Origin of the sequence: Pyxidicoccus trucidator, from assembly GCF_010894435.1 — a bacterium.
GTDB classification, from domain to species: domain Bacteria; phylum Myxococcota; class Myxococcia; order Myxococcales; family Myxococcaceae; genus Myxococcus; species Myxococcus trucidator.
Genome location: NZ_JAAIXZ010000011.1, coordinates 1 through 57,671, shown reverse-complemented (window position 1 = coordinate 57,671; position 57,671 = coordinate 1). Strand labels below are relative to the sequence as shown.

The 57,671-nt window shown below is 69.2% G+C and carries 40 protein-coding genes and 1 pseudogene (1 of these 41 running past the window's edge); 19 read left to right on the top strand and 22 right to left on the bottom strand.

Annotated elements, in window-relative coordinates; genetic code table 11:
• The 3 genes from G4D85_RS28265 to G4D85_RS28255 all read left to right on the top strand — a co-directional run.
• Positions 1 to 777, top strand: the 3' portion of a protein-coding gene (locus G4D85_RS28265; protein ID WP_164017129.1) for a hypothetical protein. It extends 24 nt beyond the left edge of the window; only the last 777 of its 801 coding nucleotides appear in the window; the start codon falls outside the window, past its left edge; it ends in the stop codon at positions 775 to 777.
• Between the two features lie 137 nt (positions 778 to 914).
• Positions 915 to 2,906, top strand: coding sequence for a S8 family serine peptidase (locus G4D85_RS28260; RefSeq protein WP_164017128.1), 1,992 nt, complete (start codon positions 915 to 917; stop codon positions 2,904 to 2,906).
• Positions 2,907 to 3,110: 204 nt separating this feature from the next.
• Positions 3,111 to 4,145 (top strand): hypothetical protein, encoded by a 1,035-nt coding sequence (locus G4D85_RS28255; RefSeq protein WP_164017127.1) that lies wholly within the window; start codon positions 3,111 to 3,113, stop codon positions 4,143 to 4,145.
• 91 nt (positions 4,146 to 4,236) lie between these two features.
• Here G4D85_RS28255 and G4D85_RS28250 read toward each other — a convergent pair whose 3' ends face one another.
• The 6 genes from G4D85_RS28250 to G4D85_RS28225 all read right to left on the bottom strand — a co-directional run bounded on the left by G4D85_RS28250 (position 4,237) and on the right by G4D85_RS28225 (position 10,503).
• Positions 4,237 to 4,500 (bottom strand): hypothetical protein, encoded by a 264-nt coding sequence (locus G4D85_RS28250; protein ID WP_164017126.1) that lies wholly within the window; start codon positions 4,498 to 4,500, stop codon positions 4,237 to 4,239.
• 30 nt (positions 4,501 to 4,530) lie between these two features.
• A complete protein-coding gene (locus G4D85_RS28245; RefSeq protein WP_205525748.1) occupies positions 4,531 to 5,001 on the bottom strand; it encodes a DUF2752 domain-containing protein in 471 nt (156 codons plus the stop codon).
• 150 nt (positions 5,002 to 5,151) lie between these two features.
• Positions 5,152 to 6,576 carry a DUF1552 domain-containing protein gene (locus G4D85_RS28240; protein WP_164017125.1) on the bottom strand — a complete coding sequence of 475 codons (1,425 nt, stop codon included), beginning with the start codon at positions 6,574 to 6,576 and terminating at the stop codon, positions 5,152 to 5,154.
• Positions 6,573 to 8,255 (bottom strand): DUF1592 domain-containing protein, encoded by a 1,683-nt coding sequence (locus G4D85_RS28235; protein WP_240359542.1) that lies wholly within the window; start codon positions 8,253 to 8,255, stop codon positions 6,573 to 6,575. The genes G4D85_RS28240 and G4D85_RS28235 overlap by 4 nt, the downstream gene beginning before the upstream one ends.
• Before the next feature lie 254 nt (positions 8,256 to 8,509).
• Positions 8,510 to 9,865 carry a hypothetical protein gene (locus G4D85_RS28230; protein WP_164017124.1) on the bottom strand — a complete coding sequence of 452 codons (1,356 nt, stop codon included), beginning with the start codon at positions 9,863 to 9,865 and terminating at the stop codon, positions 8,510 to 8,512.
• 260 nt (positions 9,866 to 10,125) lie between these two features.
• On the bottom strand, positions 10,126 to 10,503 hold the full coding sequence (locus G4D85_RS28225) for a DoxX family protein (protein ID WP_205525747.1): 378 nt from the start codon (positions 10,501 to 10,503) through the stop codon (positions 10,126 to 10,128).
• Between the two features lie 290 nt (positions 10,504 to 10,793).
• On the opposite strand from G4D85_RS28225, the gene G4D85_RS28220 reads away from it, so the two are divergent.
• A complete protein-coding gene (locus G4D85_RS28220) occupies positions 10,794 to 10,940 on the top strand; it encodes a hypothetical protein (protein ID WP_164017122.1) in 147 nt (48 codons plus the stop codon).
• A 23-nt stretch (positions 10,941 to 10,963) separates the two neighbouring features.
• Here G4D85_RS28220 and G4D85_RS28215 read toward each other — a convergent pair whose 3' ends face one another.
• The 4 genes from G4D85_RS28215 to G4D85_RS28200 all read right to left on the bottom strand — a co-directional run bounded on the left by G4D85_RS28215 (position 10,964) and on the right by G4D85_RS28200 (position 17,564).
• Entirely contained in the window at positions 10,964 to 12,454 is a 1,491-nt protein-coding gene (locus G4D85_RS28215; RefSeq protein WP_164017121.1) for a serine/threonine protein kinase, read from the bottom strand.
• Between the two features lie 20 nt (positions 12,455 to 12,474).
• Positions 12,475 to 13,107, bottom strand: a complete 633-nt coding sequence (locus G4D85_RS28210; protein WP_205525746.1) for a metallophosphatase domain-containing protein — start codon at positions 13,105 to 13,107, stop codon at positions 12,475 to 12,477.
• A 131-nt stretch (positions 13,108 to 13,238) separates the two neighbouring features.
• On the bottom strand, positions 13,239 to 15,551 hold the full coding sequence (locus G4D85_RS28205) for a Kelch repeat-containing protein (RefSeq protein ID WP_164017120.1): 2,313 nt from the start codon (positions 15,549 to 15,551) through the stop codon (positions 13,239 to 13,241).
• Positions 15,552 to 15,581: 30 nt separating this feature from the next.
• Positions 15,582 to 17,564 (bottom strand): Kelch repeat-containing protein, encoded by a 1,983-nt coding sequence (locus G4D85_RS28200; protein WP_164017119.1) that lies wholly within the window; start codon positions 17,562 to 17,564, stop codon positions 15,582 to 15,584.
• 121 nt (positions 17,565 to 17,685) lie between these two features.
• Between G4D85_RS28200 and G4D85_RS28195 the strand changes: the two genes are divergently transcribed.
• The 3 genes from G4D85_RS28195 (at position 17,686) to G4D85_RS49725 (ending at position 25,294) form a co-directional block, all read left to right on the top strand.
• Positions 17,686 to 18,585, top strand: a complete 900-nt coding sequence (locus G4D85_RS28195; protein WP_164017118.1) for a macrolide 2'-phosphotransferase — start codon at positions 17,686 to 17,688, stop codon at positions 18,583 to 18,585.
• A 123-nt stretch (positions 18,586 to 18,708) separates the two neighbouring features.
• Positions 18,709 to 21,657, top strand: a complete 2,949-nt coding sequence (locus tag G4D85_RS28190) for a beta strand repeat-containing protein (RefSeq protein WP_164017117.1) — start codon at positions 18,709 to 18,711, stop codon at positions 21,655 to 21,657.
• A gap of 13 nt (positions 21,658 to 21,670) precedes the next feature.
• Positions 21,671 to 25,294, top strand: coding sequence for a di-heme oxidoredictase family protein (locus G4D85_RS49725; RefSeq protein ID WP_164017116.1), 3,624 nt, complete (start codon positions 21,671 to 21,673; stop codon positions 25,292 to 25,294).
• A gap of 107 nt (positions 25,295 to 25,401) precedes the next feature.
• Here G4D85_RS49725 and sitI6 read toward each other — a convergent pair whose 3' ends face one another.
• The 5 genes and pseudogenes from sitI6 to G4D85_RS28165 all read right to left on the bottom strand — a co-directional run bounded on the left by sitI6 (position 25,402) and on the right by G4D85_RS28165 (position 30,267).
• Positions 25,402 to 26,121, bottom strand: a complete 720-nt coding sequence (gene sitI6 / locus G4D85_RS28180) for a SitI6 family double-CXXCG motif immunity protein (RefSeq protein WP_164017115.1) — start codon at positions 26,119 to 26,121, stop codon at positions 25,402 to 25,404.
• Between the two features lie 47 nt (positions 26,122 to 26,168).
• Positions 26,169 to 26,261 (bottom strand): annotated as a pseudogene (locus tag G4D85_RS51010) (SitA6 family polymorphic toxin lipoprotein); the annotation flags it as partial.
• Positions 26,262 to 27,016: 755 nt separating this feature from the next.
• Positions 27,017 to 27,475, bottom strand: coding sequence for an SMI1/KNR4 family protein (locus tag G4D85_RS28175; protein ID WP_240359541.1), 459 nt, complete (start codon positions 27,473 to 27,475; stop codon positions 27,017 to 27,019).
• A 905-nt stretch (positions 27,476 to 28,380) separates the two neighbouring features.
• Positions 28,381 to 28,911, bottom strand: a complete 531-nt coding sequence (locus G4D85_RS28170) for a hypothetical protein (protein WP_164017113.1) — start codon at positions 28,909 to 28,911, stop codon at positions 28,381 to 28,383.
• A 720-nt stretch (positions 28,912 to 29,631) separates the two neighbouring features.
• Complete coding sequence (locus G4D85_RS28165; protein WP_164017112.1) at positions 29,632 to 30,267, bottom strand: ClpP family protease; 636 nt, start codon at positions 30,265 to 30,267, stop codon at positions 29,632 to 29,634.
• 160 nt (positions 30,268 to 30,427) lie between these two features.
• Between G4D85_RS28165 and G4D85_RS28160 the strand changes: the two genes are divergently transcribed.
• The 3 genes from G4D85_RS28160 to lepB all read left to right on the top strand — a co-directional run bounded on the left by G4D85_RS28160 (position 30,428) and on the right by lepB (position 33,797).
• A complete protein-coding gene (locus G4D85_RS28160) occupies positions 30,428 to 31,855 on the top strand; it encodes a serine/threonine protein kinase (protein WP_164017111.1) in 1,428 nt (475 codons plus the stop codon).
• A gap of 391 nt (positions 31,856 to 32,246) precedes the next feature.
• Positions 32,247 to 32,651, top strand: coding sequence for a hypothetical protein (locus tag G4D85_RS28155; RefSeq protein ID WP_164017382.1), 405 nt, complete (start codon positions 32,247 to 32,249; stop codon positions 32,649 to 32,651).
• Between the two features lie 645 nt (positions 32,652 to 33,296).
• On the top strand, positions 33,297 to 33,797 hold the full coding sequence (lepB, locus tag G4D85_RS28150; protein ID WP_240359540.1) for a signal peptidase I: 501 nt from the start codon (positions 33,297 to 33,299) through the stop codon (positions 33,795 to 33,797).
• Between the two features lie 346 nt (positions 33,798 to 34,143).
• On the opposite strand, the gene G4D85_RS28145 is transcribed toward lepB, so the two are convergent.
• A complete protein-coding gene (locus G4D85_RS28145) occupies positions 34,144 to 34,617 on the bottom strand; it encodes a GNAT family N-acetyltransferase (RefSeq protein WP_164017109.1) in 474 nt (157 codons plus the stop codon).
• 727 nt (positions 34,618 to 35,344) lie between these two features.
• Positions 35,345 to 36,313 carry a DUF2806 domain-containing protein gene (locus G4D85_RS28140; protein WP_164017108.1) on the bottom strand — a complete coding sequence of 323 codons (969 nt, stop codon included), beginning with the start codon at positions 36,311 to 36,313 and terminating at the stop codon, positions 35,345 to 35,347.
• A 1,084-nt stretch (positions 36,314 to 37,397) separates the two neighbouring features.
• On the opposite strand from G4D85_RS28140, the gene G4D85_RS28135 reads away from it, so the two are divergent.
• The gene (locus G4D85_RS28135; protein WP_164017107.1) at positions 37,398 to 38,630 is read left to right on the top strand and encodes a hypothetical protein; all 1,233 of its coding nucleotides are present in this window, start codon (positions 37,398 to 37,400) and stop codon (positions 38,628 to 38,630) included.
• A gap of 135 nt (positions 38,631 to 38,765) precedes the next feature.
• Positions 38,766 to 40,568, top strand: coding sequence for a CocE/NonD family hydrolase (locus G4D85_RS28130; RefSeq protein WP_164017106.1), 1,803 nt, complete (start codon positions 38,766 to 38,768; stop codon positions 40,566 to 40,568).
• Positions 40,569 to 40,651: 83 nt separating this feature from the next.
• Here G4D85_RS28130 and G4D85_RS28125 read toward each other — a convergent pair whose 3' ends face one another.
• From G4D85_RS28125 to G4D85_RS28115, 3 genes are all read right to left on the bottom strand, one after another.
• A complete protein-coding gene (locus G4D85_RS28125; protein WP_164017105.1) occupies positions 40,652 to 42,052 on the bottom strand; it encodes an MATE family efflux transporter in 1,401 nt (466 codons plus the stop codon).
• A 186-nt stretch (positions 42,053 to 42,238) separates the two neighbouring features.
• Positions 42,239 to 43,360: a tetratricopeptide repeat protein gene (locus G4D85_RS28120; RefSeq protein ID WP_205525745.1), complete on the bottom strand. Its 1,122-nt coding sequence runs from the start codon at positions 43,358 to 43,360 to the stop codon at positions 42,239 to 42,241.
• Positions 43,361 to 43,625: 265 nt separating this feature from the next.
• On the bottom strand, positions 43,626 to 45,119 hold the full coding sequence (locus G4D85_RS28115; RefSeq protein ID WP_240359539.1) for a mechanosensitive ion channel family protein: 1,494 nt from the start codon (positions 45,117 to 45,119) through the stop codon (positions 43,626 to 43,628).
• A gap of 82 nt (positions 45,120 to 45,201) precedes the next feature.
• Here G4D85_RS28115 and holB point away from each other — a divergent pair, with 82 nt between their 5' ends.
• The 4 genes from holB to G4D85_RS28095 all read left to right on the top strand — a co-directional run bounded on the left by holB (position 45,202) and on the right by G4D85_RS28095 (position 50,353).
• Positions 45,202 to 46,236: a DNA polymerase III subunit delta' gene (holB, locus tag G4D85_RS28110; RefSeq protein WP_164017103.1), complete on the top strand. Its 1,035-nt coding sequence runs from the start codon at positions 45,202 to 45,204 to the stop codon at positions 46,234 to 46,236.
• Entirely contained in the window at positions 46,233 to 47,549 is a 1,317-nt protein-coding gene (gene holA / locus G4D85_RS28105; protein ID WP_164017102.1) for a DNA polymerase III subunit delta, read from the top strand. The genes holB and holA overlap by 4 nt, the downstream gene beginning before the upstream one ends.
• A 97-nt stretch (positions 47,550 to 47,646) precedes the next feature.
• Positions 47,647 to 48,108, top strand: a complete 462-nt coding sequence (locus tag G4D85_RS28100; protein ID WP_164017101.1) for a hypothetical protein — start codon at positions 47,647 to 47,649, stop codon at positions 48,106 to 48,108.
• Between the two features lie 334 nt (positions 48,109 to 48,442).
• Positions 48,443 to 50,353 carry a M4 family metallopeptidase gene (locus tag G4D85_RS28095; RefSeq protein ID WP_164017100.1) on the top strand — a complete coding sequence of 637 codons (1,911 nt, stop codon included), beginning with the start codon at positions 48,443 to 48,445 and terminating at the stop codon, positions 50,351 to 50,353.
• 147 nt (positions 50,354 to 50,500) lie between these two features.
• Here the strand turns inward: G4D85_RS28095 and G4D85_RS28090 are convergent, their stop codons facing one another.
• Positions 50,501 to 51,313 carry an NRDE family protein gene (locus G4D85_RS28090; RefSeq protein WP_164017099.1) on the bottom strand — a complete coding sequence of 271 codons (813 nt, stop codon included), beginning with the start codon at positions 51,311 to 51,313 and terminating at the stop codon, positions 50,501 to 50,503.
• Between the two features lie 115 nt (positions 51,314 to 51,428).
• On the opposite strand from G4D85_RS28090, the gene metG reads away from it, so the two are divergent.
• From metG to G4D85_RS28075, 3 genes are read left to right on the top strand one after another with little or no spacing between them, the layout of a single operon-like run.
• Positions 51,429 to 53,573, top strand: a complete 2,145-nt coding sequence (gene metG / locus G4D85_RS28085) for a methionine--tRNA ligase (protein ID WP_164017098.1) — start codon at positions 51,429 to 51,431, stop codon at positions 53,571 to 53,573.
• Position 53,574: 1 nt separating this feature from the next.
• Positions 53,575 to 54,552 carry a HEAT repeat domain-containing protein gene (locus tag G4D85_RS28080; RefSeq protein WP_205525744.1) on the top strand — a complete coding sequence of 326 codons (978 nt, stop codon included), beginning with the start codon at positions 53,575 to 53,577 and terminating at the stop codon, positions 54,550 to 54,552.
• The gene (locus G4D85_RS28075) at positions 54,549 to 55,325 is read left to right on the top strand and encodes a TatD family hydrolase (protein ID WP_164017096.1); all 777 of its coding nucleotides are present in this window, start codon (positions 54,549 to 54,551) and stop codon (positions 55,323 to 55,325) included. Before G4D85_RS28080 ends, G4D85_RS28075 begins: the two co-directional genes overlap by 4 nt.
• Here the strand turns inward: G4D85_RS28075 and G4D85_RS28070 are convergent.
• Positions 55,312 to 57,285, bottom strand: a complete 1,974-nt coding sequence (locus tag G4D85_RS28070; RefSeq protein WP_164017095.1) for an HD domain-containing phosphohydrolase — start codon at positions 57,283 to 57,285, stop codon at positions 55,312 to 55,314. The genes G4D85_RS28075 and G4D85_RS28070 overlap by 14 nt on opposite strands.
• Between the last annotated feature and the right edge of the window lie 386 nt (positions 57,286 to 57,671).

Below are 57,671 nucleotides of genomic sequence, written 5' to 3'. Positions count from 1 at the left end.
TTTCCCGAGGCGCATCCGCTGGCGGAGTGGAAGAGCGACGTGGCCCTGGTCGATGCGCGCACGATTCCGCCGGAGCTGCGAAAGCAGGCCGACCTCCGGCTCCCCGAGGAAGAGCGCGCCGAGCTCGAGGTGTACCTCTGGGAGATGGCGGAGCAGAACGCCGAATTCATGCCCGACACGCGCGAGCTCGAGGCCCTGAATCTCGACCAGCTCGCGAGGCTGACGTCCCTGGATGCGCAGACGCGCCACTTCCTCGAAAGCCATGGGCAGGCGTACTGGCTGGCCGGATTCACGAGGCACTCGGACACGCTCTGGGTCCATCGCGAGGGAGGCGCCGCCCCGTTCAAGTCCTGGGTCAACTGGCGGGACGCGGTGCGCGAAGACGCGTCCCCGGGCGTGCCGGGTTGGCTGTCGCAGGAGGCCTGGTCCGACCTGTGGCGTGTGCGGTGGGCGGACCGTGTGCTGCGCGCGCTGAGCGGCGGCGAGGTGACGGAAGCAGCGCTCCTGCTCGCCCAGGCGCGCAAGGGCCGGAGGCACCTCATCCCGGACGACCTCGCCCAGGCCGCCGCCGAGGCCGCGGCCCGCATGGCCGAGGGGGCTGACGAAGTCGAGCTGCCCCTCCACGGGCCCACGCGGCGCGTGCGGCTGCCCGGCTTCACGATGACTGTCTGGGAGCTTCATCCCCTCGACCTCCAGCCCGGCGGGCCCGCGCCCTCGCACGAAACCCACGTCCCGGCGGAGGACGCATGGGTGCTCGTGAAGGACCTGGGCGGGTGAGTTGACGCGAGAACAGGCCGGCGGCGTGCACAGTCCTGTCCCTGAAAGCTGCGTTGACCGGTTTATCAATTAAAGCTAATTACACGGCCTGTGCGAGGGCTGCCGAGCCGGTGCCCGCACGTTCCCCGAGAGGCCGAATGAAACTGAAATTGATCCAGGCGGTGAGTGCCATCTCCCTGCTGGCCGCGGCATGCGGCCCGATGCCAGAGGGCCAGGAAGCCGACAGCGAGCAACTCGGTCAATCGGCGCAGATGATCCGCCGTGCCCGGGCCGTCCCCAACGAGTACATCGTCGTCCTGCGCGACTCCACGCAGGAGGTCCGGCAGCAGGGGGCGAGGAACATCGCCCAGGAACTGGTGTCCCTCAACGGGGGCAAGGTGCTGCGGACCTATGAGCACACCATCCACGGCTTCCTGGCGAACATGAGCGAGGCCGAGGCGCTTCGCCTCCTGTCCGACCCGCGCGTGGCGTATGTGCAGGAGAACGGCCTGATCCACGTGTCGGCGACGCAGACCGGCGCGACCTGGGGCATCGACCGCATCGACCAGCGTGACCTGCCGCGCAACAGCTCCTACACCTACAACGTCGACGGCACCGGCGTGCATGCGTACGTCATCGACACCGGTATCCGGCTGACCCACACCGAGTTCACCGGTCGCACCGGCAACGGCTACGACTTCATCGACAACGACAGCGACCCCTCGGACTGCCATGGCCATGGCACGCACGTGGCGGGCACGGTGGGCGGCACGACCTGGGGCGTGGCGAAGAAGGCCACCCTCCACGGCGTGCGGGTGCTCGACTGCACGGGCTATGGAAACGACGCACAGGTCATCGGCGGCATCGACTGGGTGGCGGCCAACCACGTCAAGCCCGCGGTCGCCAACATGAGCCTGGGCGATGTCGGCATTCAGGCCATCGATGATGCGACGGAGCGGTTGATTGCCGCGGGCGTCACGACGGTGGTCGCCGCCGGCAACGACAGCGCCAACGCCTGCAACTACTCGCCGGCCCGCGCGCCCAACGCCATCACCGTGGGCTCCACCACCAGCAGCGATGCCCGCTCGTCGTTCTCCAACTACGGGACGTGCGTGGACATCTTCGCGCCGGGCTCGAGCATCACCTCGGCCTCCAACTCCGGCAACTCGTCGAGCACCTCGATGAGCGGCACGTCCATGGCCTCGCCGCACGTGGCCGGCGCCGCGGCGCTCTACCTGAGCGCCAACCCCACCGCGACGCCCGCGCAGGTGCGCGACGCGCTGGTGAACAACTCCACGCCGAACAAGGTCACCAGCCCGGGGACCGGCTCGCCCAACAGGCTGCTGTACACGCTCTTCATCACCGGTGGCGGCAGTGACACCACCCCGCCCACGACGTCCATCACCTCGCCCGCGGGCGGCGCCACGCTGAGCGGCTCCGCGAGCCTGAGCGCCAGCGCCTCCGACAACGTGGGCGTCTCGCGCGTGGAGTTCTACGCGGGCACCTCGCTGCTGGGCACGGCGACGACCTCGCCGTACAGCCTCTCGTGGAATACGACGACGGTGGCCAACGGCACCTACGCGCTGACCACGAAGGCGTATGACGCGGCGAACAACGTGGGCACGTCGGCCACGGTGTCCGTGACGGTGAACAACGGCACGGGCTCCTGCTCCATCACCGAGCAGCTCCTGGCCAACGCGGGCTTCGAGAGCGGCAGCACGGGCTGGACCACCTCGTCGGGCGTCATCGACGGCACCACGTCTGGCAACGCGCCGCGCACGGGTACCTACAAGGCCTGGCTGAACGGCTACGGCACCACGCGCACCGAGTTCGCCTACCAGGACATCACCATCCCCGCCACGGCCTGCAGCGCCACGCTCAGCTTCTGGGCGCTCATCACCACGTCGGAGACCACGACGACGACGGCCTACGACAAGCTGGCCATCCAGATCCGCAACAGCGCGGGCACGGTGCTGGCGACGCTGGCCACCTACAGCAACCTGAACAAGGGCACGGCCTACGTGCAGCGGACGTTCGACCTGGCCGCGTACAAGGGGCAGACCATCCGCGTCTACTTCAACGGCACGGAGGACGCGTCGCTGAAGACGAGCTTCTTCATCGATGACACCTCGGTGAGCATCGTCCGGTAGTCCTCCGGACGGCGCGGACGGCCCCTGGCGGCCGTCCGTGCCGACACCGGAGTGACAGGCTGACATTCAAGGTTCAGGAGCCCAGCAAGCCTACCCGGTTGCTGGGCTTGTTCTTTGAGCGCTCATTGGGAGAGCTCGCCAGATTTCGCGCAACTTCCGGACGCCTCCCGGGTTCACAGGGTCATTCCCCGGAGGCATCACCCCATGAAGCGACACGGAAGAACGACTCTCATCTCGGCGTGCGGGCTGCTGGCCCTGGGCCTCATCGGCTGCGGAACCGCCGAGGACGCCTTCGAACCCGTCGAGGATGCGCCCCCGGGCACGTCCCAGGCGGCCCTCACGGTGTACGAACAAGCCGCGCTGGACACGGCCAACAACTCAGCGAGCTGCACGCCGCTCGGGAACTTCTACTGGGAGATTGGCAATGGAGCGGGACCGCTCTACGGATTCCCGCGAGGCAGCGGAGTGTCGGCCACGACGGTGATGCCCATCGCGTCCGCGAGCAAGTGGCTGTACGCGGGCGCCTACGTGCAGTCGAGGGGGTACGCGAACCTCACCGCGGACGAGAAGAAGCGGCTCAACTTCACCAGCGGCTACGTCGACGAGAACACCACCTTGTGTGGCGACGCCGGGACGACCGTCTCGGATTGCTACGGCCCCGCCTACAAGAACGTCTCCTACCGCCCGCTCCAGAACGGCCGGTATTTCTACAACGGAGGCCACATGCAGAAGCTGGCCCTGGACGATATCGGCGCGAGAAAGGGCACGGGTGTGGCGAGCGTCATGGACTGGCTCAACGCCCGGCTGGGCACCACCCTGCCGGAGTCCGACAGCGACGTCGCTCCGGGCGGGGGCTTCTCGGGCAGCGCGGCGCATTACCGCGTCTTCCTGATGAAGCTGCTCAACAACCAGTACGAGCTGTCCTCCAAGCTGACCGTGGATTCCGTTCCGGCCTGGCAGGGTGGCCCCAACGTCTCCTACACGCCGTGGACGGCGGGCCAGGCGCACTACGGGCTCGGGCACTGGATAGAGGGCGAGACTGTCAATGGCGTGTGGACCGTGACGGGCCACTCCTCGGCGGGGGCGTTCGGCTTCTATCCCTGGGTGAACGCCGCCAGGAACCGGTACATGCTCCTGGCCCGCAGTCGCCAGCTCGGCGGGGAAGGGGAGGGCGAGAAGTCACGCGCCTGTGCCCAGGCCATCCACAAGGCCTACGCGCTGGGCGTGCCGCAGCCGTAGCCGCCCACTTCGACGGCAGTCGCCGCGCGTGGGCTCGGATGGGCGGGCCCGAGAGGCCCGCCCATGTGCGAGAGGTGTTGACCCGCTCCGACTACGACCCGGAGGACATCATGCCGCCGAGGACGTTGAACACGATGCCGGCGACGATACAGGCCGTCCACGCGAGCATGATGGTCTTGTTCCGGTTCTGCTCCACGTTCATCCAGCCCCAGATGAAGGTGTAGAGGCCACAGAGGATGCCCAGGATGCCGTGCAGCGGGCCCTTGGCCTGGAAGAGCTTGATCAGGACCATGATGAAGCAGGCCAGGTTGGCAATGCTGGCGAGGATTCCAAGCAGTCCGAGGATGCTACCCATGTGCGTTTCTCCTTCAGTGCTGTCGTGAGTTCAGCTGGGAGTCGAGGTGATGAAGGTGCCGCGAAAGACGAGGAGTCGGACGAGCCAGTAGGCCATCAGGGCCACCAGCAGGAGGGCCGTCACCCGGGTGCGCCGCTCGAGGCGGGCCACCGCGTCGATGCTCCGTCGCCGGGCCGCTTCCGGAAGAAACGCCATCCCGATGATGAGCAGCAGCGCCGCCAGGATGACCGGGGCGAAGAGGTGCCAGGACAGCGCGGTCCGCCATTCACCGTGAAGCAGGGCGGTCATCGCCCGGGACAGGCCACAGCCGGGGCAGGGGAGTCCCACCGCGCTTTGGAGGGGGCACGGCCAGCCGGGTAGCTCGAAGCGAATCAGGCCCAGTTGGACGGCGGCCACGACCCCCAGCACCCAGCCAGTGGTGCGGCGCTCCAGGACCTGGGCCAGGACGGGCGTAGCGAACAAGGATGCTGGGTGCGCGGATGACGCCGTCGGTCGGTTCATGCCCACCCCCCCTCCTGAAGCAGGTAGTCGGGCTTCCTACCACGGCCATTGTTGGGAGTCGAACACTCCGACGTGTCACGGCCCGGAGCCGTATGCCCGGTCAGCGGTCTGCTCCAGCGCTGAGCACCGGAGCAGGCCGCGAGGGTCCGCTCAGGCGATGAGCTCGGAGAGCACGCCCTTGGTCAGCGCCGGGTCGCCGAAGTCGTCCAGATTCCCTCCGGCTGCGTTCCGCAGCCCCACGGCGCTGCCAATCGTGTTCAGCAGCCGGTTGTGGTTGGGGTTGCCGCCGCCCGAGGCCTGGACGTAGACGCCCTGCTTGAGGAAGCCATTGCAGCTTCCGGCCAGGACGTAGGGAATGTTCCACGCCGAGTGGGCCGGCCCGTTGCCCAGGTCGTTGTACCAGACGGACACGCCGTGCTCGAGGAGCCGCTTGCCGTCCGGCATCTGGTAGGCCGCCAGCCGGTCCAGGAGGTACTTGAAGGCGCTCGCGAACTGTAGGTCCACCTGGTGGTGCAGCAGGTCCGCGCCGCTGATGATGCCGCCGCTGGCGTCGTGCGACGTGCGGCGGTGGGACACGTAGTGGAAGTTCTCCATCAACTGCCCCGTCGCCGGGTCTCGGTAGCGCGTGTCGCCGTCGTTGCCGTTGCCCACCTGGATGACGGCCGAGCGGGTGGTGCCGCACGCCACCGCCAGCACGGCGATGTCCATGTGCAGCTTCGCCGTGGAGAGCACCTCGTCGCCCACCGTGCTGTCATAGCCGGGGGCCTGCTGCTGGAAGATGAGCTCCTGGTCCGCGCGCATGCGGCAGCTCAGGGCCACCTCCAAATCCCGCACGTTGGACAGGTGCAGGTCCAGCCGCTGGTGGTCGGACGCGCTCAGCTCCGGGCGCTGCTGGAGCTGCTGGAGCTGGGCCTTCACCAGGTCATTCACGCTCCGCTGCCGGACGAGGAGCTGCTCGCGGGCCTCGGGCGTCAGGCCGCCCGGGCCGCCAATCATCGTCTGGTACGCAATCCACGGGTCATGCAGCGCGGCCCGGCGCACCCCGCTGCTCCGGTAGGAGATGCAGGGGCCTCCGAGCCAGCCGCCGCGCCGGCCCGCGTAGAAGAAGAGCGAGTCCCGTTGCTGCGGGTTGAGCACGCGGCCGATGCGGTGGTCCAGCGACTCGCCCGCCGCCTCGGAGCCGCCGCCCGCGCCCTCCACCACGGGGCCTCGCGCGGTCATCCCCTGCAGGGCGCCCCGGGCGTGGCCGTCCCCGTAGTTGTAGTCCCTCATGTTGATGTTGCGCACCAGCAGCAGGTTGGCGCGGTGGTCCGTGAGCACGCCCACGGCCCGCCCGGCCATGCTCGCCGCGGTGAGCGCGCCCAGGGCGCTCGGCCAGAAGCGCTCCGGCTCGCTGCCGAGCTCCGACGTCGTCTGGGCCGCGGCCACGCCATTGCCCTGCCGGAAGAAGATGGCGTACGGCAGCGCTCCCGTTTCCGCCGCGCGGGCCGTCCTTGGCATCAGGCCCTCGAGCAGCGGCAGGCTCAGCGCGGCCCCGCCCATGCCCTTCAACACCCACCGGCGACTCAGCTTCATGGCAGCTCCTCCGGGTGGCGGTTCACGAAGCCCTCGCTGGTGACGACCTCCACGACGAGGTCGACGATGGACAGCCCGTCTTCCTTCGACAGCTTCCCGAGCCGCTCCACCAGCGGCCCGTCCTCATCGGCGAACGGACGCCCGTGGAGGTACTCCACCCAGTGCCGCGCGTAGCACGCATGCACCGGCTCACTGGCCGCGAGCGCGTCCGCCAGGTCGAGCGCGTCGCGCACCTGCACCGTCTCGCCCGCGAGGCGGGGGGACGCGCTGGCGTCCACCGGGTGGCCGTTGTCCGTGGTGCGGTAGCGGCCGATGGCGTCGAAGTTCTCGAAGGGGAAGCCGAGCGGGTTGATGAGGTTCGCGTGGCACGAGGCGCACACCGTCCCGGGGGCCTCGGTGTGCGAGGTGACGACCTCGCGGTTCGTCCGGCCCTCGGGCGCGGGGAGCGGCGGGATGTTGGCCGGCGGCGCGCCAATCTTCCGGCAGAGGATGCGCTCGGACAGGAAGACGCCGCGGTGGATGGGGTCCGGGTCCGCCGACGTCGCGTGCGAGGCCAGGAAGCCCACCTGGGTGAGCACGCCCTTGCGCTCGCGAGAGTCCAGCGTCACGGGGACGAAGTCGGCGGTGAACGTCCCACTCAGCCCGTAGACGCTCGCCAGCTCGGCGTTGACGAAGGTGGCCGGCGAGGTGAGCAGGTCGCTGTAGCGGCCCTGGCGGGAGAAGACGACGTCCTGGACGAACAGCGTGTTCTCCCGGGTGGCGTACTCGGCGAAGCGCTCGGACACCTCCGGGAAGCGCGTGGGCGAGGGCCGGATGGTGGCGTAGCGGGGCACGTCGAAGAGGGTGCGGTGGAAGGCCTCCACCACCTTCTTCGCGCGCGCGTCCTGGAGCATGCGCCGCGCCTGCGTCGTCACCTCCTCGCGCGAGTGCAGGGCGCCCTCGCGCGCGGCGGTGAACAGGGCGTCGTCCGGCATGGCGCCCCAGAGGCCGTAGCTCAGCCGCGAGGCCACCTCGTAGTCGTCGAGCGGCACGCGGTCCTGCCGGGCCTGCGTGCTGCGCTCCACGCGGTAGAGGAAGTGGGGCGACTGGAGGAAGGCCTCCAGCACCAGCCGGATGCCGCCCTCGAAGGCCGGCGTGGCCGCGTAGGCCTGGGGCCCCTTGCGGTACAGCGCGAGGTAGCTCTCCACCTCCTCGGACGTCAGCGGGCGCCGGTGCGCGCGCAGGCCGAAGGACTCCACGAAGGCGCGGGCACGCTCCTCGGCGGTGGAGGCCGGCGGCGGCAGGATGCGCGCGAGCTTCGCCGCGTCCGTCGTCACCTGGCCGGCCAGCTCCGCGGCCGCGCGCTGGTAGGCGCCCCAGAGGGCCTCATCGACGGAGAGGGCGCGCGCGTCGTTGTCGAAGAGGAACCCGCTCTGGGCGGGGTCCGCGCGGAAGCCGTCCGCCAGGGCCGTGGGCGGTGCGTCCAGCCGGAGCAACTCCTGCACGGTGCTGGACCACTGCGCGTGCGTCAGGCGCGCCATGCGCACGGACCGGGCTGGCTGCTCGACGACGGTGGGGCCGGGGTCGCCGGGCCGCTCCGCGTCACCAATCACTCCCTCGCAGCCAGCAACCCCACCCAGGGCCAGCCCGAGCAGCAGCGGGCGCCACCACCGTCTCCGCCCCGCTGGCTCTCGTGACAACCGTTGTGTCCACGTCCTCGGCACGAGCGCCTCCATGATTGGGAGTCATACCAATCGGATGGATTGCGCGTTCCTGTCAATGTATCCGCGTCTCGCACGGGCATCGGTCAAATGGCCCGGAGACACGGATACTGAAAAACTCGTGTCACGAGTGCAGTCGAGTTTCATCAGGCTCGACTTTTCGTCTGGGCCACCCGGAGGTGTGGGGGAGGAGCCACAGGCGTTGGGGACAGTCCCCCTCAGTGGAGCTCTGGCTAGAGCCGCAGGTACACGCCGAGCTGACCGCTGAAGTACGTGTCCCGGGCGCCGCCGACGAAGGCCGGGTCCGCCTCCTCGACGTTGGTGGAGAAGGAGTAGCGCCGCATCTCCCCACCCATCCGCAGGCCCAGCACGCGCGTCAGGGCGAACTCCACCGCCAGCTCGCCATCCAGCGCGGAGCCGCTCAGCTCCGGGAAGAAGCTGTCCGAGGACAGCTCGCCGCTGCTCAGCACGTGCTGGTAGCCCACCCGCGCTGCGATCGCCCACCGCTCCGTGAGCGCCTTGTACAGGCCCAGCTCCACGTGCGCGAAGCGGTAGTCCACGTCCGGCAGGGCCAGGCCGTTCTGCGGGAGCTCCACCGCGAAGGAGTGGGTGCCGTACAGCGCCCCCACGTTCAGCTCCAGCCACCGCAGCGGCAGGCGGAAGCGCAGGCCTCCCTCCAGCAGCTGCGTGGTGGTGGCGTACTCCGTCCCATCCGGGGTCAGCGAGGCCAGCCCGAAGGCGCGTGAGCCTCGCCCCACCAGCCCCAGGTTGCCCACCATCCCATCCGTGAAGTGGGCGAGCGGGAAGTAGCTCACCGAGAGGCTCGCCGCCGCGGCATGGTCGAGGCTGTAGTCGGGCCGCGAGCCGGCGCGGACATCCGAGAACTGGAAGCGTCGGAAGAGGCCCTGCCCGGACAGCAGCACCTCCAGGCGCCGCTTGTCCACGGGACGCGGGCTGGCCGCCTGCACCTCGGGCTTGACCGGTGCTTCCTCCTTCTTCACGGTGGGCGCCGGCGGCTTCACCACCGCCGGACGCGGCGCCTCCGCGATGGGGGCCGGGGGGGTGGGCTCCGGCTCGGGCAAGGGGGCCGGAGGGGTGACAGCGGCGGGCGGAGGAGGGGTGCTCTGCTCCCGGGCCTCCCGCAGGGCCGCGCCCAGCTTGCTCTCCAGCTCACGTCGCACCTCGGGAAAGGCGCGGTTGGGGCGGATGTTCCAGCGCTCCTCCGCCAGGAGGGTGCCGTCCTTGCCGGAGTAGACGCGGACCTCCACGTCCCAGCGTTTCGTCCCCTTCACCGAGGCGGTGAGCAGCGCCTCCGCGTCGAGCTTCTCGGCCAGCGCCTGCCGCTGGTCATTCGTCTTCGGCCCGCCCCGGATGCGCCGCACCTGAGCATCCACCGTCCGCGCGGGCAGCACCTCGCGCCCACGCCCCTTCTTGCCCAGCTCCTGCACCAGCACCTTGCGCAGCGCCTCAGCCTGGCGGCCCTCGGGGCGCAGCACCGCCACCCGGGCCTTCTGCGCCTGCGCGGCCTCGGCCGGGCGGGACAGGATCAGCGCCACCGCCAGCAACACCCACCCCGCGGCGCGGCTCACAGGGCCACCTCCTCGGAGCGGACAGGCGGGGTGGGAGCGGCCGGGAGGACATGGATGAAGGGGCGGGGACGCATGAGTGCTCGGATTCCAGTGGCGAGGCGGGGACTGTCTCATAGCAAAGCAATTGAAGGGCCAACCGCCTGGAGCGTACAGGGCGCATGGGGGCCCTGTGGAGGGTGGCGTGCGTTGAGGCTCAACAGCGCGTCATCGAGCACCTGGGCGAGCCGCGCTTCCGGTGCGCGAGGAGGACGGGCGCCAGGTCACCGTGTGACGAATCGGTTGAACGGGGCCAGCACCTCCTGCCGGCGCGCCAGCGCCACCACTGCCCCGAGCACCAGCAGGACGAGCGGCGCCACCGCCTGCGAGCCCTCGCCCGCCTTGAGGTGCGTCAGGACGGCGCCCAGCATGGTGCCGACCACCAGCGCTCCTCCCAGCGTCGCCGTGCGCGGCACGAGCAGCAACAGCGCCGCCGCCACCTCCATGACGCCCGTGAGGTACATGAACCACAGCGGGAAGCCCCAGCGCGCGAAGTTCTCCGGCATCGGCGGCATGCCCGCCAGCTTCGAGCCTCCCGCTCCCAGGAACGCCACCGCCACCAGCACCGTCAGAATCCACAGCCCGACCGTCTTGGCCTTCATGAGAGTCTCCAGTTGGCCCATTCTCGGAGGATTCGGGCCGGAATGAAACCGGGGTTCCCATCGGTCCCCGTGGCAGCCGGGTCGTTCAGTCGCCGTGCCCGTCGGAGCTGGGCTGCCGGGGCCAGCGATACAGCCCGAGGCGGTCGGTGCATATTCAGGCGGCACTCCCATGCTCGAGTCCATGCATTGACCACCGCCCCCCCGCGCCGTCAGAGGGGCCACACCCGCTCGCCGAGCTGCCCCTCTACAACGCCCCGAGCGTCTACGCCCTCCAGGGGGCCACGGGCCTCATGGGAGAGCGGCTGCGCAGCCTCGACAGGCGAGGCACGCCACTGGCGCGCGAGAAGCTGCGCAAGGCGCTCACCGACCCGGACTTCCAATCCTCACGCTACGCGCTGCCCCAGGACCTCTACCCGCGAGACGCTGGGACGCCGTGAGCGAGCACTCAGGGGGCGTCCGTTCACGTTCCCCAGGGCAGTACCACCACGTGGCCGTCGAAGAAGCGCACCGCCAGCGGGAGTCTTCCAGGCTCGGCGTCGAACCCGACGTCCACCGTCATCATCAATCCCGGCGTCATCTCGTCCTCGTCCACCATGAAGTAGCTCGCCACCTCCTCGTTCAGCCGGTGAGCCTCCTCCTGTCGCCCATCCGGGAACGTGAAGAACGCCTGCGCGGGCTTCACCGTCTCGCAGCGGATGCACTCCTGGCTGCTTGAGAGCAGTGTGGCGTACTGCAGCCACCGGGTCCCCAGGCCCCACCACGCCACCCGGGCGGTATGCGGCGAGTTCGCGCGCACCTCGAAGCGCAGCTGCACGTGAGTCGTGGGGTCGGACGGCTCCGGGCCGCGCTTCTCGCGCTGCTCGATGAAGAGGGGCGTGATCTCCAGGCCATTGACCACGAAGGGGTGGTCGAACGTCACCTGGGCGGAGGACGCAGGCGGTGAAGCCGCCCGGGATGCCGCGGTCGGTGCGGAGGCGCTGTCCCGCGAGGCGTTGTGCGACACCACCGCCAGGGCGAGGCACGCCACCGCCACCCCGAGCGCCACGCGCCAGGGGAACGTCCTTCGCGCCGGGTGCCTCCCCGACACCCCCCTGGCCTTGGGGGGCGCGGGTGCCTGGAGCGCGACCAGCGCCTCCTCCGCCGAGCGGAAACGCTTGCTCGGGTCCACGTCCAGGAGCCGCGCCAGGAGCGCCTGGGTCCTCGGCGAGACGTTGACCGCGCCTTCGAAATGCAGCCGCATCCCCGGCCCCAGCAGCTCCGAGGGTAGCTTCCTGCTGAGCAGGTGCACCAGCGTCGCCCCCAGCGCGTAGAGGTCGCTGGAGGCGTCCACCGTCCCTCCGAGCTGCTCGGGGGGCGAGTACCCGAAGGTGCCCACCAGGGTGGACTGGTGGGTGACGCCCTTGCGCAGCTCCCGGGCGCAGTCGAAGTCCACCAGGAAGAGCCCGTCCTCGCGCTGGATGAGGTTGGCCGGCTTGATGTCGCGGTGGAGCACCCGGGGCGAGAGGCCGTGAAGGTAGCGAAGGATCTCCAGCACCTCTCGCGCGACCTCGAGCGCGTCCGCTTCGGAGTAGCGCTGGGAGGAGAGCCTGTCGAGCAGGGACGGGCCGGCGATGAACGTCTGCACCAGGTAGAAGCGCAGGTGGGCGCCGCGGCCTTCCTCGAAGAAGCGCACGAGGCGCGGGATGCGCGGGTGGGCCAGCTGCTGCAGCGTCCTCGCCTCCCGCTCGAACGCCTCGAGCTCCTCCACCGACGGCACCGAGGCGAAGACCAGCTCCTTGACCGCGAACTGGGCTCCGTCCTCGGCTCGGGCCAGGTACAGGCGCCCCCGGGCGCTCTGGTGGATGAGCCGCTCGACCCGAAAACCCCCGGGATTGAGGGCCGCGCCACACTCCTCGCAGCGATTCGAGACGCTGGGGTGCTGGCAGGCGGGACAGGGCACAGGGGCAGTCATGGGTTCCCGAACGAAAACGCCTACGCGCTCCGGACAACCTGCGGGAGTGTGAGCACCCGTGGAGGGAGCATGCACTCATCCGAGGTGACGTTGGCGAAAGTCGTCGCTCCTTCCGTCCAGACGCCGCCGTCCTGGTGGATGTGGCCGAACAGATGCAGCTTTGGCCGCACCTGCCGAACGCGCTTGAGAAGCTCCTCGCAGCCGCAGCGCTCTCCTCCGCCCAGGTGGTCCCCGAATCCCAGGGGTGGGCCGTGGGTGATGAGGATATCCGTGTCATCAGGAATCTGAGCCCATCGCCGCGCCAGCTCCGGGCCTCGGGGGAGATTGAAGGCCCAGTCCATGAACCAGGGCTGCCAGGGACTGCCATGGAACTTCAGGCCCTCGATGATGGTGGACTCGTCCTCCAGATAGGTGGCGGCCGTCAGGACGGTGCGCGCCTGGGCCGGGCTCTTCTGGAAGCACCAGTCATGATTGCCCGCCACCACCACCTTGTGCCGGTGTGGAAGTCCGGCGAGGAATTGGTTCACCTCGGCGAGTTCCTCAAGAGTCCCCTGCCGCGTGAGGTCTCCCGCATGGATGAGAATGTCTCCCTCAGGGATGGTGAGATCCTGGTGATAGCCATGGGTGTCCGCGATGGCGACGAGGGTCAGCATTTCCCGGAGCATAGCCGTGCGAGCAGCGCGATGGAGGTCATCAGCCTGCTCACGCTCAGCGTCGCCAGGGCCGGCGAAGAAGCTGTTCCGGTGGTTCCGTGGCGTCCTCGATTGTTTCCTGCTCCCAGGGCTCAGGGCGTGTACAGCTCCGCCGTCGCCAGGTAGCTGTCATCGCTGATTCCCCCCGAGACGAGCACCTTGCCGTTGAGCAGCCGCGTCGCGAGGTGGTTCAGGCGCCGCCAGGACAGGGAAGAGGTCGTGCTCCAGGTGCCCGAGGCCGGGTCGTACACCTCCGCCGTCGCGAGCAGGCCCCCATTGCCGCCGCCCCCCGAGACGAGCACCTTGCCGTCGGACAGCGGCGTCGCCGTGTGACGTTCGCGAGGCCAGGACAGGGAAGCGGTCGTGCTCCAGGTGTCCGAGGCCGGGTCGTATACCTCCACTGTCGCGAGCAGGCCCCCACCGGAGACTCCCCCCGAGACGAGCACCTTGCCGTCGGACAGAGGCGTCGCGGCGTGGCGGGCGCGCGTCGAGGACATGGTGGCCCCGGCGCTCCAGGTACCCGAGGCCGAATCGTATACCTCCGTCGTCTCGCGCTCGGCACCGTTACCGCTGTATCCCCCCGTCACGAGCACCTTGCCGCCAGGCAGCGGCGTCGCCGCGTGGCCGATGCGAGGCGAGGCCATGGAGCCGGCGACGCTCCAGGTGCCCGAGGCCGGGTCGTACACCTCCACCATCGCGAGCGTGACACCCACGCTCTGTCCCCCCGAGACGAGCACCTTGCCGCCGGGCAGCAGTGTCGCAGTGTGATCGAAGCGCAGCACGGCCAGGGAGCCCGTCGTGCTCCAGGTGCCCGAGGCCGGGTCGTACACCTCCGCTGTCGCGGTGTCCTGTCCTCCTGTGATGAGCACCTTCCCGTCGAGCAGCAGCGTCGCCGTATGGTTGGCGCGAGGCACGTGCATGGCGCCCGTCGCGCTCCAGGTGCCCGAGGCCGGGTCGTACACCTCCGTCGTCGTGGTGGGGCCGCTCAACTCGCTGTAGCCCCCCGTCACGAGCACCTTGCCGTCGAGCAGCAGCGTCACCGTGTGTTGGGTGCGAGGCGAGACCATGGCGCCCGTCGCGCTCCAATCCGATGCACAGGCCGGCAGCCCCGTCACCGGGAAGCTGTGGGTGGCCGTCAGGGAGAAGGCGTTGGTGACGGTGGCGGTGATGCCCGGAGGAAAGCTCGTGGAGACACACGAGGGGGCCGTCCAGGTGATGCGGCTGGTGGACGTGCCCGTGCTCTCTCCGCCGAGCCAGCCGGCGTTGGTGGCCCAGGAGAAGGAGAGCGGGGAGTCCTCGGGGTCGCTGGCCATCACCTCGAAGGTGAGCTCCTGGCCGGGAGCGGCCGTGTCCGAGGAGCGAGAGGCGTAGCGGATGATGGGCGTGAAGTGGGGCGGGATGGGGGGCGGGCTGATGCACAGGGCCACCGTGCCGGAGGCCAGCCCGCCGCGCTCGTCGGAGACCCGGACCGTCAGGCGGCAGTTGTCGCAGGGGCTGAAGGGCAGGGTGGAAGGAGTGAACCGGGCGGAGCTGGAGGTGCGCTGGGCCCAGGTGCCCGGGCAGCTGGCCGTCCAGGAGTAGGAGAGGCTGTCGCCATCCAGGTCCGCGGCGGAGGCGGAGACCGTCGTCGTCTGCCCCACGGTCGGCTGGGTGAGGGTGACGCTGATGGCGGAGACCTGGGGGAAGGTGTTGAAGGAGATGGAGATCCGCGCGTCGCCCCGCACCGGGACGGGCGTGACGTCGATGGCTAGGGAGAACGAGGCGGCGAGGCCCTGCGCGTCGGTGACGGTGAGGGTGAGGACCTGACGGCCTGGGGAGACCGGGGCCGTCCACGTGGTGGCGGCCGAGGCCTCCGACGAGAAGGCGCCCGCGGCGGAAGACCAGGCGTAGGACAGGGTATCGCCCGGGTCGGGATCGCGCGCGGTGGCGACGAGGGAGAGGGCGCTGCCCGTGGTCACGGAGGTAGAGGCGGCGACCAGGGAGTCGATGACCGGGGGCCTGTTGACGGAGGCCGGGGGAGGCTCGACGGGCTGGAAGGAGAGGGCGATGAAGGACGTCTGCCCGGGGGAGATGACGACGCCGGAGGCGGAGCCCTCGAAGCGCGGGGTGCCCGAGGCGTCGAAGGCCCGCGCGAGGAAGGTGCGGTCGGCGCCGGGAGCGAGGTTGTCGAGCACTCCGCTCCAGACACCATGGGAGAGCCCGAGCTCCACGGAGACGGAGGGGAGATCCGCGGCGCTGGCGGTGACGGTGACGCGGGAGACAGAGGCGGCGTGGGCCTGGGGCACGGAGACGGCGAGCTGGGCCGAGCCGGTAGAGGAGGTCGGGGGAGGGGAGGTCGGGGCAGGGCAGCCCGCGAGCCATGCCAGGGACAGCGCCAGCAGCAGGGGCGTGGTGGTCTTGTTCATGGGGGAGTCCTTGAGAGCGAGTCCAATGGCTCACGGGCTCGAGGGCGCGTACAACTCCGCCCCCGTCAGGTGGTGGCCCGCGGTCCAGTCGAATCCCCCCGCGATGAGGACCGTGCCGTCCGGCAGCCGTGTCGCTGTGTGGTTGCCGCGACGCGAGGCCATGACACCAGCACCTCTCCAGGTGTTCGAGACGGGGTCGTACACCTCCGCCGTCGCCAGGGGGCCACTGGAATCGCCGCCCCCCGAGACGAGCACCCTGCCGTCGAGCAGCGTCGTCGCGGTGTGGACCAGGCGAGGGAAAGTCATGCTTCCGGCGGCGCTCCAGGTGCCCGTGGCCGGGTCGTACACCTCCGCCGCCGCGATGGGGTTGTAGTTGCCTCCCCCGGTGACGAGCACCCTGCCGTCGAGCAGTGGCGTCGCCTTGTGTCCCAGGCGAGCCACGGCCATGGGGCCCGTCGCGCTCCAGGTGCCCGTGGCCGGGTCGTACACCTCCGCCGTCGTGAGGAGCTCCCCCATCCCATCCCGTCCCCCCGAGACGAGCACCGTGCCGTCGGGCAACGGCGTCGCGATGTGGCCGTCGCGGGTCGAGGCCATGGAGCCGGTCAGGCTCCATGCGCCCGTGGCCGGGTCGTACACCTCCGCCGACGCGAAGAAGCCCCAGTCCCCGCTTCCCCCCGAGACGAGCACCTTGCCGTCGGGCAGCAGCGTCGCCGCGTGGTCCTGGCGAGACAGGCTCATGTGGCCCGTCTCGCTCCAGAGGCCCGTGGCCGGGTCGTACACCTCCGCCAAGGTGAAGAAGCCCCAGTTGCCATCGGAGCCCCCCACCACGAGCACCCTGCCGTCGAGCAGCCGCGTCGCCGTGTGGCCGATGCGGGGCTTGATGAGGACGCCGGTCGCGCTCCAGAGCCCCGTGGCCGGGTCGTACCGCTCCGCCGCGGGGGGATACATGTCGTAGTTGAAGCCCCCCGCGACGAGGACCGTGCCGTCGAGGAGCGGCGTCGCCGTGTGGCGTTCACGACGCGCGGCCAGGGAGCCCGTGGCGGTCCAGTTCGCAGTGCCACAGAAGGGAAGCCCCGTCACCACGAAGCCCTGGGGCGCTGTCTGGGCGAAGGCGTTGGTGACGGTGACGGTGATGCTCGGCGGCGGGCCCTCGGAGTGACACGAGGGGGCTCTCCAGAGGATGCGGCTGGTGGACGCGCTGTCGACGGCGGTGCCGAGCAACCCCGTGCTGGCGGACCAGGAGAAGGACAGCGCCGAGCCCCGGGGATCGCCGGCCACCACCGTGAAGGTGAGTGCTTCGCCGGGAGAGGCGGTGCCCGAGGACTGGGACGAGGAGACGATGAAGGGCTGGTTCGAGATGACGTAGACAGCCCGGGAGAGCGAGGCGGAGAGGCCCCGCGAGTCGGTGACGGTGAAGGTCAGGGTCTGGATGCCGATGGCGTCGGGCGCCGTCCACGAGGTGGAGGCCGAGGAGGTCGAGGAGAAGGAGCCCGCGGTGGCGGACCACGCCTGGGACAGGGTGTCTCCCAGGTCCGGGTCGTGCGCGGTGACGGCGAACGAGAGGGTGCCCCCCGCGGGCACCGAGGTGGCGGGGGCGACCAGCCCGTCGATGACGGGGGTGGAGTTCAGGAAGGGGGAAGGGGTGCTGAGCTGCTGGAGGGTGATGGCGACGAGGGCCGTCTGCTCGGGGGAGATGGTGACGCCGGAGGTGGAGCCCTCGAAGAGCCGGGTGCCGGCGGAATCGAAGGCCTGAGCCAGGAAGGCGCGGTTGTCGCCAGCAGGGAGGCCGCCGAGCAGGCCGCCCCAGACGCCATCGGTGAAGACGAGCTCCGAGGTGACCGGGGGGAGATCCACGGCGCTGGCGGTGATGGAGACGCGGGAGACCGAGAAGGCGAGGGCCTGGGGCAAGGAGACGGAGAGCGAGGCCGAGCCGGTCGGGGAGGGCGGGGCGGAGCAGCCCGCGAGCAGTGCCAGGCTCAGCGCCAGCAGCAGGGGCGTGGACGTTCTATTCATGAGGCCATTCTCAGGGAGAGATGAATTGTTCACCTGTGGAGCGGGCGTCCTGCTGTCATTGCGGTGAGGAGCCCACGAGGGGGAAAATGATGCAGAACTTCCGCCGAGCTGCCCGCGCGCCATGCCCCTCCCTACAGATGATGCCCGGCAGATTCTCGAACGTGCCGCCTCGCACGGACTGGAGCTCAAGCCCGAGTCGCTGTCGGTCAACGAGGCGGGGCTCGACTATCGCGTCGTGATGGCTCGCGACTCAGGCGGCGTTGAGTGGGTCCTCCGGATTCCCCGGCGCGACGACGTCTCCGCGAAGCTTGGTGAGGAGCGAGCGATTCTGGACTTCGTCGGTCCGCGCCTCGGAGTCCCCGTCCCTCAGTGGCAGGTCGCCGACCGGAGTCTCATCGCCTACCGGGCCCTGCCCGGCAGACCCGGGCTGACCCTCGACCCGGCCTCTGGCGAACCCGTGTGGCACTTCGACCGCGAATCACGCGTCTACGCCAGGGAGTTCGGCCACCTGCTCAGCCGGCTGCACGGAATCAGCATCGAGGAGGCCGGGCGCGCCGGCCTGAAGGTCGAGACACCCGACCAGGTTCGCGCCGGCTGGGCCGCCGAGATCGCCCAGGTCCGGAAGGAGTTCGACGTTGCCGAAGCGCTCATCCGGCGCTGGGAGAGCTGGCTGGGTGAGGACTCCTACTGGCCCCGGCACGTCACGCTGACGCATGGTGAGCTGTACCCCGCACACGTCCTGCTGGCCCCCGACGACACCATCACCGGTGTGCTCGACTGGACCACCGCCAAGGTCGGTGACCCTGCACGCGACTTCGTGTTTCAGCGGATGCTCGGCGTGGACGCCGTGTTCGAGGCCACCGTCGACGCCTACGTGAAGGCCGGCGGGCAGGTCTGGGACAGGCTGGGCGATCACTGCATGGAGCTGCTCGCGGCCGGGCCCATTGCCTACGCCCTCTATGCGCTGACCACGGGCCAGCCGGCGCACCGGGAGGCCGCGGCGGCGCAGTTGAAGCCCTGACGGCCCCTGTAGGCCTGCTGGCCGAGGGGACGACGCACCGCGCCTTTACATCGTTGAGTCAAAGATAGTTTGTTCGGACGGCGAACAAAGTGTTCGGCCGAGGGAACAACATTGCTCCGACCCGTGCGCGGTATCTGCGGCTTCATCCTCATCTTCCTGGCAATCGGCTGCGGGTCTTCCGTCTCCAGTAGTCTCGCGATCTCGCCATCGACGGCGACCGTCGGCACCGGGCAGACGCAAGTGCTCAATGTCGAGCGCACGTTCAGCGACGGGTCGAAACAAGCCGTCGACACCGCCACGTGGACCACGTCGGCCGCGGGCATCGCGACGGTGAGTGAGACCGGCGTGGTCACCGGTGTCTCCGCCGGCAGAGCGATCATCACAGCGGCCGTCGGCGACCTGACGGCCACCGCGACCGTTACGGTCACAGCGCCGACGCCGGTGCCGGTGCTGGTCTCGATCTCGGCCACGCCGGCCACCGTCGCCCTCACGGTTGGCGACGCGCAGCCGCTCGCGGTGACGGGCAGCTACGACGACGACACGAGCGTGACGCTCACCTCGAGCGCGGCCTTCGCCTCGTCGGCTCCCGACGTGGCGACCGTCAGCGCCGCGGGCGTCATCACCGCCGTTGCCGCTGGCGACGCCACCATCACAGTGACTGCGTCGGGGAAGACCGCCACCGTCTCGGTCACCGTGGTGCCGGTGGCGCCGACGCTGGTCTCTATCTCGGTCACGCCCAACCCGGTGCCGCTGACGCCCGGGGCCACCGCGCAGCTCCTCGTCACCGGCACGTACAGCTCGGGCCCCACGCGGAATCTGACCTCGAGCGCGACATTCACCACGCTAGCGCCCGCCACCGCCACGGTCAGCGCGGCTGGCCTCGTCACCGCCGTGGCGAGCGGCAGCACCACCATCACCGCCAGCGTGACTCCCGAGGGGGCAACCGCGGTCGCAGGCTCTACCGTCGTCAACGTCACCCCGGACCCGGCGGGCGTGGTCTTCTACGCCGGAGCGTACGGCGCAGGGGTGCAGCTCACGCCCTTCGGCGACTCGACCAACGACGTCAGCGTGGACACCGCCACCACCCTCAACGACACCGGTCACGCGTCGCTCAAGATTGTCTTCCCGGAGAGCGGCTACACCGGGGGCGCCTTCGTCGACACCCGCGCTCCGCGCGACCTCACCTCGTTCGATGCGGTGACCTTCTGGGCCAAGGCGAGCGAGCCGCTGACCTTCGAGAAGGTGGGCTTCGGCAACAACGCGGTGGGCCCGAACCTCTACGATGTCGAGCAGAACGGCTTCGCGCTCACCACCACCTGGCAGAAGTTCATCGTGCCCATTCCGCTGGCGTCGAAGCTGACCGCCCTCGACGGCCTCTTCCACTTCGCCGACGGCACCAACCACAGCCCCACCGGCACCTCGACCACCCTCTGGCTCGCCGACATCCAGTACGAGCGGCTCGGCAGCAGCGTGCTCGGCGAGCCGACGCCGGCCTGGCTCAACACCGCGGCTCAGCTCTCGAGCGGCGCCAGCTACACGGTGCAGAGGAGCGACCTGAAGATCGACTACACCATCAACTCCCAGCCGATCACCCTGCGCGCCCCCAGCCCCGGCTACTTCACGTTCGCCTCGGACCACGCGGGCGCCGTGGTGGGCGAAGGCGGCCTCATCACCGGCACCAACGCCGGCACCTCACCGCTGGTCGCCAACATCACCGCTTCGCTGGGCACGGTCTCGACGGCCAATCAGCTCGCCCTCACGGTGACGGCGGGCGCCCTCGCCACGCCGACCACCCTGCCGCCCGTCCCCGCGCGCCCGGCCGGTGCCGAGGTGATCTCGGTCTACAGCTCGGTGCCGGGTGGCTACAACGGGACCGCCTCGGATCGCAGCGCCAACGTCGACACGTGGCGCGCCTGCTGGAGCGCGGCGACCGGCGGCGACGTGCTCCCCATCACCGTGGGGAGCCAGACCGCCAACCCGCGCCAGTACGTGATGACCCCCGCTGCGAACTACGTCGGCATCGAGCTGCTCGGAAAGACGGGCGCGACCCAGCCGGGAAGCTGCAACGGCACCATCACCGGAAGCAACGAGCTCGACATCAGCGCAATGACCCACTTGCACGTCGACGTGTGGACGCCTGACAACGTCAGCAACCTGCAGTTCAAGCTCGTCGACGCGGGGCCGAACGGCCAGATGAACGGCGGTGAGATGAGCGGCATCGCCACGCTGACCCCGAACTCGACGCCGCCGCTCGCGACCGGGCAGTGGCTCTCGTACGACCTCTCGTTCGCCACCGACTTCCCTGGCAACAACTTCGGCAGCTCGGGCGCCAACCTGAAGCATTTCGGCCAGCTGGTAATCGTGGCGCCGAACGGTGGCACCGTCTACGTCGACAACATCTACTTCTTCAACAACGCGGGCGGCGGCGGGGGCGACGTCCCCACCTCGCCGCCGGCCGCGCCGACCGCCCCGCCCGAGAGCGTGATCTCGTTGTACAGCGCGGCGTACACGGGAGGCGTCGCGGGTGGCGACTACAGCGGGCGGGTGGGCTCGTACAGCGCGAGCTGCTTCGGCCCGCCCGGCACCACCGTCGCCGACTACACCATCGCCGGCACCTCGCACGTGGTGAAGAAGTACACCGTGCCCTCCCACAGCTTCGCCATCATCGAGCTGATCGGAGCGACGGGCGGCACGCCGTCGCCGCCCGACTCGGTGATTTGCCACGGCGGCACCCAGACCGGCGCCAACCTCATCGACGCCACCACGATGACCACGCTGCACTTCGATGTGTGGTCGCCCGACGGCTCGCCCAACTTCCAGGTTCACCTGGTCAACGCTGACGGTACCAGCACCATCGCCGGACCCGGCGCGGCGAGCGGAGCCAGCGCCGGCAACAACTTCGCTTCAGGCGCCAACACCGTCGGCGCGGGCACGTGGGTCTCGTTTGATGTCCCGCTCTCGGCGCTCGGTCCGCCCGGAGCTCCCGGCGGGCTCAACCGGCTGGGGCTGCTCAAGTTCTTCACCACCGCCCCGGGCACTTTCTACATCGACAATGTGTACTTCCGTCAGTAGCGCAGGGGCTCACATGCACTCGACACTCTTCCGATTCAGCCTCGTCCTGTGTGTGGTCCTGGCGTGCGAGCCGGCCGAGCTGCGGCCGCCGCCAGTGACGACAGTGGCGGCAGTGGCGCCAGTTGTCGACAGCGCGCTCACCCAGGCGGGTACCGCGGGCGTGACGTTGCGCTATCAGATCACCGCTACCCACTCTCCGACGGCCTACGGCGCGAGCAACCTGCCGGCCGGGCTGAATGTGAATCCGACGAGCGGGCTGATCTCGGGCGCGCCGGCCGGGGCGGGCACCACCAGCGCGACGATCAGCGCCACCAACGCCGCCGGCACCGACTCGAAGACGCTGGTCTTCACCATCGCTGAAGCCGGGGCCCGGCCGTCCATCACCAGCCCGCTCACCCAGAGCGGAACGGTGGGCACGTCGTTGAGCTACTTCATCACCGCGAGCAACGCTCCCAGCAGCTACGCCGCGACCGGCCTGCCGCCCGGCCTCGGCGTCAACCCGGCTTCGGGAGCGATCTCGGGCACGCCCACCGCCGCCGGCACCACCAGCGTGGTCATCAGCGCCACCAACGCCGCTGGCACCGACTCGAAGACGCTGGTCTTCACCATCGCTGAAGCCAAGGCTCCTCCCTCGATCTCCAGCGCGCTCACCCAGAGCGGAACGGTGGGTATGGCGCTGAGCTATTCCATCACCGCGAGCAACGCTCCCAGCAGCTACGCCGCGAGCGGTCTGCCGCCCGGCCTCAGCGTCAACCCTGCCTCGGGAGAGATCTCGGGCACGCCCACCGCCGCTGGCACCAGCAACGTGGTCATCAGCGCCACCAACGCCGCCGGCACCGACTCGAAGACGCTGGTCTTCACCATCAACCCGCTGGGAACCAACCTCGCTATCGGCAAGGTGTATTCGGCGTCCAACGCCCAGAACGCCACCAACACGCCCAACAAGGCGTGCGACGGAAACGTCGGCACTCGCTGGGAGAGCACCCCCACCGATCCCGGCTGGCTCTGGGTCGATCTGCTCCAGAGCTACACAATCTCCACCGTCGTCCTGCGCTGGGAGACGGCCTACGGAAGGGACTACAAGATCCAGCTCTCGAACGACCTGAACTCGTGGACCGACGTGGCCACGGTCACCGGAGGCAGCGGGGGAGTCGCCACGCACGCCGTCTCGGGCACCGGCCGCTACGTGCGCATGTTTGGCACCGCACGCGGCACCTCGGGTGGCTACTCGTTGTGGGAGCTTGAAGTCTATGGAAGTACAGGGCCGAGCACCCCGGCGGTGCCTTCAGGCCTGGTCGCGACCGCAGACAGCGAGAGCCAGCTCACCGTCTCGTGGAGCGCGGTGCAGGGCGCGACCGGGTATGACTTGCAGCGTGACGGAGTGACTGTCACCGGCGTGACCTCGCCCCACGCGCACTCCGGCCTGGCGGCTGGCTCCACCCACACCTACGCGGTGCGCGCCACCAACGCCGCTGGCGCCAGCGCCTTCAGCTCGACCGTGACGGCGACGACGCACGCCGCGCCTACCGTGCCGGCGGTGCCGTCAGGGCTGGTCGCGACCGCCGGCAGCGAGAGCCAGATCACCGTCTCTTGGAGCGCGGTGCCGGGAGCGACCGGGTACGACCTGCAGCGTGACGGAGTGACTGTCACCAGCGTGACCTCGCCCCACGCGCATTCCGGCCTGGCGGCCAGCTCTGCCCACACCTACGCGGTGCGCGCCACCAACGCCGCCGGGACCAGCGCCTTCAGCGCGACCGTGACGGCGACGACCCTGGCCGAGGGCAGCGGGCCGGTGCCGCTGTTCGACGCCACCACCGTGCTCGAGCCGGCGATGGTCGAGGACACGCCGACCGCCTTGATCACCCGGTTCGGCGACCGGGCGCGCGACCGCCACGCCCGCGAAGCGGAGTTCCACATCTACGACCACTACCTCACGTTCTACTGGGAGCAGCGCACCGCGAAGATCGAGATCGTCGACAAGGTCGCGAAGGGTGGAACTGAAATCGAGTTCAACATCAACCCCGAATGGCCGCTCGAGGCGCCGGAGTTCCGGGCCATCTTCCGCGGCATCACCACCAAGGCCGAGTACTTCTTGAATCTGAGCGCGACCCGGCTCGACCCGCTGCACTACCGCGCCACCATCAGCCACAACCCCAAGGAGAACCGGCTGCTGCGGGTTGGGGATCGCGTCGAGATCGAAGTCAGCCAGTTTCTCCAGGCTCCGACCAACGGTCGCGCGAACTACTACGGCACCACGGTGCTGTACGTCGTTGGCTCGGGCGGCCTCGTGCCCTGGTACGGCCAGGGGCCGGTGCTGTCGTCGGGCGCACAAGACTCGTTTCCCCTGCCGCAGTCGGCGTGGATGGGCGGCCGCGCCACGCTGCCGTACCAGTACTCCAATGAGCCCAAGCATCGGTTCAAGCAGATAGCAGGGCACATGTCGGAGAACAGCGTGCAGCCGTTCATGCTCGGTCGCCGCCTGCACCACACCGACTTCGGCGACGGCGCGCACGACGAGAGCGGTAACCCGGTCTTCACCGCGCAGGCCGGCAAGCTCGGCCCTGCCTTCGTCGCGCGAAGCTGCGTGGCCTGTCACGCAAACAACGGCCGGGCGCTCCCTCCCGCCGTCGGTGCTCCGATGCTCGAGTCCGTCGTTCGGGTCGGCGGTGACGCGACCGGGGCCTCGCACCCGAACCTCGGCCGCTACCTGCAGCCACAGGTCACCTCGGGCATGGCCGAGGGCGGTGCGTACATCAGCAGCTACACCACCACGAGCGGCACCTACGGCGACGGCACTCCCTATTCCCTGCGGAAGCCGAGCTACACGTTCACCGGCGTGGTGCCCTCGTTCTACTCGGTGCGGCTGGCGCCGCAGCTGGTCGGGCTCGGGTTGCTCGAGGCGGTGCGCGAAGACGCGGTGGCCGCGCTCGCCGACCCCAACGACGCGAACGGCGACGGCATCTCTGGCCGCATGCAGTTGGTGATCGACCCGCAGACCGGCGCCCAGCGCCTCGGTCGGCTCGGCTACAAGGCGGGGCAGGCGAGCGTGACCCATCAGCTCGCGAGCGCGCTGGTCAACGACATGGGAGTCACGACGTCGATCTTCCCGAACGTCGACCGTGGCTCGTCACAGTCGGCTCCGGGGCCGAGCACCGAGCTGTCCGACGCCGACCTGGCCCTGCTGTACCGCTACATCGCGACGCTCGGTGTCGCCGCGCGCCGGGACCTCACCGACCCGGAGGCCTTGCGGGGCGAGACGCTGTTCACCTCGGCGGGCTGCGCGAAGTGCCACGCACCGACGATGACCACGAGCCCCTATCACCCGCTCGCCGAGCTGCGGGGGCAGACCATCCACCCGTACACCGACCTGCTGCTGCACGACCTGGGTCCCGGCCTGGCCGACAACCTGAACGAGTGGACCGCGTCGGGAGCCGAGTGGCGCACGCCACCGCTGTGGAGCATCGGGCTCTCCGCTGGTGTGAGCGGAGGCGAGGCCTATCTGCACGATGGCCGCGCCCGCAACTTGAGCGAGGCCATCCTCTGGCATGGCGGCGAGGCCGAGGGCTCGAAGGAGGCGTTCCGCACCATGTCCAGCACGGAGCGTGCGGCGCTGCTCAAGTTCCTTCAGTCGCTCTGAAGGCTGCGGCGAGCGGGTGGCGGTGCCCGGTGTGGATGCCGAGCACCGCTGCCACCACGGAGAGCAGCTTCGCTCCGGCGGTGGTGAGCCCGGCTCTTCAGCGCCGTTCAGCGCGCGGGTAGTTCGCGGAAGGTGATGCCGTCCAGTTCCAGGCGGCGCACCGCCTCCATGAAGCGCTCGGTGCCGATGACCATCGTGGCGAAGTTGCCCACCCGGAACAGGTCCAGGTCCGTGGGCAGGGACGACGCGTCCAGGATGGGCTCGTCGGGCCTCGACACTGCGAACCGGCCACAGGTGGCGCAGGGCGGGGGCACGTCCGGGGGGATGCAGTCCGGGTGCAGCCGGCCGCGAGGCTCGACCTGGAGTTCCAGCAACTCGGGCGGGCTCTTCTGCCGGAACCTCAGTGCTGACGGGCAAGCCAGCAGCCCTTGCACGCCCTCTTCCTGGAGATGTTCCAGCGCCTCCCGCCTCACCAAAGGCATTGCGCTGTACAAAGAGATGGCGGCGAACTCCCCAATGGCTCGGCCCACCAACGGCCCGAATCCCGTGCCGGGTGGCAGCTCGGTATTCGGGGGTGCCAGGGGGCGAACCAGTTCGCGCAGGCGCGCGAACTCAGAGAAGGGTTCAGGTCTGGCCTTCTCGAACTCACGGTGCTCTGGCAGTTGCGACAGGTCAACGCACGGGTACTTGTGGCCAGACCCACTCCAAGTGACGCCGCACGTGTGGCACCTGGCGCCGGGCAGCTTCCACTTGTTCGACCCGTCGAAATACCCGCCGTACTTGTCCGCAACCGGCGTGTTCTCTCGCATCCAGAAGTATCGGGTCATCCGTCCTCACGTTCCGGGGCGGGAATAGTAGGGCTGAATGGGTCCGCCCATGAGTGCTGCGGGGAAGCGCGAGGAGCCATGGAGCAGCCCAGCAACGACGCGGCCAGCAGCGAAAGCCACAAAACGTGAAGAGTTCGCATAGCTGGCGAAACCTGGCATCCCGGCGGCGCCTGCCATGAGTGCCACTGGGGCTCCATGGCGGCCGGGCCCAGCACCGTCGAGCCCCAGGGCGAGTCACCCCTGAGGCGCAGGCTCCGTCCTCGGGCCCAGGACGCGGTCCAGCTCCACCTGAAGCTCCGCGCGATTCCGGGGTGGCGCGCGCCTCTGCCGTGCGTCCCACGCGCCGATGGCGCCGACGGCGGACTCATCAAGTGTTGGTGAGTTCGTGACGCCGCCAACGTTGGGCTCGATAATGCTTCTCAGGTATCTGCCGAAGACTCTCTCACTGTTTATGGGTCTCTCTCTCCTCCGTGAAAAACGGCAGCGTCAGGGTCACCCTCGCCGTGCCTCAATGTCCCGCCAAGCGGGTGATGATGCGCAGGCGCCCGTCACTGACCACCCACACCCGCCCTGCCGTGTCGCGAGCAGCGGAGCCGCCGCGCAGTACCACGCGGGCGTCGGCCTCCTCGCGTGTGCCAAGGGCCACCAGCGCCTCGGGCGCGTCCGCGGAGCCCACCAGGCCATAGGCCGGGGCCTCGGACCCATCCGCAGGCGACGTGAAGTCGGAGGCGGGCTGCTGGGGCGGCGGACTCGCGGAACCCGTCCGCTGTCCCGGGCCAAATTCCCGCGCTTCCTCGTGAACGCCAACAATGAGCGCCCGCCCTTGGATAGCAACCGCTCGGAAGGTGCGCTGAGAAGAGCGGCGACGAGAGGGCGCCAGCTCCGCGCTGGTGCTCTACTCGCGCAACCAGAAGAACTGGTTCCCGCTACTGAGCGCCCGCTCCAGGAACTCACCAAGAGACGCCGCAATCTGCCGGACTTCGCGAGGGTACGTCTCATGGTAGGCGTCGAGGAGCGGGTATGGGCGCCCTGGCCGGGAGGTGTCGACGAGGACAAAGTCGGAGTCCTGGCAGTCCACTAACGGGAACCACGAGGAGGTAGGCGGGGCCCCCTTGTCCCTGAAGCGGACGCGCTCCGTCTTCCGCCGGATGTCCGCGAGCGAGAGGAAGCTGTAGTTCGCCTCGGGCAAGGGCCGGAACAGCTCGGCGCCGTTGCAATGCAGATAGAAGGCGCGCAGCTGCGCGTCGAGCTGCCAGCCCGCCTGCGACTCGAACGCGGCAATCTGCTCCAGAGTGGCTGGCGGGCGAGGGAAGTGCGTGCGGGAGATTTCGGCCAGCATCTGTTCCAGCGTCATGGCTAGTCGACGTAAGGCTTGTCCGGCCCCACCGCGCTCCATTGGGTACCTCGCGTGTAACACGCGGGGTAGGCGAGATTGATGACGTCATGCACTGCAGGTGGCACGGGCAGAACGTTGCGGGGAGTCGTCGGGTCCCCACCGTGCAACAAGTCGAAGATGTGGTGCCCGGGCCAGTTGTTGCCGCCCGTCTGCGGCCACGCTCCGAATTCGCGGCCCCACTGATTCCGGAAGCCTTCTCGCGCGTTGTTCCACGTGCGGCGCCGAGACGGGAGGTCGCTGACGGTAGGGTAGTCACAGCAGCAGTGAGTGAGCGCCAGGTATCCGCCTGCCTCCGCAGGCATGAACATGAAGCGTCCCTGCCAGTCGCCCTTGATGTCAGCGAGCCAGATGCAGCCCAGGAGTGCGTGTCCCGCCGAAGCACAGCGTCGTTGGCACTGGCCCATGTACTGAGCATTGCACTGCCAGGGCCCGTAGTAGATGACTGTCCTGACGGTGCCACCACCGGGTCCTGGCATGGGTGGCCCCACCCATTTCGCGGCGGCGGGCTTCCCGCTGCTGCTCACCGTGGCAGAGCCACATCCTGCGCAACCCACCACCAGCGCCATCAGAAACCAGCATGTCAGCCTCGACATGCGCAATTTGATAGCACGGTAAATCGTGAAATCCAAAGCCACCCTGGCCCGCTCGACTCCATGAATAGGCCCTACGGGGGCTGCTGCCCACGAAGCAGAGTGGACTCCCCGTTGGGCATAGCGAATACCTCCAGTACGGCGGCTCGGCACCGTGCCGTACGTGTCAAGGACCGGGGCATGGGCAGGGGGCAGATGTCCTCCAGTGCGATGTTCCCGCTGTACGGAAGAACATGGTGCCAGAGGCGGGACTCATGTCACCGACGACTACGTCTACCTCGGCGTCCTCAGTGGCAGGCCGCCTCCGGGCCCGCCGTGCGCGGTCAGTAGCGCGCCTGGACGAGCAGGTTGAAGCCCAGGCCGTCCTGCGTCGGGTTTCTCGAAGAGCCCCGCGGGGCTCAGGACGCGCACCCCGAGCCCCGGAGTCAGGCCGTGGGACGGCAGGTGGTAGTCCGCCCCCAGGCTCAACCCCAGCTCGGGGCGCCGCCGCGTGCCGCGGAAGAACTCCGTCCAGAGGTCCGCGTCCTCCTGCACCACCGCTCCCGCGCTCCGCACGAGCCCCAGCCCATGCAGCCGCAGCCGGTTCCAGCGGAGGCGGGCATCCAGGGCCACCCTGTTGGTGCGAATGCTCCGAGGGCGCATCAGCGGGAAGCCGGACTCCGTGACTCCGAGGTCCTCGACGCCGTGGAGGAGGGTATGGGTGGCCTCGAGCGAGACGGAGTGGGAGAGGCCCTCGGAGTAGCGCTCGGGCTGGAAGACCTCCTCGAAGAGCGCGGGCGACGTGCCATACAGCCCGAAGTCCACGTTCGTCCCGATGGGCCCACCCCGTTCGTGGACGAGCCGCGCGGACGCCCCCTGCGTATACGGTTGGTACGACCCGGGTGGAGGCGTTGGGCGCTCCTCGGCCCCGGGAGCGAAACCCCGGCACCCACCATGGGGGAGAGCAGGTTCGTCAGGGCATGCGTCTTCAGTGCCGCGAAGGCGTGCCAGCGTTCCTGTTGGACCTGGAGCTGAAGCCCGTGGGTCCGCTTCCGCTCGAGCATGAAGTAGGGCTCGCGTTGAATGGACTCCCAGCGGCCGTGGAAGTTGCCGCCCCAGGTGGCGGGATAGGCCCAGCCCAGGCGCAGCCGGGAGCTGTCCAGCGGGTACACCGTGAGGGAAATGCCCTCACCCGGTGCCCAGCGCTCCGGCCGGAAGCGCACGAAGAGGGAGCTGCCGTTGTCCAGCACGCTGGGGGAGGAGCCTTCCCAGCGGGTCCGGTCCGCGGACGTCCCCGCGTTGACGGAGAGATTCGCTCCGAGCAGCCAGCCACTGTCCGCGTCCCCGCTCGAGCGCACCGTGGCCCCCAGGTTGAGCCAGGGGGTGAAGTCCCAGGTCGGGTCCAGGCTTTGCTGGGAGGTGAAGAGGGAGACCCGCGCTCGGACCTGGGGCTCCTCCGCCCGGGCCGCCATGCCCATGAGCCCACAGCCCAGCAGAACGAGTCCTGCTCCCCATTGCCTCGTTGAATGACGGCTCATGTGTGTCCTACTTCGGTGGCGTGCTGACGACTTCGTCGATGAGTCCATACTCCACGGCGGCGCGAGCGTCGAAGTCGCGTCCGGACTCCAGGTCTCGCGACACCTGCTGGGGAGGCTGGCCGGTGTGCTCGGCCAGGAGCTCGGTGAGGCGCAGCTGCAGCCGCTGAATCTCCTGCCGGCGGATGGTGGGGGAGGTGCCCTCTTCGCCAGAGGCTCCAGCGGAGAAGGGGACCAGGGACATCTTCCCCTCGGGCAGCGAGAACCGCCGGCCCCGGGTGCCACAGGCCAGCAACAGCGCGGCGATGCCCGAGCAGGTGCGCATGCACACGGTGGTCACCGGGAGCTGGAGGTACCCAATCGTGTCGTGGATGGCCAGCGCCGCGGTGACCGAGCCGCCGGGGGTGTTGAGGTAGAGGGTGATGCCCGCGCGAGGGTCTTCGCTCTGCAGGAAGAGCAGCATGGCGACGACCTGGTTGGCGACCTCGTCGTTGATGGGCGTGCCGAGCAGGATGATGCGGTCGCGCAGGAGCCGCTCCTCGAGGTCCTTGCCGCGCCTGCCTTCCGGAGCCCGGACGGGCTCCGGCCGCCGAGGTCCTTCCGTACTGCCGCCCCACAGACGGCGCCACCAACCGAGCAATCCCATGCCCCGGCGTCATAGCAGTCCTGCGGGCTTCGGCGCCGGTGGCCCCGAGGCGGTGTCAAAGGAGTGGAACCGACTCCAGAGGACACGCTGACAGTTGCGGATGCAGCGAGTAGGCTCGCAGCGCTTGCAGCGAACCTCCTCCCGCCTCGTGGGGCACGTCATGGACTCCGGCCCACTGTATCCAGCACACCTGCCTCCGGGGACTCGGGTGGGGCCCTGGCGAGTCCTGGAGCGGCGCGGCTGGGGCACGTACGGCGCCGTCTACCGGGCTCTCGGTGTGGAGGACATGCGCGGTCCCGTGGCGCTCAAGGTGGCCCTGCACCCCGGAGATGGACGCTTCGCGCGAGAGGTGGAGCTGCTCTCGCGCCTGCGTCACCCGAGCGTCCCGCGCCTGGTGGACCATGGGCTCTGGCAGCAGCCTGGGGGCCTTGCCTACCCCTACATTGCGATGGAGTGGGTCGAAGGCGCGTCCCTCTATGACTGGGCGCAGGTGCAGTGCCCCACCTCGCGCCAGGTGCTCCGTGTTCTGGCCAGCCTCGCGCGGGCGCTGGAGGCCACGCATGCCGCGGGGGGCGTGCACCGAGACGTGAAGGGGGACAACGTGCTGGTGCGGGCTGCGGACGGCCAGGTCTTCCTGACGGACTTCGGCTCCGGAAGCTACGTGGGCGCAGAGAGGCTCACGTCGCCGCCATTTCCTCCTGGGACGCGGCCCTACCGCTCACCGGAGGCGTGGCTCTCGGTGCGGCTGCCCTTCCAGCCGACGGCCACGGCCTATGCGCCCGGAGCGGCCGATGACGTCTTCGCGCTGGGGATGACCGCGTACCGGCTGGTGACGGACGACTACCCGCCGACTCCAGCGCTGCTGAACGAGGTGACGCACCTCTGGGGCCCGGAGGGGACGGGCCCCGTGCCTCCCCATGGCGTCAATGCCCGCTGCTGCGTGGAGTTGAGCAGGCTGGTGTCACGGATGCTCTGCGTGCGCCCCGAAGCGCGTGGCGGTGCTGGCGAACTGGCGGAGGCGCTGGAGCAGGCCGCGCGGAGCGCAGGGCCAGAGTCGGATGTGCCGCTCTTCACCCGGAAGGAACTCCCTGTCGAGGAGGCACGGAGTGTCCCTCCACGGGAAAGAGGGCCTGCTCCGTGGTCCCGGCTGATGGCAGCCGCCAGCCTGGGAGCCGCCGTGGCGCTTGGCGCCGCGTGGATGCTGAGCGCGCAGCCTCAAGAGAAGACCGAACAGGCCCAGGCATCCGCCACCGAAGAGGCGAAGGATGGCGGCGCCGTCGCCGTCGGCGAAGCCGCACTGACGGCGCCGGTGCCTCTCACCCGGGCTCCATCTGCCTTGTCTGTCATCGCCGTGGAGCTACCGCCCAAACCGCTCCGATGGCAGCTACGGCCCGATGCGTCTGGGCGGTGTGCCCACCGGGCCCATGTTTCTATCAATGGCGGGTGTTGGGTGAAGGTGGACATCAGCCTGAGGGACTGTCTCGAGCCCTATTACGAGCACAAAGGCGCTTGCTACGGCCCCGCCTACCCACCTCCACGTCCCGCCACTTCGGGGCCCACGGAGCGCCCTGGCGACGAAGCTCCATAGCGGTGCTCACCCAGCCTCGCCTCCGAGACAGTGTCTACAGTGTCAAAGGATTCGAATCGAGAGTTGAGCTGCTGGCCTCAAGTCCGAACGAGACCCGGTCTACTGCAGGAGCTTCCCGCGCCCTGAATCAGTACACACATTGGCGGGTAGTGGTTTTCCACTAGCAAGCCATCCACTCCAATGCCGCGACACTGAAACTCACGGAGGTCATGACATGGCGCGCTCAACAGGGTGCGTCAGCTCATTTCCCGCTGAATGTCTATTGCCACCCCGCAAACCCACGTAAGTTGGCAGCTACCGGAGCCGAGGGACTCCCATCGGATCCCCACACCACTCCGGAGAGGAGCTGACCATGAAGTCCGCAATCACTTTCTTGCGTGCAATGACTTTGGTGGGAGCGACCCTTGCGCTGACGGCCTGTGGCGGAGACCTGACTCCCGAGGAAGCGGCGCTCCTGGAAGCGGATGCGCTGGCGCAGGCGGAATCAGAGCTGGGCTCCTGCGCCAACTGGTCCCAGTGGTACAACAACGGCGCGACCACGTGTGAGTACCGCAGCTGTGGCTTCTACTGGTATTGCCCGGGAGATCCCCTCCGCGCGGTTCCGTCGAACAACTCTGGCGATAAGCCGGACGGGCTCCTGCCTCCCCCTTGCGAGGACGGGTCCTATCCCACTCGCGAGTACAACCCGGGCACCTTCGCCCAGCAGGAAAGCTACCGCGTGTGCTTCGACGCAGCGGGTAACTACACGCACACGGAATACCAGTATCAGACCGCCCTGAGCACCTGCGGCTGCTGAGCAGCGGCGACTCCCTGGCCCACGGAGCCGCGCTCCGTGGGTCGGCGGTTGCGGTTCCGCTACAGGAGGCCGGCGCTCACGGGAGCTGCTTCAGCTTCCTGCGGGGGTAGCACCTTCACGCAGCGGGGAGGGGGCAATCCCGTCGAGATGCACGCGCGCGCTGGGGACCTGGAAACGAAAATCCGGGCTGGGGACCTCGGGGGCTCCAGCCCGTTTTCATTTCAAGACTCCGACAGGGACTGAGAACTCAACAGCTGGCGTCGCACGTGCGGGTACACAGCGTACTGCAGGAAATGTGGCAGTCCGTCCCGCCGTTGCGGTCGCAGGCCTCAATGCATTCGTCATAAACAGGGTAACACATCGAGCAACATGCCCGCGCAGCCGTCTCCTCGCTGCCCACGGTGGCGGTTCCGACAGCCACGGCAGCTCCGAGCAGCAATCCGATGAGTCCAATCTTCAGGGCCTTCATGTTGTTGCCTCCTGTTGCGTGGTCTGCTCTTCATGGGACGTCCCGGTCCGAAGGGACATTCCGTTTTTCATGCTACAGTATTTATCACTGAGTCTGGTAGGAAAACCAACACAATGGCCCACGCCGGGGAAGCTGGAAGACCTCAGAGACGGCGCTTCTGGAAGGCGCGGCGCGCAGTGCTCGCAGGAGCATTGCTGGTATGGGCGCTGGTGCTGCGATGCTTTGTCGTCCAGCCGCAGCTCATCGTGTCCGACTCGATGGCACCGACGCTGGCCGTGGGAGATCGGCTCGTGGTGGACAAGCTGTCCTACCGGCGCCACCTACCCAGGGCCGGGGACATCGTCGTGTTCGAGCCGCCTCCGGCGCTCGCGCGCTCGGGCTCCCTCCGGGAGTACATCGCCATCAAGCGAGTCATTGCCCTGCCCGGTCAGGAGGTGCAGGTGCGGGACGGGCAGGTGCTCGTGGATGGGACGCCGCTGCGAGAGCCCTACGTCGCGGCACCTCCGGCCTATGCCTGGGGACCCGCGAGCATTCCCGAGGGCATGCTCTTCGTCCTGGGCGACAACAGGAATGTCAGCAGTGACTCCCACATCTGGGGCCTCCTGCCAACGCAACACGTCAAAGGACGGGCCTGGCTGCGGTTCTGGCCTCTGGCTCGCGCCGGCTCCGTCCGTTGAGCCACTGTCCTCGAGCCCATGGGGTCGAGCCGGGAAGCCTGGGTTACACCGGTGAGGCCGGCAGCTTCATCACCGCCGACAGCACGCTCACCGTTAGGCGCGGAAGGACTTGTGCGAGCACTACCGGGCCTTCATCGCGGCATTCCAAGAGGCGGCGGCTCGTTGGCGGCGGGGAGACTTCTCGGCGAGCTTTCCTCGCTACTCGCCCGCCGCGCGTCGTGCCGGGTCCTGTCGCGCGAGTCCTTTGACAACCTCTCTCGGGCTTACTCCCCCCAGGCGGACCACAGGAAGTGCAGGAGAGCCGCGAAAAACGGGTCAACTTTAGCCCACTGCGACACTCGGTTCCTTACCGGGGTCCAAAGACCAACCGCATCAAATAACTGCCCTTGAATTCTGAAACCTTCGAGAATCCAAAGCGCTCGTAGAAGCGAACAGCCGGACTGTCGCAGTCGACATGAAGATGCATCGCTTGGTGGTGGGGTGCTTTTTGCCGAGCTGCAGCGGCAAGCAACTGGAGAAGCTCGGTGCCAATTCCCTTGCTCCTCCACAATGCATCAACAGCCATGACACCAATGTACAGCGGATACTTTCGCCATTCCGCGGTTCCCCGTTGAGGCGATGCCTCAATCAGGAGAGAGGCGAAGCCAATGAGAGGACCGCCAGAGGTCTCTGCCACCACATTCAGGCAGTTGGATTCCCGGATGTTGCGCTCGTATGTGTGCGGGTCAGCTGGGAATACGGTTCTGAGCAGGCGGGCAGCGCCCTCCTCATCATAAGGGAACGCTGGTCTGACCTGCGTGGATACGGCGAAGGAGTTCATTGCGACTTCGTCCTTGAGGTGGGCATCAGCTTTAGCCGGCAGGCCATTGAGGTGCTGCAGGAGTCTACCTCAAAGCCACAGATTTCCGGCTGGCAAGAACCCTACATCCGAACCAGGGTTTACGTGCGTGTTCCGGGGCATGCCGAGCACCGATTCCGGGCCAAGGTGAGCAGCGATTCCGGAGCAAGGTGAGCAGCTGTTCCGGGGATGCCGAGCAGGCATTCCGGGGATGCCGAGCAGGTATTCCGGTGAAGCCGAGCATCTGCGGTGAGGGGCGGGCGGTCGACAGGAGCGTTGACGGCGTCGGGCAACAGCAGGCCACTCCGCCCTCCCAATTCGGAGGTGGAGATGGTGGCAGAAAGGCTGTCCATGCAGAAGGTGGGGGGAACTACGCGTACTACGGAATCAGCGGAAGCATGCGGAGCCTCACTCGCTTCCTGTGCTGGGTGGCGCATACGTGGCGCAAGTGGCTGGGACGCCGCTCGCAGCGCGCCACGCTGTCATGGGAGAATTTGAGCGGATCCTGCAGCGGTACCCACTGCCGCCCGCCCTCATCATCCACCGCGACCGCACGCTCGCAGTGAACCCATGAGCAGAAGAGCCGGATATGGTAGTCCCGCACGTCCGGACCTGTGGGGGCTGACCTCCCCAGTCTACCCGACCGCTCACCGATTGTCCGAGGTGGAGGCACCAGGGACGCTACACGCTGCAGCGCAAATCTGACGGGCTAGCCCTCAGTGTTTCTTTGTGGGGGGTGGGCTGTCCAGTATGCCCGGAATCCTGCAGTTTTCAATACGTCTGACAGTGTTGTCTCGAAATCAGCATTGGCCCCTGGGATGTGTAGCTTGAAGAGGTCACGGCCTGTGCTCGTGAGGCTCATTGATGGGATGGAAAGCTTTGACTCCTTGTCCTCATTTTCAATTGTGAGGTAGCGAGCGCCCATGCGCACGGTGCCGCGAAATCGATCGGGGATTTCAGACTTGAAGCTACATGATTCATTGAGAGTGAAGTGGATGAGATTTAACTCAGACAGGAGGATTATGCTTTGATATGTCAACCCCCTTCGTTCGTAAGTATCTCTGACTTTGTCAGTTTGCTGGGAGATTGGTGTAGGGGCCGACATGTCCGACATGAAGAGTCCGCCAAGACCGGAGGGAGGGTAGGGGCTGAATAGAAATGCAGTAGTGTTTCCCTCCCATAGGACAAAATCACAAAGCTCCGAGAAGGCTCTCGCTTCGGAACTTGTTAGATTTCGAAGGCAATCTAGCGCGCGAAGGGAAAAGGAGCCCGGTGCGGCAATCTCTCCGGCAAGCAAACGGCCCCATAGTTGCTGCATTTCTTCATTTGAGATTTCTTGGGCCGAAGAGAAGAATCTGCTGGTCCAGTCAGGGTCTACTGTCGCTTCTGAAACATTCTCAGGAAGTGCTTTTTGTGCTGCCTCTACGACCCGGCTGAGATTGCGCTGACGCTTGGATTCTTGATAGTTGACGCGTGCCGCAATCTGCGCCGACAAGCCTTCGATTTCGGCCGTGCCGACGGTAAGTCCTCCATCGGCAAGAAGCCTATTTGCATCCGCCAGCGCCTTGGCGTCCCTCCGAACAATCCATGGGCGTGCGATTGCTCCAATGCCGTCAGATACTACTTCGATTAGCTTTTGCAGTGGTTTTGACAACCCAGTGATGTCTTCGAGGCTCATTGTATGGTTTCCTCTGAGAGTTCGCTCGGTAGCAGGATTGCGCAAAGGAAGGGCTTGGGACTGGGCCACCCCGCTCGTCTCAGTATAGGCGGAATGGGGGCCCTGTTGAGGAGCCGCCTTGTGTGGGCAGGGCCCTTCTTTTTCCAGCAAGCGTGGCACCGGTGGCGCACCACCTTCAGCAGCCGCTCTACCTCGCCTTACGTGGGCAGCGGCAACGCCTCGATGCGTCCGCCGCTTTCTCGCGATACGAAGGCGCCGTCCGGTATCGGCGAATGGAAGTGCGGCGTGACCTGCAAGGCCGAGCCGAAGGACTGGATGAACGATACGGCCCTGGCCTGCCTACCCCGCAGGCCCTGCCGCCGTGCCCTCCGACGATGCGGGGCGAACACCGCCCGCAGGAATGGCACCGCGCCGCGTTGGGGGCATGCGGTGGCGGGCCGACATGGGCTCGCACGCGGACTCAAGTGCAGCGGCTGAAGCACTGCGGTGGAGCCGAACCTTGAGAGCAGGGTTCCCGCCCGGGGACCATCCTGGGATGATGAGGAAAGATGGAACCCCCCGCCTCCCCGGGAGGCCTCTGGCTGGCCTTCCCGCGCATCCTCTGGCTGTCGCTCGCCACCGCACTGGTGCTGTCGCTGCCCATGTTCCTGGCGGGCTTCGTCACCGACGACTACGTCTACCTCGGCGTCCTCAGTGGCAGGCCGACTCCGGGCCCGCTCCCCAACACCAGCTACGACCTCCGCCGGTACGTCGATGGCAACCCGGAGACGCTCCAGCAGCTCGTCACCCGGGGCGTCTATCCGTGGTGGACGCTGCCCGAGCTGAGGCTCGCCTTCTGGCGGCCCCTGTCCAGCGCCCTGGCGGTGCTCGACCACCGCCTCTTCGGCATGAGTCCCACCGGCTACCAGGCCCACTCGATTCTCTGGTACCTCGCGGCGGTCGCCGTCGCGGGCTTGCTGTATCGGCGCCTGCTGCCGGGGCTCGCGGCCGGGCTGGCGGTGCTGCTCTTCGCGCTCGATGACGCCCACGCCGTGCCGGTGGGTGGATCTCCAACCGCAATGCGCTGGTCTCCGCGGTCCCCGCGATGCTGGGCCTGTGGATGCACCTGGAGTGGCGCGAGCGGGGCCGCGCCTGGGCCATGCCCCTGTCCATCGCGGGCCTCGCGTTGGGGCTCGCGGGAGGCGAGGGGGCGCTGGGCTTCTTCGCCTACCTGGGCTGCTACGAGCTGCTGGGCCACAAGGGCCCGCTGCGCCAGCGGCTTCTGGCCCTGGTCCCCGCCGTGCTGCTGGGGCTCGCCTACGTGGGCGCCTACAAGTGGCTGGGCTATGGCGCTTTCGGCTCGGACTTCTACATCGACCCCGCCCGGCAGCCCGGCCCGTGGCTGGCGAATGCGCTCACCCGGGTGCCGGCACTGCTGAGCGGGCTGCTGCTGAGCCTTCCCTCGGACCTGGCGCTCACGGGGCCGGGCTTCCAGCTCGCGCTGGGCCTCGCGGGCCTCCTGGGCGTGGTGGCCGTGGGCCTGCTGGTGCGCGCGGCGTGGCCGAGCCTGGAGGAGCAGCAGCGCCGCCACCTGCGCTGGCTGATGGCCGGCGCGGCCCTGTCCTTGTTGCCCGTGGCCTCCACGCTTCCTTCCAACCGCCTGCTGCTGACGCCGAGCCTCGGCGGCGCCGTCGTGGTCGCCGTGGCGCTCACTCAGTTGTGGCGCTGGCGGGAGCGGGCGTGGCGCCCCCGGGCCCTGGCGATGGGCGCCGCCGTGCTCGTGTTGCTCCACCTGGTGACGGCTCCGTATTTCTGGTGGGAGACCGCCGCGGGGTTCCAGGCCCTCAGCGCCCGGGGAGACCGCATCCACGGCATCCTCGCGGGAGAGCTGGACTTGGGCCGGCTCGCGCAACAGCGGGTGGCGGTGCTCGCCGCGCCGGACCCGATGGTGGGCATGTACACGGCCGCGCGTTGGTGGATGGGCGGCGGCGTGCTGCCGCGCGCCTGGTGGACGCTGTCCTTCTCTCCGGAGGTCCACCGCGCCACCCGCACCGGTCCCTCCACCCTGGAGCTGGAGCTCGAGCGGGGACGCTTCCTCACCACGCGGGGGGAGCGCCTCTACCGGTACGCCGAGGCTCCCGTGGCCCAGGGCACCGAGGTGGATATGCAGGGCGTCCGCGTGAAGGTGCTGGAGGCCGATGCCGAGGGACCCCTCATCCTGGCGATGGTGACGCAGCGCTACCGCGTCACCCCCATGTCTCGTGAGGAGCCAGGCTTCGACATTGGGGTCACGCTGTCACCCCGGGGCGGGCTGCCGGTGCGACTCACGCTCCGTTGAGGTGAGGCGAGAGCGCGTGCGTCGCGCCCCCCGCGCAGCGGCAACATCGACTTCATGCTCCGGAGTAGGTCTCCTTGCCCCCGCCATACAACAGGTGGGGACACCCGCCCCGGGAGTATCGAGAATGCCTTCCCTATGGTCGACCAGGGCCGCTTTCCCGGCAATGTCGTGTCATCTCCTCCGCGCTTCAAGGGCGTGGTCACCCGCTCGCTGCATTTGACGCTGCGTGACGGTGTCCAGCTCGCGCTCGACGTCAACCTTCCCAAGAGCCTGCCGGACACCGAGCGGCTCCCCGCGGTGCTGGTCATGAGCCGCTACTGGCGAAGCATGGACCTGCGCCTGTCCCCTCCGGACCGGGTGCCCATGGGGCCGCGCGAGCCCCTCGGTGACGCGCTGGTCGCTCGGGGGTACGCGGTGGTGGTCGTCGACGTGCGCGGCTCCGGTGCCTCCTTCGGCACCTGGGCTCATCCCTGGTCGGACGTGGAAGTCGCGGACCTGGGCGAGGTGGCCCGCTGGGTGGCGGACCAGCCCTGGTGCAACGGCCACCTGGGCGCGGTGGGTATCTCCTACGAGGGGACCACCGCGGAGCTGCTCGCGGCGGCGGCGCCGGAACGGGTCCGGGCGGTGATTCCCCAGCAGATTGAGTTCGACGTGTACACGGACGTGGTCATGCCGGGAGGCATCCTCAACGCGGAGTTCATGCGGCGGTGGGACGCAACCAACCGCCTGCTGGACGCCGGCCGCGTCCCGTCCATCTGGGGCCTGGGGGCGAGACTCATGGTGCGTGGGGTTCGCCCCGTGGACGGAGACTCCGACCGCTCGCGGGTACGCGCGGCCCTCGAGTCGCACCGTGACAACGTCGACGTCTGGGCCGCGGTGCAGTCCATGACCTTTCGCGATGACCCGTTCGGCGCGCAGTCCGTCACCACCGACGACTTCAGCCAGTTCCACCGCAAGGAGGCCATCGAGGCCTCGGGAGCGGCGGTGTATGGGTGGGGCAGCTGGTTCGACGGCCGCACCGCCGACGCGGTCATTCACCGGTTCCTCAACTTCGCCAACCCGCAGGTGGGCGTCATCGGGGCGTGGAGTCACAACATGAAGACCCATGCCAGTCCCTTCGCCCGGCCCAAGAGCCGCCCGAATCCTTCCATGGCCGGTCAGTGGGAGGAGTGCAGCGCCTTCTTCGACCGGACGCTCAAGTCCGACGCGCCCGCTGCGGAGAAGCTGCTGCACTACTTCACGGTGGGCGAGGAGGCCTGGAAGGCGACCCCCGTGTGGCCCCCCGAGGGATTCTCCACGGAGCGCTGGTACTTCACGGCGGACCACCAGCTCGCTCGCGAGGCTCCGGCCGGCGAGGGCGCCGACACCTACGAGGTCGACTTCGCCGCCACGACCGGAACACACAATCGCTGGCACACGCCCGATGGGATGACGCCGGTGGTCTACGGAGACCGCGCCCGCGAGGACCGGCGGCTGCTCACGTATACGAGCGCCCCGCTGGACGTGGACGTGGAGCTCACCGGACACGCCATCCTCACCCTGCACGTGGCCTCCTCCGTCGAGGACAGCGCCTTCTTCGTCTACCTGGAGGAGGTCGACCCGCGGGGCCGGGTGACCTACTTGACGGAGGGGCAGCTCCGGGGGCTGCACCGGAGGGTGTCCGGCTCGGCGCCGCCCTACGTCACGCCGGTCCCGTACCATTCGTTCCGCCGCGAGGATGCCTGGCCCCTCGTGCCGGGCGAGGTGGCGACGCTGACCTTCGGGTTGCTACCCATCTCGGTCCTCATCCGCCGGGGGAATCGACTGCGTGTATCGCTCGCGGGCGCCGATGCCGACAGCTTCGCCCGCATCCCCGCCGAGGGCAGTTCCTCCTGGCGGGTCCTGCGCGGCCCCGAGCACTCGTCCTGCATCGACCTGCCCGTGAAGCGGCGGGGCTGATGAAGCGCCGGTGCGGCTCGCCCCTGGCCGAGCTTCCCGGAGCGCAGCGCGTCTCGTGAGCCCGCGTCACGGCGCGGGCGAGCTCAGCTCCCCGCTACCGCGAGGGCGGGCTGGGCCGTCGGCTCCACGAGGGACTGTTTCTCCCAGGCGCGGCTCCTCCATCGGAACCACATGGTCAGGCCGCGCACCCACTCATCCGCCGCGACGGCGAACCACACGCCGGCCAGTCCCAGCCCCAGCTTGAAGACGAGGTAGTAGCCCAGGGGCAGGCTCATGCAGGCCATGGACAGGAAGCCCATGTAGACGGTGAAGGTGGCGTCTCCCGCGGCGCGCAGCGCGTTGATGAGGACGAGGTTGAAGGCGCGTCCGGTCTCCAGGATGAGCCCGATGACGATGACCTGGGTGGTGACCTGCAGGATGTCGGCATTGTTCGTGAACAGGCCGACCAGGGGCTCGCGGACGGAGATGACGACCACGTCCACCACCACGGTGATGCCCAGGGCCCACTTCAGGCCGGTCAGGGCATTGCGGTACGCGTCCTCCGGACGGTGGGCGCCCACGAGCCGCCCGACGAGGATGGACGTCCCCATGCCGATGGCCAGGCTGCACAGGAAGACGTAGTGGGAGATGGCGTTCGCGTACTGCCGCGAGGCCAGCGCCACCGGGCCGAGGAAGGTGACGTAGTAGAGGAACACCGTCTGGCAGCCCTGGTACGTGAGCTGCTCGACGGCGGAGGGGACGCCCACTTTCAGCACCTTCCGGATGTACTCGCCGGAGAACGTCACGTAGTCCCGAAACACCATCGGGACGGGGATGACCCGGTTGAGCAGCCAGACGAAGATGCCGAGCGCGATGGCCCGACTCACCACGGTGGAGATGGCCGCGCCCGACACTCCCAGGGCGGGCATCCCGAAGTGGCCGAAGATGAGCGCGAAGTTGCCGGCCACGTGCAGCACGTTCATGCCCAGCGAGACGAACATCGACTGCCGGGTGAAGCCGTAGGTGCGGATGAGGCTGGAGAAGACGTTGATGAGTGCCTGGAGGAACAGGAACCCGCCCACCAGGTGCAGGTACGTCGTCGCATTCGCCAGCACCACGCCGTGCAGGTTCATCCCACCGAGGATGCGGTCCCCGAACAGCAGCAGCCCCGAGCTGACCGTCACCCCGAGCCCGAGGTTCAGGGTGATGGCGAGGGCGGCGATGCGCGACGCCTCGCGTGTCCGCTGGGCCCCCAGGTACTGCGAGACGACGATGGCCGCGCCGTTGCCGACGACCTCCATGATGAGGATGCAGATGAAGACGAACTGATTGACGACACCCACCGCGGAGACGGCGTCATCGGAGACGCCGCTGAGCATCAGCGTGTCCGCCGTGCCCATCATCATGAAGAGGAGCAGCTCCAGGAAGATGGGCCACGTCAGCTGGAACAGGCTGAGGCGGGGAGAAGCGTGCGGCTCCGCGGACGAAGGGACTGCGACTTCCATCGGTGGTTCGACTCCATCAGGCCGGCGCCCGGTACACCCGGCATCTCGCACGCTGGTCGCGCCGCGTCGAGTGACATCCGGTGTCACCCTCCGACGCCTGCCTCCCTGCTTCACGGGGCGCGGCTGGCCTGCACGCGGCTGTCGAAGGAGTCCTTGGAGGCCCAAGGGGATTTTGGGGGCGGGGCGTCAGTCCTTCCGGATGATGCGGGTCCCCGAGACGGGCTTCCGCTCGCCGCGCAGCACCTCGACGATCAGCTCCCGCGTGTCGTCGTAGGACGGCTCGCCATTGAAGAAGGCGAACGTCTGGTGGGAGTTGTCCGGGAAGTAGCCGTCGAGGTGGAAGAGTCGCACTCCCGGCGTCCGGTTTTGTGTGACGGCGTTGGTGAAATCGTAGGAGCCCAGGCTGAGTGTGCGCTGGATGGACTCCCCATCGGCGCTGATCACCTCGAAGCGGTAGCGCACCGCGCGCTCGCCCTCGAGCTCGAAGTGCTCGAACACCATCACTTTCTGGCCCGCTTCCTGGAACTGCTCGCGCACAAAGAAGGGGCTGTCCACCCCTCCGCGCTGCTTCAGCCGGCGCAGCGCCACCAGCCGTGCGTCGCGCTCGGCCCGCTGCCCGAGCGCCTGATGCTCCTGGACGAGCTTGGCGAGAATCCTCCAATCCTCCGGCGCCTTCAGGCTCGCGGCCTGGAAGTGTTCGAGGGCCCGCGCGTGCTTCCCCGCGAGCTGGAAGTGCAGGCCCAGGTTGTACCGCAGGGTGACGTCATCCAGCGTCCCCCGGGCCGCCGCCTTCTCCAGCAGCGCCACGCCCTCGTCGGTCCGGCCCTGCTCCATCAGCACCTGGCCCCTTCCGCGCAGGGACTCCGCGTGCTCGGGGTCGATGGCCAGTGCCCGCTGGTAGGCCGACAGGGCGCCTGGCAGGTCCTTCTTCTGCGCCAGGGTGTCGCCAAGCTGTGCGTGGTACTTCGCCTTGCCAGGGGCCAGCTCGGTGGCCCGGGTGAGTTCCGCCGCGGCGCCGTCGAGGTCCTGACGGAAGCGCAGATAGAAGCCTCGCAGGTAGTGGTACTCGGCGACCTCGGGCGCGAGCCGCAGTGCTTCATCGAAGGCACGGCCTGCTTCGTCGTCGCGCTCGGCATAGAACCAGGCGCGCCCGACCAGGTAGTGCAGGTGGGCATTGCGCGGCTCTCGGCGCACGGCCTCTTCCAGCTCCAGCGTGAGCTCCGTCATGGCCTGCTGGACCTCCGGCGAGGCCGGTGCCATGCGGAGCCGGTCGAGGCGCTCCTCCAAGGACTGGAGGTCCGCCCGCATGGAGGGAGTGGCCTCCTTCACGGCAGGCGACGTGGTCCGACAGGCGGGGGTCATGGCCCACAGGGCGAGGGCCATCAGGGCTACACGGGAGAAGGGTCGTCCGGACACGGTGCGGTCTCCTTTGATTTCAGGCTGCATGGGGCGCGCGCAGAAGACCTCGCGCGCCCCGGGCCCTTCCTCATGGAATCCGCATTCCTTCGGCATCCCTCCCGCATGCACCGCCGGCAGGGCGGCCAGAGGCAGCGGGCCAGGCTCCGCCGTCGGCTCAGTCCTGCGTGGCGCTGAGCCCGAAAATCTGGCGCAGGCGGCCGAGAATCCGGCCCACCTCGGCGGGGATGGCGTCCGAGCCGCCACCGCTGGCCTGGGCCATGGCGCGCAGCTGGGTGCGCCGCTGCGCGAGCAGGGCGGACAGCTGCCGCGCCAGCCCGGGGTACTGCTCGAACATGCGCGCGAAGGTGGGCCGGTCCACCTCCAGCAGCAGCGAGTCCTCCACCGCCACCACCGTGGCCGCGCGCTTCTCGCCCGTCAGCAGCGACATCTCGCCGAAGTATCCCCCGCGCCCCAGCCGAGTCACCTCCGCCTGGGCCTTCCCGGCGCGCACGCTGACTTCTCCGGAGGCCAGGACGTAGAAGGTGCGGCCCTCGTCGCCTTCCTGGATGATGCGCTCACCCTTGCCGAAGCGGCGCACCAGCACCTCCTGGCGCAGCCGGTCCAGGTCCTCCGGGCCCAGCGGATGGAAGAGGTCCACCGCGCGCAGCAGCCCGCGCACCGTGTCCTCGGACAGCTCCGTGCGCGCCAGCTCCTGCCGCACGTGCACCGTGCGCTGCGGGTAGGGAATCTCGATGTTCTCCCGGCGCAGCCGGTACCACAGCCGCGTGTGCAGGTCCTCCTTCACCGTGTCCGCCAGCCCGTAGTCCGCCAGGAAGAAGCGCACCATGTAGCGGATGCACGACTCGTCGTACGCCAGTGTGCGGGACAGCGGCGGCGGCTCCACGAGAATCTGTGGAATCTCCCGCATCACCTCCAGCAACGCGGCCTTCACCTGGTTGGGCGGAGCGTCGTGGGAGATTCGAATCTCCACGTCGACGCCTACCGGCTCCTGGTCCTCGGAGAAGTTCTGCACCAGCTCCTTGGCCACCATGCTGTTGGGCAGGGTGATGACCTCGCGCCGGAAGGTGGCCAGGCGGATGGAGCGCCAGCCGATGTACACCACGCGCCCGGCGTGGTTGCCGATGCGGATGAAGTGCCCCACCTCGAAGGGGCGGTCCAACTGCAGCGACAGGCCCGCGAACAGGTTGCCCAGCGTCTCCTGGAGCGCCAGGCCCATCACCACCGACAGCACCGCGGACGTGGCCACCAGCCCGGTGAGGTCCAGCGACAGCTGCGTCTTGAGGATGGGCACCGCGGCCAGCGCGTACAGCGTGAAGTCGATGACGTCCCGGAGGATCTTGGGCGGCGCCACGGAGTGGGCCCGCAGGCGCATCAGCTTCAGCCCGAAGCCCACGCACCCGCGGATGACGCCGAAGGCGAAGGTCAGCATCCAGCCGACCCGGAAGGCCGTCAGCACGGCCTGGGGCGTTGTCAGGGGCAGGGCCCAGGCCGCCAGCCGCAGCACCAGGAAGGCGAAGAGCAGCCGGATGGCGCCGTTCAGGTCTCGGCGCAGGTCCTTGTCCGAGGTGCCGGTGCGCACCGCCAGCATCACCAGCGCCAGCAGCGCACCCACGGCTAGGGACAGATTGCTCTGGAGGAAGGAAAGCAAGGGCCCCGCATGTCACCAGCGCGTTACAGGTGGGTCAAGGCAGCTTGTTGACGGGTGGCCTACCTCCGGGGATACACGCCTCATGACGTTGGCATCGGTGCTGGGACAGCCGCGCGCGATTGATTCACTCCAGGCGGCACTGCGTGGCGGCGCGGTGCACCATGCGTATCTCTTCGCCGGGCCGGAGGGTGTGGGCAAGGAGCTGGCGGCGGTGGGGCTGGCCCAGGCGCTGACGTGCCCCGAGCAGCCGGACGTGGGCTGCGGCACCTGCGCGAGCTGTGTGCGGGTGGACAGGGGCTTGCACCCCGACGTGACGTGGGTGATGCCGGACGAGGAGCGGGTGTCGCGCGGGCTGGCGGGGCGCTCGGACTTCACGGGCACGCCCAGCCGCGAGCTGCGCGTGGAGCAGATTCGCGGCCTCCAGGAGCGGCTGGCGCTGCGGGGGCTGGAGTCGAAGCGCAAGGTGGCCATCATCGTCTCCGCGCAGACGCTGAACGTGCAGGCGCAGAACGCCTTCCTGAAGACGCTGGAGGAGCCGCCCTCGGAGACCACCCTCATCATGGTGGCCAACGCCATGGACCGGCTGCTGCCCACCATCCGCAGCCGGTGCAGCAAGGTGCACTTCAACCCGCTGCCGATGGAGCTGGTCGCCCAGCGCGTGCAGCAGGAGCGCAAGTTGGACGCGGACACCGCCGCGCTCGCGGCCGTCATGGCCGGAGGCAGCCTGGGCCGCGCGCTGGCGCTGGACGTGGACGCGCTCTCCCAGCGGAAGGACATGCTCACCGCCTTCGAGGCGCTGCGCGGCGAGGACGCGGTGGGCCTCTTGCGCTTCGCGGAGGCGCACGGCGGCTCGCGCGAGGACGCGGAGGGCGCGCTGGAGCTGCTGGTGCTGTGGACGCGCGACGTGGCGCTGGCGCGCGTGGGGCTGGAGGAGTCGCTGGCCAACCGGGACTTGAAGGCGCTGGCGCGCGAGGCGGCCGCCCGCACCTCCGAGGCCCTGCTGCACCGGCGCCACTCGCTGCTGGAGGGCACGCGCGCGGCCATTGCCCGCAACGGCGCGCCCCGGCTGCAACTGGAGCGCATGTTGATTGAGCTGTTCACGGAGGCAGCACGGTGAGCGCCGACCTGGATGACGTGCTGAAGGAAGTGAAGGCGGGCAAGGTGGCGCCGCTGTACCTCCTGTGGGGTGAGGAGTTCCTGGTCCGCAAGGGCGCCGACGAGCTGGTGAAGGTGCTGGTGCCGGACGCGGCCATGGGGCTCAACCTGGCCGTGCTGGACGCGGGCAGCCCCCGCGAGGTGGCCCAGGAGCTGGCCACCATGCCGCTGTTCCCCGGGCGCAAGGTCGTCCTGGTGAGGGACCCGGAGTTCCTCGCGCCCAAGAAGGGGAGGGGGGACGCGCTCGGCAAGGCGCGCGAGGCGTGGAAGGCGGGCAAGCGGAAGGAGGGCGCACGGCGGCTGCTGGCGCTGGCGGCGCGCGCGGGCTGGGGCGTGGAGCAGCTGGACCCGGGCAAGTCCGGCGCGCCGTCCGTGGAGCAGTGGAAGGACGAGCTCAACGTGGACCTCGCGGAGGCGGACCTCGCCTTCCTCGCGGAGGCCGCCGCCTTCTGCCGCGAGGAGCGCATCTCCGCGCCGGAGGGGGACGCCACCGCGCTGCTGGAGCTCATCCAGAAGGGGGTTCCGTCCGGGCACGCGCTCGTCATGGCGGCCTCGGAGGTGGACGCCAAGAATCCGCTGGTGAAGCTGGCCCAGGACAAGGGCCACGTCGTCGAGCGCAAGGTGGCCGCGCGCCACAAGGACCTGGACCTCTCCGACATCGCCAAGGAGTTCCTGGCGCCCTTCAAGAAGAAGCTGGGGCCCGGCGCGCTGGACGAGCTGAAGGAGCGCATCGGCGGCAACATCCGCCTGCTCCAGTCGGAGCTGGAGAAGCTGGCCACGTACTCGGAGGGGCCGGCAATCGAGAAGGCGGACGTGGCCATGCTGGTCCACCACGCCCGCGAGGAGGAGTTCTTCGAGCTGTCCGAGGCGCTGCAGAAGCGCGACTTCGGCGGGGCGCTCGCCTACGCCAATGACGCCATGGGGCAGGGCACCCACGCGCTGCAGCTGCTGGGCGCGGTGGCCTCCATCGTCCGCACCCTGCTGGAGAGCCATGAGTGGCTGTGGCGCTATGCCGGCGGCAACCCGCCGCGCACGGCCAAGGACGTGGAGGCCCGTGTGCTGCCCAGGCTGGAGTCGGAGCTGAAGGGCACCAAGCGGAAGATGCCCAATGCGTGGGCGCTGACCTTCAGCATGAAGGCCGCCGCCGGCTACGAGCGCCGGGAGCTGCTGGGCGCGCTGGTGGCGTGTGCGGAGGGGGACCTGGCCCTGAAGTCCTCGGCCAACGGGCGGCTGGTGATTGAGCGCCTGCTGGCCACGGTGTGCCTCCGCCCCTGAGCGGACCCCGGAAGGCGGGGGGAGGGCCCGCCGGCCCGGCCCCCTTTGTGCCGCTTCCGGGTGCATGGGCGCCCGGGCTCGGGTAGAGGAGGCGCGTATGGCGGACAAGCGTCGCTTCGACCTCTTCGCGGATTTCCTCGTATCGCGCTTCGTGGCCCCTCGCGTCTTCGACGTGGCCGGGGGCCAGGGGCGTCTCAACGAGGCGCTGACGAAGCGCGGCCGCGCCGTCACCACCTTCGACCTGCGCCACAAGCACCTGCCCGTCACCTACGCCCAGCGCATCTTCACGCTCGAGGAGCCGTGCGAGGCGGAGCTGGTGGTGGGCATGCACCCGGACGGCGCCACCCGCGTCATCATCGAATACGCCGCGCGGCACCGGCTGCCCTTCGCCGTGGTGCCGTGCTGCTCGGACAACGGCATGCCCTACAACCCATGGATGCGGCACCTGGCCGAGCTGGCCCGAGGGGCCGGCTTCGCCACCGTGGAGGAGGTGACGCTCTCCATGGACGGGCGCGCGCGCGTGCTCGTGGGTGAGCCCGGTCCCAGCGCGTCGGTTTGAGGGCATTTGCTACCCGCGGAAGGTTGCAATGCCAAACATTCTTGAGTAGAGTAATCCCTGTCCTCAAACCAGACACTGTCACTGCTGGTGTGTCGCTTGGGAGGACAGCGGTAGAAGATGCTGTCGCAGAATGAGCGAACGCGTTTTCCCGGCTTTTCTGTAAATACCCCATACATTCGTTGCGCGCGATACGGGACATCCGTGTGCCAGTCGGGCAACCGGCGGCGCGGGGCTAATAGAGGGTATCGCAGGGGCTCAAGGCGTTGGCCCGAACCGTGCTCAAGGGGAGTCGCCCGTCGGCGCACCGCCGCCAGGCGCACAGGAGCCATCCCCCTTGGTTCGAACCCGTATTCTTACCGCCCTGTTGGTCCTCCCCCTGACCGCCTGCGAAGTGGGCGGTGACGCGACGACGCAAGATGTGCAGAAGCCGGACGAGCTCTCGGAAGTGACGAGCTCCCTTGCCGCCATGCCCGGCGTCGAGGTGGTGGGCCGGCATGACGACGGCGTTCCCTTCTTCATCCGCGGCAACCTGGGTTCCGCGGACAGCGCGCTGCGCGGCTTCGCGGGCGCGGACACGGTGCGTGCCGTCAGCGCGGCGCTGCCGAACATCGCCGGCAGCTTCCGCCTGCGCGCCGAGGACCTGGTGGTGAGCCGGGTCAACGTGGATGACCTGGGCTACACCCACATCCGCTACAACCAGATGAAGAACAACCTCCCGGTGGTGGGCCAGGAGCTCATCGTCCACCTGGACCCGGAGGGCAACATCGTCATGGCCAACGGCTCGGCCCGTGACGGCGAGTTCGGCGTACCCGTCCGGGCGCGCATCGCGCCCCAGTCGGCGGTGACGGCCGCCCTGCGCAACACCGTGGGCACCCGCCTCGAGGTGGACGGCCAGCCCCGGCTCGTCTACCTGCGCGCCGGCCACGGCCAGAAGCTGACGCTGGCCTTCGAGGTGGTGGTGACGGGTGAGGGCGCCGACCTGCCCATCCGCGACCACGTCTATGTGGATGCCACCACGGGCGTCGTGGCCGACCGCACCTCCGACATCCACGCGGCGAAGAACCGCGCGGTGTACACCTCCAACAACGGCACCTCTCTGCCCGGCACCCTGCGCCGCAGCGAGGGTGGCGCGGCCGCGGGCGACGCGCATGTCGACATCAACTACGACATGCTCGGCTTCACCTACGACTGCTACAAGACCATCTTCAACCGCGACTCGTACAACAACGCGGGCGCGCAGATGCGCAGCAGCGTGCACTACAGCAGCAACTACGTGAACGCCTTCTGGAACGGCACCCAGATGGTGTACGGCGACGGCGACGGGGTGAACTCCGGCCAGCTGGGCCGCGACGCGGACGTGACGGTGCACGAGCTGACGCACGCCGTGACGTCGTCCGAGTCCAACCTCACGTACTCCAACGAGTCCGGCGCGCTGAACGAGGGCATGTCCGACATCTTCGCGGCCGTCTGCGAGAGCTGGTCCACGGGCTGGGCCACGGGCACGGACGTGTGGCTGATTGGCGAGGACATCTGGACCCCGGCCACCGCGGGTGACGCCCTCCGCTACATGGCGAACCCGACGCAGGACGGCTCGTCCAAGGACTACTACCCCGAGCGCTACACGGGCACCTCCGACAACGGCGGCGTGCACTGGAACTCGGGCATCGCCAACCTGGCGTTCAAGCTGCTGTCCACGGGTGGCACGCACCCGCGCGCCAAGACGACGGTGACGGTGCCGGCGCTGGGCGTGGAGAAGGCCGCGCGCATCTTCTACAAGGCCAACACGGACCTGATGGGCACGGGCACCACCTTCGCCCAGGCGAAGACGTACACGGCGCAGGCCGCGTCGCTGCTCGGCTACACCACGGCGGAGCAGGACGCGGTGAACAAGGCCTGGGAGGCCGTGGGCGTGGGCGTGACGACGCCTCCTCCGACGTGCACCCTGCTGACCAACGGCGTGGCGCGCACGGGCATCTCCGGCGCCGCCAGCTCGCAGCAGTTCTTCTGCATCGACGTGCCGGCCAGCCGCGCTTCCACCTTCGCCCTGAGCGGCGGCACGGGTGACGCGGACATGTACGTGCGCTTCAACTCGGCGCCCACGACGACCGCGTACGACTGCCGCCCGTACCTCTCCGGCAACAACGAGACGTGCAACATCGCGGCGAAGACGGCCGCGGGCCGCTTCTACATCCTGCTGCGTGGCTACTCGGCCTTCAGCGGCGCCTCGCTCAAGGCGACGTACTAGCCTGACGCGCAGGACGGAGGGACCGGGCGCCTGAAGCCCGGACCTCCGCTGGACAAGCGCCTCCGGGGCCTCGCGCTCCGGGGGCGGTTTTCTTTTGGGGCCTGCGGGAGCCGTCGGCTCGGGCCCACCGCCCCGGGGCTCGCGGCCTCAGCCGTTGGCCGAGGTGGCGGGCGGCGCGAGCAGTCCGGTGACGTCCCGCCACGGGCCCTGGCAGGGCGCCGTCTCCGTGGAGAGGTAGTGCCCCACGTGCCCTGGCGCGAGCGTGACGATGGCCGAGGAGCGCGTGCCGTAGGCGGGCGTGTGGATGCAGAGCGCCTGGAGCTGCCTCAGGAAGTCGCGCGGCAGGTCCTCGCCGGCCGGCGGTGTGGGCACATGCGCCAGGTCCGGCAGCGTCGCGTCCGCCAGGAGCGCCTTCAGTCCGGCCTCCAGCTCCGGCCAGGGCCGGTGGGCCACCTCCGCCGCCAGCAGCCGGGCCCGCTCCACCTTGGGCAGCGCGGGCGAGTCCAGCACGTCATTGGGCAGCACGTGGATGCCGGGGGGCACGTCCTCCCGTCGCAGCCGCTTCTCCCCGGGCCGGGCGTAGGCCACGCGGAGCACCCGCGCGTCCCCATAGAGGAGGTTGAAGGGGAGGAACTCGTCGCCCGGGAGGGTGTCCAGGTAGCGCTCGATGGCCTCCACGCTCCCCGCTTCCAGGGCGCGCAGCACCACCTCGCCCCGCGAGCGGGCGGCCGGCCCCTGGCCTCGCCCGCCCCGCTGGTTCGTCAGGCCCACGAAGAGCCCTTCGTTAGTAACACCCATCCACGTGCCACCCCGCTCCACGTCCCGTCCTCCGACGACGCGAGGGGACTCCCGGAGAACCTGGGGACCGGTGGCGGGGCGGGCGAAGAACTCGTCCCGGTTGGCCGCGAGCACCAGCGGCCACTCGGGGTGGACCTGGCGCAGGATGACGATGGTGCACATGCGTATCCGGTCGATAACATCTACGGCCCCGCGGTGCATTCGTGCACGCGGGCCTCACGCCGTCGATGACCTCGGCCACCCGAGCGGCTAAGGTCCGCCGCCCTCAGGAGAATCCATGGCTGAGAGAATCCTCGTCACCAGCGCGCTGCCCTACGCGAACGGCTCTGCCCACATCGGCCACGCCGTCGAGTACATCCAGACGGACATCTACGTCCGGTTCCTCCGCTCGTGCGGCAAGGACGTCGTCTACTTCTGCGCGGACGACACCCACGGCACCCCCATCGAAATCAACGCGGCGAAGCAGGGCGTCAAGCCCGAGGAGTTCATCGCCCGCTTCCACGACGAGCACCAGCGGGACTTCCACGACCTGGACATCCGCTTCGACTACTTCCACTCCACCAACTCGCCGGAGAACCGCCACTACGCGGAGCTCATCTACGGGCGGCTGAAGGAGAAGGGCGACATCGAGCGGCGCAACATCGAGCAGGCGTACTGCGAGAAGGACCGCCGCTTCCTGCCGGACCGCTTCATCAAGGGCACCTGTCCCAACTGCAAGGCGACGGACCAGTACGGCGACGCCTGCGAGAAGTGCGGCAAGGCCTACGCGCCCACCGACCTCATCGAGCCCCGCTGTGCCCTGTGCGGCACGCCGCCGGTGCGCAAGCACTCCGAGCACCTGTTCTTCAAGCTGTCCCGGCACGCGGACTTCCTCCAGTCCGTGCTGCGCCGGCCCGGCTTCATCCACCCGGGCCTCGCCACCCAGCTCCAGGGCTTCTTCGAGAAGGGCCTGGCGGACTGGGACATCAGCCGCGACGGGCCCTACTTCGGCTTCGCGATTCCGGGCGAGACGGACAAGTACTTCTACGTCTGGCTGGACGCCCCCATCGGCTACATCGCCACCACGGAGAAGTGGGCGAAGGAGACAGGGAAGGCGAAGAGCGCGCTGGACTACTGGGATGCCGGCAGCCCCTCGCGCATCATCCACTTCATCGGCAAGGACATCGTCTACTTCCATGCCCTGTTCTGGCCGGCCGTGCTCAACGTCGCGGGCTTCCACATCCCGAACGAAATCAAGGTCCACGGCCACCTCACGGTGAATGGCGAGAAGATGGCCAAGAGCCGCGGCACCATGGTGCCAATCCGGGACTACCTGAACCAACTGGACCCCAGCTACCTGCGCTACTTCTACGCGGCCAACCTGGGCGCGGGCGTGGAGGACCTGGACCTCAACCTCAAGGACTTCCGCGAGCGGGTGAACGGCGAGCTGGTCAACAACGTGTGCAACCTGGCCAACCGCGCCCTGTCGCTGCTGGCGGGGCCGCTGGAGAAGCGGCTGGCGCCTGCCCGCACCGAGGGGCCGGGCCGCGCGCTGGTGGAGTCCGCGCTCGCCCGCGTGCCCGAGGTGCGCGCCGCGTTCGAGAAGCTCGAGTACCGCAACGCCATCCGGGTGATTACCGACATTGCCTCGGCCGCCAATGCCTTCGTCCAGACGCAGGCCCCGTGGGCGGCCGTCCGCAAGCCCGAGACGGCCGAAGGCGCGCGCGCGGACCTGTCCGACGTGGCGGACGTGGTGTACCTGCTGGGCGCGCTGCTCGCCCCGGTGACGCCGCGTCTGTCGGAGAAGCTGTTCGCCCAGCTCGGCGCGCCGGCCCTGACGTTCCAGGCGCTGGAGGGCGCGAAGTACCCGCTGCTGGACCGCAGCCGTCCCACCGGCACCCCGGAGCCGCTGCTGCCCCGGCTGGAGCCGGACCGCGTCAACGCCATCATCAAGGCGCCCGCGGAAGGGGCTCCGCAGTCCGCGGAGGCGAAGCCGGCCGGTGGCGCCAAGGAGGGCAAGGAGAAGAAGGAGAAGAAGCCCGCCGCCGCGCCGCAGCCGGCCACCCAGGCCTCACCCGGAGCGGGCGCTGGAGCGGGCTCCGGTGATGCGACGGGGGAAATCGAGTACGCGGACTTCGCGAAGGTGGTGCTCAAGTCGGGCAAGGTGCTGGCCGCGGAGAAGGTGAAGGACGCGGACAAGCTGCTGAAGCTCACGGTGGACGTGGGCGAGCCTGGTGGCCCGCGCACCATCGTCTCCGGCATCGCGGAGGCATACGCGCCGGAGTCCCTCACCGGGCGCCGCGTGGTGGTGGTGGCCAACCTCAAGCCGCGCAAGCTCAAGGGAATCGAGTCGCGCGGCATGCTCCTCACGGCAGGGCCTGGAGGGAAGGACCTGTCGCTGCTGGACCCGGGTGACATGCCGCCCGGCAGCGAGGTGAAGTGAGGTGATGGACTGGCGCGCCGAGCGTGACAGCGCCCTGCTGGCCCTGGAGCGTGAGAAGCGCCCGGCGCTCCGGGCCGAGGCCGCGGACCAGCTCTTCCAGCTCGCGTCCGAGGTTCCCGGGCGCGGGCCCGACTTCGTGGACGCACTCCCCCGGCTGCTGGTGGACAAGCAGCCGGAGGTGCGCCGCGCGGGCGTGCGCCTGGCCACGGCGGTGCTGCCCGAGGACGAGCAGCCCGCAACGCTCCTGCCCCGGCTGCGCGACGACGAGTGGATGGTGCGGCTGGAGGCCACCGGCCGGCTGGCGGACCTGTACCGGCAGGACCTGCGCGGCGCGCTGGCCAGCATGCTGGAGGACCCGATGCCGGAGGTCCGCTTCGAGGCCGCGCGAGGCATCGCCGGGCTCGGGCACGCCGCCGGCCTGGAGGTGTTGCTGGAGGCGCTGGACGCGGACCTGCTGCGCTTCCGTGCCCTGGGTGCGCTGGGGCAATTGAAGGACGCCCGCGCACTGCCGGCGGTGAAGCGCCTCTTCCACCGGTGGCTGCTGCCCGCCTTCGACAAGACGCAGGCGGCGGGCGTGCTGGCGGAGCTGGGAGACCCGGAGGGGGCGACGTACCTCCTCCAGCGGGCCCAGAAGAAGAAGTGGAACCCGGACCGCGCGCTGGCCGTGGAGCTGTGCGGCGCGGTGAAGGCCCCGGGGGCCCTGGAGCAACTGAAGGCCATCCTGGACGACCCGAAGGACGAGTGCCGGGGCGCCGCCGCGCGCGGGCTGGGGCGGCTGGGCGACGAGCGGGCGCTGCCCTGGCTGCTCGCGCTGCTGGACGAGCGGAGCGCCGACGAGGACTTCCGCCTGGACGCCGCGGATGCGCTCTGGCGGCTGGGCCTGCCCGAGGGCCGCGAGCGGGTGCGTGCCTCCATCTCCACCTTCACCACACCCGAAGGGCGCATGGAGCTGGAAGAGCTGGTGCAGGAGGAGCCATGAGACTGGTCGACGCCCATTGTCATCTCGAGGTGAAGGACTACCCGGACGTGGTGGCCATCCTGGACGGCGCCCGCGCCGCCGGCCTGGTCCACGCCATCGTCGTGGGGCAGTTCCGGGGGCCGGGCGACTGGGGCAACGCGCTGGAGCTGGCCGCCGCGCACCCGGACTTCCTGTCGCCCACGCTGGGCATCCACCCCCACGAGGCCGCGCGTGCCACCGAGGCGGACTTCGCCACGCTGGAGGCGACGTGCGCCCGGCCGGAGGTGCGCGCGGTGGGGGAGGCGGGCCTGGACTACTACTACGACCACTCGCCCCGCGAGGTGCAGGCCACCGTCTTCCGGCGGCAGTGCGCCCTGGCGCGGGGGCTGGGCAAGCCGCTGGTGGTGCACGTGCGCGACGCCCACGACGACTGCGAGGGGATTCTTCGCGAGGCGGGGCTGTCCCGGGGCGTCATCCACTGCTTCACCGGGGACACGGCCGCGGCGCGGCGCTACCTGGACCTGGGCTTCTTCCTGTCCCTGTCCGGCGTCGTCACCTACAAGAACGCGCAGGCGCTGCAGGACGCGGTGCGCTTCGCTCCGCTCGACAGGCTGATGGTGGAGACGGACAGCCCCTACCTCGCACCGGTGCCGCACCGCGGGCGGAAGAACCAGCCCGCGCACGTGGTGGAGACGGCGCGCAAGGTGGCGGAGCTGAAGGGCGTGACGCTGGAGGAGGTGGCCGCGACCACCACCGCCAACGCCGCCTCCCTCTTCGCGCTCAGCCTGGGGTGACGGCGCTGGCCAGGGCCAGCAGGTCCTGCAGGTCCTGGTCCATCTGCGGCACGTCCAGCAGCAGCGCGTCCGGGTCGTACTGGAAGTCGGCCTGCTTCAGCTTCAGCAGGGCCTGGAGCGCGGGCTCCCCGGAGTGGCCTCCGAAGGAAGCGAAGACGACCCGGCCACGCTCCAGGTGGAGGTAGCCCTCCAGCGTGTGCTGGCGCAGGTTCAGCCGCCCATTCTTCAGGCCCCCGGCGAGCGTGCGCAGCAGCTCCTTCGGGGGCAGCTCGTCGAAGCTGCCACGCACCACGCGGCCCGGCCCGTTGTGCTGCACCCGGTCCTCCAGGAGGGCGCTCACCGCCTTGGCGACCACCGTCTTGTCGCCCGGCGCCAGCACCTCCGAGGCTCCGCTCATCAACAGCCGCTCGCGGGTGGCCGCATCCGGCTCGCCCACCACGGCAATGGGCAGCCCCGCGGTCTCCGGCGTCGAGCGTGCCTGCTGGAGCAGCTCCAGCACCTCCTGCTGTCCCAGACGGAGGCTCACCGCCAGCACGTCGAAGTCCTGCCGGGCGAGCCCGTCCTGCGCGCCCTCCAGCGTGGACAGCGAGTGGGCCACCAGCTTCTGCTTCAGCACGGCCTCCAGCAGCTCGCCGCGCGCCGTCTCGTCCGGCTCCACGATGAGCACCTGCCGGCCCTCGCTCTCCAGCCGGTGGCGCAGCAGCTCGCCGCTCTGGAGCTGGATGACGATGTCCGCCACCACCGGGTCATAGAGCACGCCCGAGTTCGTCCGCAGGTGCTCCAGCGCCTGCTCCTTGGTGAAGGCCTTGCCGTGCGCGTTGCCCGGGTTCTTCGTCAGCTCCAGGAAGCTGTCCACCGCCGCGAGGATGCGCGCGCCCAGGGTGATGTCCTCGCCCTTGGCGCCCTGGGGCGTGCCCGAGCCGTCCCACGCCTCATAGAGCTGCGCGAGGATGGTGTTGACCTGCGCGGGCAGGTGCACCGTCTCGAACAGCTTCGTGGGGGCGCGGCAGGCCACCTTCGCCTGGGCCTTCCAGTCCGGGTTGACGGCATTGCTGGCCAGGGAGAAGTGGCGCTCGGTCGGCTTGCCCAGGTCGTGCAGGTACGCGGCGATGGACAGCGCCGCCAGCTCCTTGTGGGGCATGCCCATGCGCTGGCCGACGATGCCCGCCTGCCGCGCCAGCTGCGCCGAGTGCCCGCGGTGCCGCTGCCGGTCCTGCTCCAGCAGGCCCACCATGATGCCCAGCGTCTCCACGTAGTCGCTGTCGCTGACGATGCCCCGGGGGCCACCCGGCTCGCGCCGCTGGGTGGAGGGGCGGACCGCCGGCGTGGCGCTGCTGGGCCGCTGCACCCGCAGGCGCGGGTCCGTCTCCATGCGGTAGTTGAGGCTGCTCAGCCCCGTCATGGTGCTGCGGCCCGTGCTGGTGCGGTTGTGCTCCGCGGCCCCCGTGCGCGAGGGGAAGGCGGGCGAGGCGGCCTGGGCACCGCCCCCCTCCAGCAGCGCGGTGAAGGCGGTGGGGTCTCCGTAGTAGTGCTTGCGGATGGCCGCGGCGATGGCGCTGCGCAGGCCCACGTACGCGTAGACCTCCGACATGCCGGTGACGAGGGCAATCTCGTCCATCAGCGCCTTGTTCTGCGGCTCGGCGGCGACCACGGAGAGCAGCTTGCGCTCCGGGTCCACGGCCAGCGGCAGCACGTTCTGCGCCTCGGCCAGGCGCACGGGGAGCCTGTCGAGCACCTCGGTGGCGATCTTCGCCTTGGCCAGCTTGTCCGCGGTGACGAACCGGGTCTGGAACTCGGAGGCCAGGAAGCGCAGCAGCGCCGCTTCCTGGAGCAGGCCCAGCTCCACCAGACAGTCACCCAGCTTGTGGCCGGTGATCTTCTGGTGCTCCAGGCCCTGCTCCACGGCCCCCGCGTTGACGAGGCCGGCCTCGATGAGGCGCTCTCCCAACCTCTTCGCCATGGTGCCTCAGTTTCCTCAGCTCTCCGAGGAGCCCTCGCCGTCCTTGGCCGGAGCCACGGACGTCAGCGCGCTGAACGGCTTGAAGGTCAGCTCGCGGGGCAGGGAGTTGGGGTCTCTCGGGGGGCGGTCCTCACGGGGAGGCCGTGGCGGGCGCTCCTCGCGGGGGGGACGCTCCTCACGCGCGCGCTCCTCGCGGGGCGGGCGGTCCTCACGGGGAGGGCGGTCCTCACGGGGCGGTCGCTCGCGGCGGGGCGGGCGCTGCTGGACGGAGAGCTGGAGCCGGTGCCGGAGGGAGTGCCGGGAGAGCTGTACGTGGGAGGAGAGGGCCTTGCGGTGGGGTACGTGGGCCGGCCGGAGCTGACGGCGGAGCGCTTCGTGCCCAGTCC

What these genes read in the sequence shown, in the direction of transcription:
- G4D85_RS28260 (WP_164017128.1), top strand. Translation starts at nt 915, where the DNA reads ATGAAACTGAAATTGATCCAGGCGGTGAGTGCCATCTCCCTGCTGGCC.
- G4D85_RS28255 (WP_164017127.1), top strand. Translation starts at nt 3,111, where the DNA reads ATGAAGCGACACGGAAGAACGACTCTCATCTCGGCGTGCGGGCTGCTG.
- G4D85_RS28250 (WP_164017126.1), bottom strand. Translation starts at nt 4,500, where the DNA reads ATGGGTAGCATCCTCGGACTGCTTGGAATCCTCGCCAGCATTGCCAAC.
- G4D85_RS28245 (WP_205525748.1), bottom strand. Translation starts at nt 5,001, where the DNA reads ATGAACCGACCGACGGCGTCATCCGCGCACCCAGCATCCTTGTTCGCT.
- G4D85_RS28240 (WP_164017125.1), bottom strand. Translation starts at nt 6,576, where the DNA reads ATGAAGCTGAGTCGCCGGTGGGTGTTGAAGGGCATGGGCGGGGCCGCG.
- G4D85_RS28225 (WP_205525747.1), bottom strand. Translation starts at nt 10,503, where the DNA reads ATGAAGGCCAAGACGGTCGGGCTGTGGATTCTGACGGTGCTGGTGGCG.
- G4D85_RS28220 (WP_164017122.1), top strand. Translation starts at nt 10,794, where the DNA reads ATGGGAGAGCGGCTGCGCAGCCTCGACAGGCGAGGCACGCCACTGGCG.
- G4D85_RS28215 (WP_164017121.1), bottom strand. Translation starts at nt 12,454, where the DNA reads ATGACTGCCCCTGTGCCCTGTCCCGCCTGCCAGCACCCCAGCGTCTCG.
- G4D85_RS28210 (WP_205525746.1), bottom strand. Translation starts at nt 13,107, where the DNA reads ATGCTGACCCTCGTCGCCATCGCGGACACCCATGGCTATCACCAGGAT.
- G4D85_RS28205 (WP_164017120.1), bottom strand. Translation starts at nt 15,551, where the DNA reads ATGAACAAGACCACCACGCCCCTGCTGCTGGCGCTGTCCCTGGCATGG.
- G4D85_RS28200 (WP_164017119.1), bottom strand. Translation starts at nt 17,564, where the DNA reads ATGAATAGAACGTCCACGCCCCTGCTGCTGGCGCTGAGCCTGGCACTG.
- G4D85_RS28195 (WP_164017118.1), top strand. Translation starts at nt 17,686, where the DNA reads ATGCCCCTCCCTACAGATGATGCCCGGCAGATTCTCGAACGTGCCGCC.
- G4D85_RS49725 (WP_164017116.1), top strand. Translation starts at nt 21,671, where the DNA reads ATGCACTCGACACTCTTCCGATTCAGCCTCGTCCTGTGTGTGGTCCTG.
- sitI6 (WP_164017115.1), bottom strand. Translation starts at nt 26,121, where the DNA reads ATGACCCGATACTTCTGGATGCGAGAGAACACGCCGGTTGCGGACAAG.
- G4D85_RS28175 (WP_240359541.1), bottom strand. Translation starts at nt 27,475, where the DNA reads ATGACGCTGGAACAGATGCTGGCCGAAATCTCCCGCACGCACTTCCCT.
- G4D85_RS28165 (WP_164017112.1), bottom strand. Translation starts at nt 30,267, where the DNA reads ATGGGATTGCTCGGTTGGTGGCGCCGTCTGTGGGGCGGCAGTACGGAA.
- G4D85_RS28160 (WP_164017111.1), top strand. Translation starts at nt 30,428, where the DNA reads ATGGACTCCGGCCCACTGTATCCAGCACACCTGCCTCCGGGGACTCGG.
- G4D85_RS28145 (WP_164017109.1), bottom strand. Translation starts at nt 34,617, where the DNA reads ATGAACTCCTTCGCCGTATCCACGCAGGTCAGACCAGCGTTCCCTTAT.
- G4D85_RS28140 (WP_164017108.1), bottom strand. Translation starts at nt 36,313, where the DNA reads ATGAGCCTCGAAGACATCACTGGGTTGTCAAAACCACTGCAAAAGCTA.
- G4D85_RS28135 (WP_164017107.1), top strand. Translation starts at nt 37,398, where the DNA reads ATGCTGGGCCTGTGGATGCACCTGGAGTGGCGCGAGCGGGGCCGCGCC.
- G4D85_RS28130 (WP_164017106.1), top strand. Translation starts at nt 38,766, where the DNA reads ATGGTCGACCAGGGCCGCTTTCCCGGCAATGTCGTGTCATCTCCTCCG.
- G4D85_RS28125 (WP_164017105.1), bottom strand. Translation starts at nt 42,052, where the DNA reads ATGGAAGTCGCAGTCCCTTCGTCCGCGGAGCCGCACGCTTCTCCCCGC.
- G4D85_RS28120 (WP_205525745.1), bottom strand. Translation starts at nt 43,360, where the DNA reads ATGCGGGCGGACCTCCAGTCCTTGGAGGAGCGCCTCGACCGGCTCCGC.
- holB (WP_164017103.1), top strand. Translation starts at nt 45,202, where the DNA reads ATGACGTTGGCATCGGTGCTGGGACAGCCGCGCGCGATTGATTCACTC.
- G4D85_RS28100 (WP_164017101.1), top strand. Translation starts at nt 47,647, where the DNA reads ATGGCGGACAAGCGTCGCTTCGACCTCTTCGCGGATTTCCTCGTATCG.
- G4D85_RS28090 (WP_164017099.1), bottom strand. Translation starts at nt 51,313, where the DNA reads ATGTGCACCATCGTCATCCTGCGCCAGGTCCACCCCGAGTGGCCGCTG.
- metG (WP_164017098.1), top strand. Translation starts at nt 51,429, where the DNA reads ATGGCTGAGAGAATCCTCGTCACCAGCGCGCTGCCCTACGCGAACGGC.
- G4D85_RS28075 (WP_164017096.1), top strand. Translation starts at nt 54,549, where the DNA reads ATGAGACTGGTCGACGCCCATTGTCATCTCGAGGTGAAGGACTACCCG.
- G4D85_RS28070 (WP_164017095.1), bottom strand. Translation starts at nt 57,285, where the DNA reads ATGGCGAAGAGGTTGGGAGAGCGCCTCATCGAGGCCGGCCTCGTCAAC.